The 55745-nt window shown below is 55.9% G+C and carries 61 protein-coding genes, 11 tRNA genes, 4 rRNA genes and 1 pseudogene (2 of these 77 cut by a window edge); 2 read left to right on the plus strand and 75 right to left on the minus strand.

From position 1 onward, the window contains the following. The 27 genes and pseudogenes from glmS to JW799_RS03805 form a co-directional block, all read right to left on the minus strand. Positions 1-46, minus strand: the 5' portion of a protein-coding gene (glmS, locus tag JW799_RS03680; RefSeq protein WP_205428730.1) for a glutamine--fructose-6-phosphate transaminase (isomerizing). Its footprint begins 1787 nt before the window's first position; only the first 46 of its 1833 coding nucleotides appear in the window; its start codon is at positions 44-46; its stop codon lies beyond the left edge, outside the window. Positions 47-1227: 1181 nt separating this feature from the next. Then, complete coding sequence (gene ltrA, locus JW799_RS03685) at positions 1228-2646, minus strand: group II intron reverse transcriptase/maturase (RefSeq protein WP_068693838.1); 1419 nt, start codon at positions 2644-2646, stop codon at positions 1228-1230. A 609-nt stretch (positions 2647-3255) separates the two neighbouring features. Next, positions 3256-4596 (minus strand): phosphoglucosamine mutase, encoded by a 1341-nt coding sequence (gene glmM / locus JW799_RS03690; protein WP_080831944.1) that lies wholly within the window; start codon positions 4594-4596, stop codon positions 3256-3258. Positions 4597-4622: 26 nt separating this feature from the next. Beyond that, a complete protein-coding gene (locus JW799_RS03695) occupies positions 4623-6101 on the minus strand; it encodes a CdaR family protein (protein ID WP_205428732.1) in 1479 nt (492 codons plus the stop codon). Next, positions 6094-6930, minus strand: coding sequence for a diadenylate cyclase CdaA (gene cdaA, locus JW799_RS03700; protein WP_205428733.1), 837 nt, complete (start codon positions 6928-6930; stop codon positions 6094-6096). The genes JW799_RS03695 and cdaA overlap by 8 nt, the downstream gene beginning before the upstream one ends. Positions 6931-7225: 295 nt before the next feature. Next, positions 7226-7654, minus strand: a complete 429-nt coding sequence (locus tag JW799_RS03705; RefSeq protein WP_240353137.1) for a polymer-forming cytoskeletal protein — start codon at positions 7652-7654, stop codon at positions 7226-7228. A gap of 84 nt (positions 7655-7738) precedes the next feature. Then, positions 7739-7846, minus strand: a pseudogene (locus JW799_RS29190) (anti-sigma factor family protein); the annotation flags it as partial. A gap of 96 nt (positions 7847-7942) precedes the next feature. Then, positions 7943-8500 (minus strand): RNA polymerase sigma factor SigW, encoded by a 558-nt coding sequence (gene sigW, locus JW799_RS03710; RefSeq protein WP_420830673.1) that lies wholly within the window; start codon positions 8498-8500, stop codon positions 7943-7945. 236 nt (positions 8501-8736) lie between these two features. After that, positions 8737-11529, minus strand: a complete 2793-nt coding sequence (gene ppc / locus JW799_RS03715; RefSeq protein ID WP_080831949.1) for a phosphoenolpyruvate carboxylase — start codon at positions 11527-11529, stop codon at positions 8737-8739. A gap of 255 nt (positions 11530-11784) precedes the next feature. After that, positions 11785-14082: a glycosyl hydrolase family 28-related protein gene (locus tag JW799_RS03720; RefSeq protein WP_205428734.1), complete on the minus strand. Its 2298-nt coding sequence runs from the start codon at positions 14080-14082 to the stop codon at positions 11785-11787. Between the two features lie 526 nt (positions 14083-14608). After that, positions 14609-14682, minus strand: a tRNA-Gly gene (locus tag JW799_RS03725). 16 nt (positions 14683-14698) lie between these two features. Further along, positions 14699-14775: transfer RNA gene (locus tag JW799_RS03730), tRNA-Pro, on the minus strand. 18 nt (positions 14776-14793) lie between these two features. Beyond that, positions 14794-14870, minus strand: a tRNA-Arg gene (locus tag JW799_RS03735). A gap of 8 nt (positions 14871-14878) precedes the next feature. Further along, positions 14879-14953, minus strand: a tRNA-Gly gene (locus tag JW799_RS03740). A gap of 8 nt (positions 14954-14961) precedes the next feature. Then, positions 14962-15044: transfer RNA gene (locus JW799_RS03745), tRNA-Leu, on the minus strand. Positions 15045-15094: 50 nt separating this feature from the next. After that, a tRNA-Gln gene (locus JW799_RS03750) sits at positions 15095-15169 on the minus strand. A gap of 9 nt (positions 15170-15178) precedes the next feature. Then, positions 15179-15254 (minus strand) — tRNA-Val (locus tag JW799_RS03755). A 7-nt stretch (positions 15255-15261) separates the two neighbouring features. Beyond that, a tRNA-Glu gene (locus tag JW799_RS03760) sits at positions 15262-15336 on the minus strand. Positions 15337-15343: 7 nt separating this feature from the next. Beyond that, positions 15344-15419 (minus strand) — tRNA-Thr (locus JW799_RS03765). A gap of 10 nt (positions 15420-15429) precedes the next feature. Then, positions 15430-15546, minus strand: a 5S ribosomal RNA gene (rrf, locus tag JW799_RS03770). 108 nt (positions 15547-15654) lie between these two features. Next, positions 15655-18701 (minus strand): 23S ribosomal RNA (locus tag JW799_RS03775). 267 nt (positions 18702-18968) lie between these two features. Continuing rightward, positions 18969-19044: transfer RNA gene (locus tag JW799_RS03780), tRNA-Ala, on the minus strand. Positions 19045-19070: 26 nt separating this feature from the next. Continuing rightward, a tRNA-Ile gene (locus JW799_RS03785) sits at positions 19071-19147 on the minus strand. A 60-nt stretch (positions 19148-19207) separates the two neighbouring features. Next, positions 19208-19324 (minus strand): 5S ribosomal RNA (gene rrf / locus JW799_RS03790). 132 nt (positions 19325-19456) lie between these two features. Beyond that, positions 19457-21007: ribosomal RNA gene (locus JW799_RS03795) — 16S ribosomal RNA — on the minus strand. Together the 16S, 23S and 5S rRNA genes with 11 tRNA genes alongside form the textbook arrangement of a ribosomal RNA operon. 374 nt (positions 21008-21381) lie before the next feature. Continuing rightward, a complete protein-coding gene (locus JW799_RS03800; protein WP_080832032.1) occupies positions 21382-21621 on the minus strand; it encodes a hypothetical protein in 240 nt (79 codons plus the stop codon). A 175-nt stretch (positions 21622-21796) separates the two neighbouring features. Then, complete coding sequence (locus JW799_RS03805) at positions 21797-22417, minus strand: stage II sporulation protein M (protein WP_205428735.1); 621 nt, start codon at positions 22415-22417, stop codon at positions 21797-21799. Between the two features lie 119 nt (positions 22418-22536). Between JW799_RS03805 and pdaB the strand changes: the two genes are divergently transcribed. After that, a complete protein-coding gene (pdaB, locus tag JW799_RS03810; protein WP_205428736.1) occupies positions 22537-23328 on the plus strand; it encodes a polysaccharide deacetylase family sporulation protein PdaB in 792 nt (263 codons plus the stop codon). On the opposite strand, the gene JW799_RS03815 is transcribed toward pdaB, so the two are convergent. Continuing rightward, positions 23325-23939 (minus strand): KinB-signaling pathway activation protein, encoded by a 615-nt coding sequence (locus JW799_RS03815; RefSeq protein WP_176220573.1) that lies wholly within the window; start codon positions 23937-23939, stop codon positions 23325-23327. The genes pdaB and JW799_RS03815 overlap by 4 nt on opposite strands. 167 nt (positions 23940-24106) lie before the next feature. Here JW799_RS03815 and gerD point away from each other — a divergent pair, with 167 nt between their 5' ends. Further along, positions 24107-24817, plus strand: coding sequence for a spore germination lipoprotein GerD (gene gerD / locus JW799_RS03820; protein ID WP_176220574.1), 711 nt, complete (start codon positions 24107-24109; stop codon positions 24815-24817). Between the two features lie 90 nt (positions 24818-24907). On the opposite strand, the gene JW799_RS03825 is transcribed toward gerD, so the two are convergent. From JW799_RS03825 to rpoC, 47 genes are all read right to left on the minus strand, one after another. Beyond that, the gene (locus tag JW799_RS03825; protein ID WP_080831954.1) at positions 24908-26077 is read right to left on the minus strand and encodes a P-loop NTPase; all 1170 of its coding nucleotides are present in this window, start codon (positions 26075-26077) and stop codon (positions 24908-24910) included. A 58-nt stretch (positions 26078-26135) separates the two neighbouring features. After that, complete coding sequence (cwlD, locus tag JW799_RS03830; RefSeq protein WP_205432799.1) at positions 26136-26837, minus strand: N-acetylmuramoyl-L-alanine amidase CwlD; 702 nt, start codon at positions 26835-26837, stop codon at positions 26136-26138. A gap of 182 nt (positions 26838-27019) precedes the next feature. Next, a complete protein-coding gene (gene sat, locus JW799_RS03835; protein WP_080831956.1) occupies positions 27020-28198 on the minus strand; it encodes a sulfate adenylyltransferase in 1179 nt (392 codons plus the stop codon). Between the two features lie 42 nt (positions 28199-28240). Further along, on the minus strand, positions 28241-28933 hold the full coding sequence (locus JW799_RS03840) for a phosphoadenylyl-sulfate reductase (protein ID WP_080831957.1): 693 nt from the start codon (positions 28931-28933) through the stop codon (positions 28241-28243). 175 nt (positions 28934-29108) lie between these two features. Then, positions 29109-29501: a 30S ribosomal protein S9 gene (gene rpsI / locus JW799_RS03845; RefSeq protein ID WP_080831958.1), complete on the minus strand. Its 393-nt coding sequence runs from the start codon at positions 29499-29501 to the stop codon at positions 29109-29111. Between the two features lie 20 nt (positions 29502-29521). Then, complete coding sequence (rplM, locus tag JW799_RS03850; RefSeq protein WP_080831959.1) at positions 29522-29959, minus strand: 50S ribosomal protein L13; 438 nt, start codon at positions 29957-29959, stop codon at positions 29522-29524. 245 nt (positions 29960-30204) lie between these two features. Then, positions 30205-30999, minus strand: coding sequence for a tRNA pseudouridine(38-40) synthase TruA (gene truA, locus JW799_RS03855; protein ID WP_080832034.1), 795 nt, complete (start codon positions 30997-30999; stop codon positions 30205-30207). A 96-nt stretch (positions 31000-31095) separates the two neighbouring features. Next, complete coding sequence (gene rplQ, locus JW799_RS03860; protein WP_080831960.1) at positions 31096-31461, minus strand: 50S ribosomal protein L17; 366 nt, start codon at positions 31459-31461, stop codon at positions 31096-31098. Between the two features lie 24 nt (positions 31462-31485). Continuing rightward, complete coding sequence (locus JW799_RS03865; RefSeq protein WP_080831961.1) at positions 31486-32430, minus strand: DNA-directed RNA polymerase subunit alpha; 945 nt, start codon at positions 32428-32430, stop codon at positions 31486-31488. Positions 32431-32595: 165 nt separating this feature from the next. Continuing rightward, the gene (gene rpsK, locus JW799_RS03870) at positions 32596-32994 is read right to left on the minus strand and encodes a 30S ribosomal protein S11 (protein WP_080831962.1); all 399 of its coding nucleotides are present in this window, start codon (positions 32992-32994) and stop codon (positions 32596-32598) included. A gap of 17 nt (positions 32995-33011) precedes the next feature. Then, on the minus strand, positions 33012-33380 hold the full coding sequence (gene rpsM / locus JW799_RS03875) for a 30S ribosomal protein S13 (RefSeq protein ID WP_080831963.1): 369 nt from the start codon (positions 33378-33380) through the stop codon (positions 33012-33014). Between the two features lie 19 nt (positions 33381-33399). Next, positions 33400-33513 (minus strand): 50S ribosomal protein L36, encoded by a 114-nt coding sequence (gene rpmJ, locus JW799_RS03880; RefSeq protein WP_003333770.1) that lies wholly within the window; start codon positions 33511-33513, stop codon positions 33400-33402. A gap of 63 nt (positions 33514-33576) precedes the next feature. Beyond that, positions 33577-33792, minus strand: coding sequence for a translation initiation factor IF-1 (gene infA / locus JW799_RS03885; RefSeq protein ID WP_080832035.1), 216 nt, complete (start codon positions 33790-33792; stop codon positions 33577-33579). Positions 33793-33794: 2 nt separating this feature from the next. Beyond that, positions 33795-34103: a KOW domain-containing RNA-binding protein gene (locus JW799_RS03890; RefSeq protein WP_080831964.1), complete on the minus strand. Its 309-nt coding sequence runs from the start codon at positions 34101-34103 to the stop codon at positions 33795-33797. A 10-nt stretch (positions 34104-34113) separates the two neighbouring features. Further along, the gene (gene map, locus JW799_RS03895; RefSeq protein ID WP_080831965.1) at positions 34114-34866 is read right to left on the minus strand and encodes a type I methionyl aminopeptidase; all 753 of its coding nucleotides are present in this window, start codon (positions 34864-34866) and stop codon (positions 34114-34116) included. A gap of 6 nt (positions 34867-34872) precedes the next feature. Further along, the gene (locus JW799_RS03900) at positions 34873-35517 is read right to left on the minus strand and encodes an adenylate kinase (RefSeq protein WP_080831966.1); all 645 of its coding nucleotides are present in this window, start codon (positions 35515-35517) and stop codon (positions 34873-34875) included. Positions 35518-35575: 58 nt separating this feature from the next. After that, complete coding sequence (gene secY / locus JW799_RS03905; protein ID WP_080831967.1) at positions 35576-36883, minus strand: preprotein translocase subunit SecY; 1308 nt, start codon at positions 36881-36883, stop codon at positions 35576-35578. Beyond that, positions 36883-37326: a 50S ribosomal protein L15 gene (gene rplO, locus JW799_RS03910; RefSeq protein WP_080831968.1), complete on the minus strand. Its 444-nt coding sequence runs from the start codon at positions 37324-37326 to the stop codon at positions 36883-36885. Before rplO ends, secY begins: the two co-directional genes overlap by 1 nt. Before the next feature lie 42 nt (positions 37327-37368). Next, complete coding sequence (rpmD, locus tag JW799_RS03915; RefSeq protein WP_080831969.1) at positions 37369-37554, minus strand: 50S ribosomal protein L30; 186 nt, start codon at positions 37552-37554, stop codon at positions 37369-37371. Between the two features lie 12 nt (positions 37555-37566). After that, positions 37567-38064: a 30S ribosomal protein S5 gene (gene rpsE / locus JW799_RS03920; RefSeq protein ID WP_080831970.1), complete on the minus strand. Its 498-nt coding sequence runs from the start codon at positions 38062-38064 to the stop codon at positions 37567-37569. Between the two features lie 30 nt (positions 38065-38094). Continuing rightward, positions 38095-38463 carry a 50S ribosomal protein L18 gene (gene rplR, locus JW799_RS03925; RefSeq protein ID WP_080831971.1) on the minus strand — a complete coding sequence of 123 codons (369 nt, stop codon included), beginning with the start codon at positions 38461-38463 and terminating at the stop codon, positions 38095-38097. Between the two features lie 60 nt (positions 38464-38523). Then, positions 38524-39066, minus strand: coding sequence for a 50S ribosomal protein L6 (gene rplF, locus JW799_RS03930; RefSeq protein ID WP_080831972.1), 543 nt, complete (start codon positions 39064-39066; stop codon positions 38524-38526). Between the two features lie 30 nt (positions 39067-39096). Then, positions 39097-39495: a 30S ribosomal protein S8 gene (gene rpsH, locus JW799_RS03935; protein ID WP_080831973.1), complete on the minus strand. Its 399-nt coding sequence runs from the start codon at positions 39493-39495 to the stop codon at positions 39097-39099. A 32-nt stretch (positions 39496-39527) separates the two neighbouring features. After that, on the minus strand, positions 39528-39713 hold the full coding sequence (locus JW799_RS03940; protein WP_036580069.1) for a type Z 30S ribosomal protein S14: 186 nt from the start codon (positions 39711-39713) through the stop codon (positions 39528-39530). Between the two features lie 52 nt (positions 39714-39765). Continuing rightward, positions 39766-40308, minus strand: coding sequence for a 50S ribosomal protein L5 (gene rplE, locus JW799_RS03945; RefSeq protein ID WP_080831974.1), 543 nt, complete (start codon positions 40306-40308; stop codon positions 39766-39768). A 35-nt stretch (positions 40309-40343) separates the two neighbouring features. Further along, on the minus strand, positions 40344-40697 hold the full coding sequence (gene rplX / locus JW799_RS03950) for a 50S ribosomal protein L24 (protein ID WP_080831975.1): 354 nt from the start codon (positions 40695-40697) through the stop codon (positions 40344-40346). A 42-nt stretch (positions 40698-40739) separates the two neighbouring features. Then, positions 40740-41108 (minus strand): 50S ribosomal protein L14, encoded by a 369-nt coding sequence (rplN, locus tag JW799_RS03955; RefSeq protein ID WP_027087361.1) that lies wholly within the window; start codon positions 41106-41108, stop codon positions 40740-40742. Between the two features lie 35 nt (positions 41109-41143). Then, positions 41144-41407: a 30S ribosomal protein S17 gene (rpsQ, locus tag JW799_RS03960; RefSeq protein WP_080831976.1), complete on the minus strand. Its 264-nt coding sequence runs from the start codon at positions 41405-41407 to the stop codon at positions 41144-41146. A 43-nt stretch (positions 41408-41450) separates the two neighbouring features. Continuing rightward, positions 41451-41651 carry a 50S ribosomal protein L29 gene (rpmC, locus tag JW799_RS03965; protein WP_080831977.1) on the minus strand — a complete coding sequence of 67 codons (201 nt, stop codon included), beginning with the start codon at positions 41649-41651 and terminating at the stop codon, positions 41451-41453. Beyond that, the gene (gene rplP / locus JW799_RS03970; RefSeq protein ID WP_080831978.1) at positions 41638-42075 is read right to left on the minus strand and encodes a 50S ribosomal protein L16; all 438 of its coding nucleotides are present in this window, start codon (positions 42073-42075) and stop codon (positions 41638-41640) included. Before rplP ends, rpmC begins: the two co-directional genes overlap by 14 nt. A gap of 2 nt (positions 42076-42077) precedes the next feature. After that, complete coding sequence (rpsC, locus tag JW799_RS03975; protein ID WP_080831979.1) at positions 42078-42746, minus strand: 30S ribosomal protein S3; 669 nt, start codon at positions 42744-42746, stop codon at positions 42078-42080. A gap of 13 nt (positions 42747-42759) precedes the next feature. Continuing rightward, positions 42760-43098 carry a 50S ribosomal protein L22 gene (gene rplV, locus JW799_RS03980; protein ID WP_080831980.1) on the minus strand — a complete coding sequence of 113 codons (339 nt, stop codon included), beginning with the start codon at positions 43096-43098 and terminating at the stop codon, positions 42760-42762. 53 nt (positions 43099-43151) lie between these two features. Next, complete coding sequence (gene rpsS, locus JW799_RS03985) at positions 43152-43433, minus strand: 30S ribosomal protein S19 (RefSeq protein ID WP_080831981.1); 282 nt, start codon at positions 43431-43433, stop codon at positions 43152-43154. A gap of 63 nt (positions 43434-43496) precedes the next feature. Continuing rightward, on the minus strand, positions 43497-44324 hold the full coding sequence (gene rplB, locus JW799_RS03990; RefSeq protein ID WP_080831982.1) for a 50S ribosomal protein L2: 828 nt from the start codon (positions 44322-44324) through the stop codon (positions 43497-43499). A 28-nt stretch (positions 44325-44352) separates the two neighbouring features. Further along, positions 44353-44646 carry a 50S ribosomal protein L23 gene (rplW, locus tag JW799_RS03995; protein ID WP_080831983.1) on the minus strand — a complete coding sequence of 98 codons (294 nt, stop codon included), beginning with the start codon at positions 44644-44646 and terminating at the stop codon, positions 44353-44355. Then, positions 44646-45269, minus strand: coding sequence for a 50S ribosomal protein L4 (rplD, locus tag JW799_RS04000; RefSeq protein WP_080831984.1), 624 nt, complete (start codon positions 45267-45269; stop codon positions 44646-44648). The genes rplW and rplD overlap by 1 nt, the downstream gene beginning before the upstream one ends. Positions 45270-45298: 29 nt before the next feature. Next, positions 45299-45919 (minus strand): 50S ribosomal protein L3, encoded by a 621-nt coding sequence (gene rplC / locus JW799_RS04005; protein WP_080831985.1) that lies wholly within the window; start codon positions 45917-45919, stop codon positions 45299-45301. Between the two features lie 53 nt (positions 45920-45972). Continuing rightward, complete coding sequence (gene rpsJ / locus JW799_RS04010; RefSeq protein WP_019006420.1) at positions 45973-46281, minus strand: 30S ribosomal protein S10; 309 nt, start codon at positions 46279-46281, stop codon at positions 45973-45975. Between the two features lie 280 nt (positions 46282-46561). Continuing rightward, a complete protein-coding gene (locus JW799_RS04020) occupies positions 46562-47863 on the minus strand; it encodes a hypothetical protein (protein ID WP_205428738.1) in 1302 nt (433 codons plus the stop codon). Positions 47864-48001: 138 nt separating this feature from the next. Continuing rightward, on the minus strand, positions 48002-49192 hold the full coding sequence (gene tuf, locus JW799_RS04025; RefSeq protein ID WP_080831987.1) for an elongation factor Tu: 1191 nt from the start codon (positions 49190-49192) through the stop codon (positions 48002-48004). 94 nt (positions 49193-49286) lie between these two features. Beyond that, positions 49287-51362, minus strand: coding sequence for an elongation factor G (fusA, locus tag JW799_RS04030; RefSeq protein WP_080831988.1), 2076 nt, complete (start codon positions 51360-51362; stop codon positions 49287-49289). A 36-nt stretch (positions 51363-51398) separates the two neighbouring features. Continuing rightward, positions 51399-51869, minus strand: coding sequence for a 30S ribosomal protein S7 (gene rpsG, locus JW799_RS04035; protein WP_080831989.1), 471 nt, complete (start codon positions 51867-51869; stop codon positions 51399-51401). A 73-nt stretch (positions 51870-51942) separates the two neighbouring features. After that, positions 51943-52362, minus strand: a complete 420-nt coding sequence (rpsL, locus tag JW799_RS04040; RefSeq protein WP_080831990.1) for a 30S ribosomal protein S12 — start codon at positions 52360-52362, stop codon at positions 51943-51945. Between the two features lie 421 nt (positions 52363-52783). Continuing rightward, the gene (locus tag JW799_RS04045; RefSeq protein ID WP_205428739.1) at positions 52784-53488 is read right to left on the minus strand and encodes a hypothetical protein; all 705 of its coding nucleotides are present in this window, start codon (positions 53486-53488) and stop codon (positions 52784-52786) included. Beyond that, on the minus strand, positions 53485-54390 hold the full coding sequence (locus JW799_RS04050; protein ID WP_205428740.1) for an ABC transporter ATP-binding protein: 906 nt from the start codon (positions 54388-54390) through the stop codon (positions 53485-53487). Before JW799_RS04050 ends, JW799_RS04045 begins: the two co-directional genes overlap by 4 nt. Continuing rightward, positions 54359-54616: a protein kinase family protein gene (locus JW799_RS04055; protein WP_176220575.1), complete on the minus strand. Its 258-nt coding sequence runs from the start codon at positions 54614-54616 to the stop codon at positions 54359-54361. The genes JW799_RS04050 and JW799_RS04055 overlap by 32 nt, the downstream gene beginning before the upstream one ends. A gap of 286 nt (positions 54617-54902) precedes the next feature. Continuing rightward, positions 54903-55745 carry the final stretch of a DNA-directed RNA polymerase subunit beta' gene (gene rpoC / locus JW799_RS04060; protein WP_205432801.1) on the minus strand. It continues 2748 nt past the right edge of the window, so 843 of the gene's 3591 nt are visible here — the last part of the coding sequence; the start codon falls outside the window, past its right edge; its stop codon occupies positions 54903-54905.

Consider the following 55745-nt stretch of genomic DNA (forward strand, 5'->3'; position numbering starts at 1 on the left):
TCGGCTGAGACTGCCGATGACCGATATATCCTACAATTCCGCACATAAGCAAACAGACCTCCGTTTCGGTTATCGGCAAAAAGCCGGAACGAACCGAAACCAAGCCGCAAACATTCGGGAAAAGGAAAGCTGCGCAAAACGAAGGCCGCTTCTTCATGATCCGAAGCCGAAGCCTTCTCTGCCGGGTGACGATTCGTGTACGTAGCTTTCGCCGAATTCGCCCGAATCATCCGTCACCTTAAGCGCAGCCGACCTTGTCGACGTTTTGAAAAAATGTCCGACGCGCTCCCTTGCGGCACCGAACCAAATGAAAAGACGCGACCCGTCAACCGTACGTTTGCGGTCGATCCCGGTCCGCCCTACTTATGCCGTCTTTCTCTCGTTATCGTGCCGGAATATTGGCCGCCCGGTCGCCCTGGGCGATTTGTCTTCCGGCTGTCGGCCCCGATCTGGGCCGGGAGGTCCCCGCCGAATATTTCGAACACCTCCACCTCGTCAACTTGCACCCATGCGAATTCGATTCGCTTCACGTGCGGATAGGAACCTATCTCCGTTCCGTTCCCATCCGATTGCCGTGTCGCCCCTCCGCATCCGACAAGTTCTGGCGCTTTTCGAGCTTTTTCTTCCGACCCTCGCTTCCTGTCTTATAATATAATTTCTATCATATTCGTTTTTCCCTCGCCTTGCAACCGCCATTCGCGATTTCCTGGGAAATGACAAAATCCGCGCAAAAAAAGCGCAGCGTATTGGCGTATAGTTGGGTTTCGACTTTTGGGGACGCAGAATACGCAGGATTAAGCGGGATGGCACTGGGTTCGACCAGGGTTAGGCCAGGGTTGGCGAAGCTTGGCTGGATTTTATCCGATCGAATCCGGCTTTCTCGCGAAACGTTTCGGCTTGGGTGGATTTTATCCAATCAAAACCGGCTTATTCGCGAAACGTTTCGGCTTCCTGGATTTTTTCCAATCTGGCGAGGCCTTTTCAGCGTTTTCGTCCGAATAACAAGCATCTCGTTGAATAAAATCCACTCAAGACAGCGAATTCCCCGTTTTCGGCTCCTTTGATTGGACAAAATCCAACATAGGCTCCCTTCCGCTCGAGCGGTCTCCCTCCGTCTTCTCCCAAGCTTCCGGATACGCCCGAATAAATCGGGTAGGAGGCTACCCATTAATTGGGCAGCCGACCTCCCACACCACCGTACGTACCGTTCGGTATACGGCGGTTCCATTAGGAATGCGCAGTAACTTGTCGATAATAATCAGAAAAGAAAAGGAATCCGAGGTTCTTCAGCCTATTGTTACCGAGGGACTTCGAGAGGATTGGGCTATTGGAGATTCTCCAATAGCCCTTTCTTGTGTTTGCGTATTCCCACGCCTTCTGTTCATGAATTCCGAGCGATATAAGCCTTTCGAGTTTCGTCCTCACTCGTTTCCATTGCTTCCAGAAGACCATTCGGATACGCCTTCTCATCCATTTATCAGTGGTTTGGAGTAGTTGTTTCATGTCAGCAAGCTTGAAATAATTTACCCATCCCATGATGTAACGCCTAAGCTTCAGCGCCCGGTCGGTGTTGCCCATTCCGTTGCTTCTCGACGTTAGCTCTTTCACTTTAGCTTTCATCTTGGATACGGATTTGGGATGGATTCTGACCCGCGTTTCCCCTTTGCTCTGGTAGAATGAGAAGCCAAGAAATTTAACTTTTGTCGCATCGTCCACAATCGTTTTCTCCCGGTTTACCTTGAGAAACAACTTCTTCTCGATGTAAGGGAGAATTTTCGTCAGGGTACGCTCCGCACTCCTCCTGCTCCGGCAGAATATGAGCATATCGTCTGCGTATCGCACGAATCGATGTCCTCTTGCTTCCAGTTCCTTGTCCAATTCATTCAGCATGATATTGCTGAGAATCGGACTTAGGTTCCCTCCCTGCGGTACGCCGATTTCCGTGTCCTCAAACTTATGCTTCACGACGACTCCCGCCCGGAGATACTTATGGATGAGCGAGATCACTCGTCCGTCTTTGATCGTTCTTGAAAGCACCTCGATGAGCTTGCTTTGGTTGACGGTGTCAAAGTATTTCTCCAAGTCCATATCCACCACGTAACGATATCCCTCTTGCACGTATTGTTGGCTTCGTTTCATCGCGTGGTGTGCGCTCCGTTTGGGTCGGAATCCGTAGCTGTTGTCTGAAAACTGCCTCTCATAAATTGGCGTAAGCACTTGGGCGATTGCCTGCTGGATGACTCGGTCAACCACTGTTGGAATGCCAAGGTTTCTCTTCTTTCCGTTCTCTTTGGGAATCTCTACCCTTCGAACGGGATTCGGGCGGTACTTGCCGCCCAAGATCAGTTGCTTGATGGTCTCGCCGTTGTCTCTGAGATATTGTAGAAGTTCATCTACTCCCATCCCGTCGATTCCGTGCGATCCCTTGTTCGCTTTGACTCTCTTGAATGCTTCGTTCAAGTTGTCCCTGCTAACGATTTTCTCAAGCAACCGGTCCTTCGACTCGGTTGCGTTGGTGTCGTCGGTTTCGGTTATCCTCGCAGGACTGTGCACTCCCGCATATCCTTCGTGTTCCGCACTATTCTTTTGCAAAGAGTCTTCCGTTAGAAGTTGGCTGCCCTTGGCTCCTGTTTCGGTAACTTTCATTGACTTCACCTCCTAAGGTTCAGCCCTTCCCTCGAACCGTCGACTGTTCGCGGTACTATGGCGTCTGCTGACTTCTCATGATAAATCTTGTTTCAACCGTGATTCGAAGTGCATCTCCTCACGTCCATGAGACCTCCCACGGTAAGACGATTCACTTTCCTTCCATATACCCACATCATTTACATTGGTACGTCCGTGTAGTTAATTGGACTTCGTCTTGTTTAGCAGACTCATCCCGTATCCTATGCCTGATGATGTTCGTGTTCCTTGGGCCGGAAGTTTGCCTCCAGCTTCCTTTGGATTCCACCTCGCGGTGGACACCCTTGCTCTTGGCTAGTGGTTGGTAACTACAAACCCCCACAGTGGACTTTCACCACCTAGTTAATCGCCATGCGTGGCACACTAAAAATAGCGGCCGCCAGGGACCGCTACTTCACAAATTACGCTTCGATTGCCCAATGAACACCCGCAGTTGACCGCTATTCGGCGTTCAATGCTTCACTGGGCTCTGGTACCGAACATGATCAATGACGGCCGCTACCGGCCTATCCCGATATCCCCGCCCTGCACGAGCCCGAGACCGGAATGACTCCCCCGGTCCGAGTCCGATTACGCAAGCTCCTTGCGAATGACGTCGGCGATGCTTTCGACATGGCGCTCGATTTCCGAACGATCCGGACCTTCGGCCATGACGCGGATGAGCGCCTCCGTTCCGGAAGGCCGCACCAGCACCCGGCCGTTGTCGCCCAGAGCCCGCTCCGCGTCGGACACCGCTTCTTCGATCGCCCGATTGCCCGCGTACCGGCTCTTGTCAGCTACGCGAACGTTGACGAGCACTTGCGGGTACTTGCGCATCATTTGCTTCAGTTCGCCCAGCTTTTTGCCGGACGCGACGACTGTATCGACAAGCTGCAGGGCGGTCAGGATGCCATCCCCCGTCGTATTGTAATCCAGGAAAATGACGTGCCCCGACTGCTCCCCGCCGAGGTTGTAGCCGCCGCGCACCATTTCTTCCATGACGTAACGGTCTCCGACCGCCGTTTTGGCCGTGTTCAGGCCCAGCGTTTCCGTCGCTTTAAAAAAGCCGATGTTCGCCATGACCGTCGTGACGATCGTATCGTGCTTCAGGCGCCCGTCCCGCTTCATCGCGTCTCCGCAAATGCAAAGAACGAAGTCGCCGTCGACCTCCTCGCCGTTCTCGTCAATGGCGATCAGCCGGTCGGCATCCCCGTCGAACGCGAGGCCGAGATCCGCCCCGTGCTCCTTCACCTTCGAAGCCAGCAGCTCCGGATGGGTGGAGCCGACTCCGTCGTTAATGTTCAGGCCGTTCGGCTCGGCGCCGTAGGCGATCACCTCCGCGCCCAGATCGCGGAATACGGCGGGCGCCAGTTCGTAAGCGGCTCCGTGCGCGCAATCGAGCACGATCTTCAGCCCCGCGAACGATTGGCGAACCGTCGTCTTCAAATACTCCAAATAGCGAAACTTTGCTTCCGGATCGTTCGTCACCGTGCCGATTCCGCCGCCGACCGGACGGGGAAGCGTATCTTCCTCCGCATCCATCAGCTTCTCGATTTCCGCTTCGGTCTCGTCCAACAGCTTGAAGCCGTCCCCGCCGAAAAATTTGATCCCGTTATCCTGCACCGGATTGTGCGAAGCCGAAATCATGACGCCGGCATCGGCTCCCAACATCCGGGTCAAATAGGCTACCGCCGGCGTCGACACGACGCCGATCCGGATGACGTCCGCTCCGATCGACAGCAAGCCGGCCTCGAGCGCGCTTTCCAGCATCGGTCCGGAAACGCGGGTGTCGCGTCCGATCACGACCTTCGGGCGTTCCGAACGCCCCGCCAGGACGACGCCGCCGCAGCGGCCGAGCTTATAGGCCAGTTCCGAAGTCAATTCAACGTTTGCAACACCGCGTACTCCGTCTGTACCGAAATATTTCCCCATATCTCTCTAATCCTTCCCCTTCTTCGCTACTGGCCGACCGCCGGCTCCGCATCGGGCTCGGCCGGCGTCTCGGCATTGCTGGTTGTTGTGTCGGTTCCTTCGTCCATGCCGCTTCCCGCGCCGCCGTCCGCAGGTACGCTCCCGGAGCCGGCGCCGGATTCGCCCCCGGTTTCGCCTCCGGTTTCTCCGCCCGTCTCTCCGTTCGATCCGGCGTTCGTCCCGCCGCTTCCGCCTTCGCCCTCGACTTCCGGCGGAAGCGGCGTCGCGGACGCCGCCTGCGGATCCGTGATCTCCACGGTAACCGCGACGTTGCCGCCGGCCTGGTCGATGAAGCGCGGCGAATTGACGACGAGCGGGAGAATATGGACGCCGGGCCCGCGTCCGCTCAAATCGACTACGACATCGACGTCGCCGGGCTGCAGGCTGTCCAGCATCGCCGGGGCGCCTTTGAGCGTAATATCGACCAAGCCGGTCGACGGGTCGGTGATTTTGGCGTCCAGCCCTTCGGCCAATCCCTCGATCGAAACCGGAAGACCTTGCAGCGACCGCGTTTGCGACAGCACGACTTCCACGCTTACCGTCACTTCCGCAGGCGAAATCGTCGTAACGTTCTCGGGCGTCGTCAGCTCGATCGTAACGTCCCCGGATTTCGTCAGTTCGTTAAGCCGGACGTCCGCCTCGATGAACTCGATTTTGTCCAGCTCCGCCTGAGGTCCGTAAATCGTCGCCTGCTCGACCTGCGGCTTGAAGCTGGAGATGCTGAGTCCCGACGGCAAAGATCCGACAAGCTTGAATTGAAGCGGAACCGTCTTGAACGGATTGGTGATCGGCACTTCCACCTCCAGAACGGCGGGATCGATGACCGCTCCTTCGATTTCGTTGCCTTCGCTGTCGTAAACGAGCAGCTTGATGCTTTTATTTTTGATCGTTTTGCTTTGCCCGTCTACGGAAATCGAGGCTCCGACCCTTTCCGCTCTCGCCATCTGGCTTTCGGGCAGGGTCACGTGAACCCGATTGGTCGGGCTTAGGATCGGCGTCCCCGCTTTGTACCCTTGAGCAGGGGTGCCGGTCACGCTGAGCTCCGCCTCGAATTCCTTCGTTTGCAACTCTTCTACATTAACCGTTACGGAATAGGGAGTCAACGAAACGACATCGATTCCGCGCGGTAAATTTGCCCACAAATTCAACGTATGCTCTCCGGCCGTTACCGTGCTCAAATCGACCTGGACTTTATAGTCGTCGGCCCCGAGCTTGAGCAGATCCGCCCTCGTGCCCCGGACGACCAGTTTGACCGTTTCCGGCTCCATGCTTTGCAGCACGAGATTTCGCTCGTCCAAGCCGTAATATTGGACTTTCACTTCGTTGATCGTCTTCGTCTGCAACTGGCTTGTCGTCGAAGTCGGCGTGCTGGACTCCGGATCGAAATGCACGACGGCCCACATCAGAATGCCGAGCGCAAGCGCAACCAGCTTCATGACGGTCGGATGGCTTAACCATTTATCCATGGCCGTCACCTTCCTTCCGTCTCCAGAACGCCAATTTGCGCCTTTTCTCGGAACCCCCGGCCCGCGGGCGAAGCTCGTCGAAAAGCTTGGAGATCAAGGACTCTTCCTTGATATCGCGCACCACTTGGCCGTTGATCGCAAGGGAAACCTGTCCCGTCTCCTCGGAAACGATAACCGATATGGCGTCGCCGACTTCGCTGATGCCGATCCCCGCCCGGTGGCGCGTTCCCAGCTCTTTGCTGATAAACGGGTTTTCCGATAACGGCAAATAACACCCCGCGGCCATAATTTGCGTGTTCCGCAAAATGACGGCCCCGTCGTGCAGCGGCGTATTCGGAACAAACACGTTGATCAACAGCTCCGAGCTGATGATCGATTCCATCTTGATGCCGGATTCGATATATTCGTTCAGTCCCGTCGCGCGTTCGAAGACGATCAAGGCTCCGATTTTGCGCCGGGACATGTGATTGACGGCTTTGATCACTTCGTTGATCTGATGGCTGACATCCTGGTCGGCTGCCGACGTGCGGGTAAAAAGCTGGCCTCGCCCAAGCTGTTCGAGCGCCCTCCGCAGCTCCGGCTGGAAGATAATCATGATCGTCACGACGCCGAGCGTAAACAACTGGTTCATGAGCCACTTGAGCGTGTACAAGTTAAGCCATGTGCTGACCGCCCAGGTGGCGATGAGCAAAACGATGCCCTTCAGCAATTGAACCGCGCGCGTGCCGCGGACCAGTTGAATCATTTTATAGAACAAGTAACTGACGATCAGGATATCGGCGATGTCCTTAAGAGCGCCATACCATGTCAGCGTGCGAAAGTAATCCAAGACGCACCCCCCAATCGGCGCCTCGATCGGTTTCCCGATTCTTGTCAGAATACGCTTAGTTTATATCTATATACAGTTCTCTACTCCTGCCACGAAATCCTTTAATCCAACAAAAAAACCTCCCCAAGTCCCAGGGGAGAACCTGTCCGGACGTCCGTTGGCCGATCCCCGGGGCCTAAAATCGCGTTAACCTGCATAAACGCCCGCAAAACGCCGGACATCCATGCAGGTTGAGACCTCGGTATACATTAACGCGATTTTCGCAGGACAGCCTTTACCGGTTATCCATATGCCGTTACGATCCGTAAGCCAGCGTATCGAACCACGAGGTAAGCTTGTACCAAGCCCAATCCATCGCCCGGTCGATCTCTTTGACCTTGCCCGCGATGTGGGCGGTCGAAGCCAGGGTGACATTCCCGTCGATGACGGTCAAGTTGCCGGTAACCTCGCCAAGCACTTGCAATTCTCCGTTCTCGATGACGAGATCTCCGGACACGGTCTGGCCTTCGGGCACGATGACCGTATTCCCCTCGACGATGACATGCTCCAGATCGTCTCCCCGCAGCGCCAGCTGCTGGCCTTGATTCCATAAAGCCGAAAGGCTGGATACCATTATCAGTAAAAACATGGCCGCCGCGGATAGCGCCGGGTGCCGGCGAACCCATGTCGTCCATGCGATCGAGCTTCGCTTCTTGGGGAGAGACTTCATGATTCGATATGCCAAATCTCTTGAAACGGCTTCCTCGGGCATTGACCGGAGAAGCGCATCGGTATGCTGCATGGATTGAAAACGCTGTGCGCATGCGGAGCAACCGGACAAGTGAAGTTTTAGCTGGTGCCTTTGCTCGGCGGGAAGGTCCCCGTCCAAGTACTCGTGCATATATGCGACGGCATCGCTGCACTTCATATGAGCCATCCCTTTCTACATCCGGAGATCGATCTCCGTGAAGTTGCTTCTCCCTTATTTGTACGTCGGCTTTGCCGGCCGGTTTCATTTTTGTCAAAAATAACTTTACAATTTGGGCTCCAGCTTTTTCCGCAAATATTCGCGGCCCCGATGGACCCGCGTTTTGACCGTCGTCACGGGCATATCGAGCACGTCGGAAATCTCCTGCAGCGACAAATCCTGCAAATAGCGCAGCACCATCACCGATTTGTATTTGACGGGAAGCGTGTCCATCGTTTCATGAATGATCCGCTGCGTTTCCGACAGCAGCAGTTCGCTCTCCGGCGTCCGGTCGTCGCTCGGGAGCATCGCGTACCCGTCCAACCCCTCGTGGTCGGACGATTCTGCGTCGAGGGAGTAGACCGGACGGCGCTTGCGGAGCCGGTCGATGCATAAATTGGTCGCGATCCGGTAAATCCACGTCGAAAACTTCTGGTTCTCGTCGTATCGATCCAGATGCTTGTATACCCGCAAAAACGTCTCCTGAACGACGTCCTCCGCCTCCTGGCGGTTGTTCATCATCCGTTTCGCGAGGTGGAACAATTTATCTTTGTACAAATCTACAATTTCCGCGAACGCCCGTTGATCCCCTTTGCGGGCAAGCCGGGCAAGTCGCGTTTCGATTGGCTTCACCGTCAGTCCTCCGATTCGTTCCGATCTGGACGGCCTCCAGGCAGCAAGCAGCCGAATTCAAGCAAAATCGTAATGGATACGATGGAAAAAATCAACATCCGTTTCGGGAGCCGGTCCGCGAAAAGTCCGCCTTCGGACAACTCCTAGATGCGGCAAAGCAGGTCCGGGATTCCCCGGGCCTGCTTCGCCAGCCTATGCAAAGTTCGGCGTAAGAGTCGCCTGACGCATCAGCCCGTATTGCGCATGCCGGCCGCGATGCCGTTAATGGTCAGCAGCACTTCGCGCAGCAGCTCGCCGTCGTCCTGGCCGGAGGAACGCAAGTCGCGAAGCTCCGTCAGCAGCTGCACTTGGAGGTAGCTGAGGGGATCGACGTAAGGATTGCGAAGCCGGATCGATTCCTGAATGACCGGAACGTTGTCCAGAATGTCCTCCTGGCCGGTAATGGCCAAAATCATCCGCTTCGTACGGTTATATTCGTCTTCGATCAACGCGAAAATGCGCGAGCCGATGTTTTCGTCCTTGATCATTCCCGCGTATTTGCGGGCGATAAGCAGGTCGGCTTTGGCCATCGCCATCTGGAGATTGTCCACGAGCGAGCCGAAGAACGAATATTCCCGGTACATCGCGCGCAGCTTCTCCAGCTTGCTTTCGTCGCCGCCGATATAATGTTCGAAAGCCGTGCCGGCCGCATACCAGGCAGGCAGCAAATAGCGGCTTTGCGTCCAGGCGAACACCCAGGGGATCGCTCGCAAGTCTTCGAAGCGCTCGCTGTTTTTGCGTTTGGATGGGCGGGAACCGATGTTCAGTTCCCCGATTTCCGGCAGCGGCGTCGATTCCTTGAAAAACGTCATGAAGTCCGGATCGCGGAAAATCAAATCCTGGTACTTGGTCTGGGCCGTTTCGGAAATGCCGATCAAAATTTGTTCCCATTCCTTCTCGGCCTCGTGCTGCCCAAGCGGGTGCCTTGCCAGGAACGCGGCCTTCACGAGAGCGCTCGTCGCCTGCTCCAGGCTCCGGTACGCGATGCCCTGCATCGAGTAGCGGGAGCTGAGCACTTCGCCCTGCTCGGTGATCTTGATGCCGCCGCCGATCGTATGCGGCGGCTGCGCGAGAATGGAGCGGTTCAGCGGCATGCCGCCGCGTCCGAGCGCTCCGCCCCGGCCGTGGAAAAACTTCAGCTTGACGTCGTATTCCTTGGCCATCGCGGTCAATTCGTTCAGCGCGACCCGCAGCTCCCAGTTGGCCGTTACCATGCCGCCGTCCTTGTTGCTGTCGGAGTAGCCGAGCATGATCTCATGCAGGTTGCCCATCGCTTCGACCGTCTTGCGGTATACGGGCAACTCGAACAGCGTCTTCATGATGGCCGGAGCCGCGTGAAGGTCGTCGATCGTTTCAAACAGCGGCACCGATTGCAGCGTGCTGGCGACCGTTCCGTTCGTCGACCAGCGGAACAGGCCCGCTTCCTTGGCGAATACCATCACTTCCAGCATGTCGCTGGCGCCTTGCGTCATGCTGATCAGGTAGCTGCCGATGCAGTTCGCGCCGAATTCCTCTTGCGCCCGGTAAATCGTGCGGAACACGTCGAGGCACTCCTTCGTGCCGTCCGAGAGGCTCGCATTCTCGTGCAGGAGCGGACGGGAATCCGACAGCAGGCCGTGCAGCAGCGAAATTTTGTCCTCTTCGGACAGCTCGGCGTAATTTGGCGTTACGCCCGCTTTGGCGAGCACTTCCGTCATGGCGTTCTCGTGCTCTTTGCTGTGCTGGCGAACGTCCAGTTTCGCGAGGTGGAAGCCGAACAGCTCGACCTGGCGGATCAGCTTCTTCAAATGCGTGTCGGCGACAAAATGGGCAAAATGATGGCGCAAGCTGCGGTCGATCAGCTGCAGTTCGGCGATAAATTCGGAAACCGCATGATAACGCTGCGGCGTGCCCTTCAGCTTGTCTTCGCGCATGTTTTGCAGCTTTTGAATCATATAGGTAAGCTTGACGCGGTAAGGTTCCTTGTCGTTCGTCCACGGCTCGACCGAACGGAGCTCGACTTGCGAGCGGTCCTGGTCGATCGATTGCAGAAGTTCATCGGTCACCTGAACGATCGTCGTGCTGAAGCTCATCTTCCGCATGAGCGACCGCAGCAGCGCCTCGTATTTGTGAATGACGAGTCCCCGCTGAATATTGAGCGTGCGCCAGGTGACCGATGCGGTTACGGACGGATTGCCGTCGCGGTCGCCGCCGATCCACGAGCCGAAGCGCAAATAGGTCGGCACGTGCCAAGCCCGCTCCGGATAATATTTGTCCAGGCAGCGCTCCAATTCCTCATAGACGTCCGGCAGAGCGTCGAACAGCGTTTCGTTGAAAAAGTACATGCCGTTCCGCACTTCGTCGATAACGGTCGGCTTCCGGTCGCGCAGCTCGTCCGTCTGCCACAGCGTCAGCACCTCGTTGAGCAGCTTGTCCCGGAGCTTCTCCCGCTCGCGCAGCGTCAGCGTCGGGTTGTCAAGCTCCATCATCTCTTCGGCGATTCGCTTGTGAATATCCAGGACGGCGCGCCGCATCGCTTCCGTCGGGTGGGCGGTCATAACCAGCTCAAGGGAAATGTTCTCGAGCAGATCCTGGACTTCCTCCACCGGCAGGTTGCGGTTTTTCAGCTCTTGCACGGCGCTTTCGATCGATCCCCGCTGAACTTCCTCGCCGGCGGAACGCTCGTAATCGCGTTTGCGGCGGATGCGGTGATTTTGCTCGGCAATGTTGACGAGTTGAAAATAAATGGCGAAAGCCCGGATGACCTGGTGACGCACCTCCGGACTCAAGCCATTGACGGTATTGGTGAATTCCTCGTATAATTCCGGAACGAAATCGGCGCGCAGCGCCTTGCTCGTTTCGCGAATTTTTTCGACATGGTCAAGCAGTTCCCGGCCTCCCTGATGCACCAGCACTTCGCCAAGAATGTTCCCGAGAAAACGAACATCCCGACGCAGCAGATGGTTGGAGGAAGGACGGTTGGACATAGCTAGTTCAGACATTCTTTTCACCTCAGACCTAACGTTTCAGCTAAAAACTCTTCTATTTATCATACTACAAAGCCCCCGAAAATCTCCCTTTTCTTTTCCTTTCCCTTTATTTTACGACAAACCAAGCGAGCCCTCCCAAGCGATCGCCGCATATGCGGGGGCTTGAAAGGGCTCGCCGTTTGCCATTCGTCCGGTCGAATCGATGCCGGGGAAGCGCAGTTTCTTCTTCGCTCTTGCGCGATTCCGGTTGGGGACTCCCCGGCCGATCTATCGCGGAATGACCATATGCATGGGCGCCGCCGTGTGCGTCACCCTCACTCTGTCCCCGGGCGAAAGCCTGACCGATCCGGAAGTGATGCCAAGACTGTAAAAATTCGCGGCGTCTCGCGATATTTCCAGATCGGTCACGTTTCCGCCGGTAAACACCACATCGATGGGGTAAGCGTTGTTGTTTGTGTAAGTACCGCCGCTCGGTCCGAAAATAACGGGAGGGACGATCGCTTTGTGATGTCCGGTCTGCGCCATTTGGCGGAAATCCGACGCGCTCGATTCGCCGACGGCTTCGAATACCCGGCCGTTGGCCCGGTCGATGTGCTTTTGCCCCGCGTAAGACGGAGGGGACGTCGGAATGGCCGTACCGAACGAGACATGCGGCAGAAGAAAGCCGTCATCCGATTTCGTAGGTTTTCCGTTCATGATTTGAAATTTGGCGTACTTGCTGTCTCCGCCATTATCGATATATAAATGATAGGGTCCGAGCGCAACCAGGTTTTGGTTCCACGATCCTCCTGAGCCCTCCAAACAGAAAGCGTTGTCAGCGTCCTGCGCCCCCCAAAGATTCCCCCAAACGGAATGCTTGCTGCCGGCCGCATAACCCGCGAAATCTTCGTGCGCATTCCCGAACGCGCGGCAAAATGCGATGCGGAAAGCATCGGAATCCGAGGCGCCGGGAATTTTGATTCCTTCGTATTGCGTCGGCGCCGCCTGGTCGTCATAGGCCCAGCAATGAGTCAAATCCCCTACCCGGAGCGGGATCGTCCCATCTCCGCTAAGGATATTAATCCCCCGCCTCGAAGGCGCTCCCGGATTTTGCCCGTTGTTAAAAGCTTCGCAATTCGTCAGCCTAAAATGCTTTACGGTTTGATTGAGTTTGATTCCGTCGTCTCCGCAAAGCGAAGCTCTGCAGTTCGTCATCACGACGTTTTGAGCGCCGATCGAAATACCGACGCCGCGTTCGGAAATCCATGTCGTTCCCGCGACCTCAACGTTTTCCAGTTCAATATTGAGGACTTTGGCGGATACATTGATTCCCTCCGTATTGATGGTTCGTCCGCTGCCCCCGGTGATCAGTACGTTTTTAACGGATATCCGGTCGATGGAAGGAAAAATTTCGTCGCAATAGATATGCATGCCCCGAACGGTCGTCAATCCCTCCGGCTCGGGATTCAAGGCATAATTCCGAATGTGGACATTATCGACCTTGATGCGATTGTGTCCGTTAATGACAAGCCCGCCATTATTGGCATTGTTTATAATAACGTTGCTTACGATCAAGTCTTCGATATCGTATCGGATTCCGATGCTATACAAACGGCCCACAGCGTCGTTATCGGAAATAATGTTGTTCAGAACGACTTTTTTCATCGGCCGCGTGTTCGCGACGTTTTGCGCGGCTTGGCCGGCCTCGATCGCCAGCCCGTAAGTCCGGTTTCCTTTGGTCACGACATTGCTGCAAACGACCGTCCCCCCATGGTACGCATTGGCGTTATCCATCTGCCGCGCTTGTATGGCAACGCCCAAATCGTCATTATTGAAAGCCTGAACGTTGGTGACCGTGATCATGTCGTTTACGTCGCCGTCAATTCCGGCCATTGTGCCCGCTATCGTGATTCCGTTGTTCGTCGGAGCCGATCCCGGGGTTTTGTTGATGATTTTCGTGTTTGAAAAAAGGGAATTCGAGATCGTAATGTGCCTGCCCGAAACAAAGGCGCCGTCGTTAGGCGCGTAGTCGCTCCAAATATCCTCGAAATAAACCCCGTCAACATATTGAATCCAAATGTTGCTGCCCCGATAGCTATTAAGGATGCCGGGCACTTTGGGGTTTTGACCGGCTTTCGCGTTGTTTCCGTCAATGTAAATGCCTTGAAAGCTGATGCCGAACCCGGGATTATCCTGGGTGAACGGCCGGCCTCCCGCCCAATCCGCTGAACCGGAACGAGTCTTATCCCGAACGCCCGTATAAACGCCCGCGCAAAACAAATCGTCGTACATGCCGTCGGCACGCTTTATAACCGCTACCCTGGAACGGCCGCCATACCCCAATACGGTCGTTCGGCTTCTCATCCATAATGTTTTGGAAGCGAGATAAACCCCGGCAGGAAAAAAAACGGTTCCACCCGTATCGGGCACATCGAGCAGCGCCTGCAAAATCGCGTCGGAATCGTCCGTAACCCCGTCTCCCACCGCTCCATATGCTTTTACATTAAGAACGACGCCGCTCCAGTTTTCCTCGTTGATTCGGGCATTGGATAGTTGCGCAGGCGTTTTTTCCGGCATCTCTTCCATAGCCTCACCACCTTCAACATCATTCAGGCATACCGTTAATCGCGGAACTTTCCCCGCCTTATCGGGTTTGAACGGCAGAGGCTCCAATCATTATATTCGCGGGGGCGAGGAATTAATCTGAAATCAAACGAAACGTCATCAGAGGCGGTCCCCCCTTGAAAGATGGCTGCGCTGCAAACGGCGTCAACGCGACTGCCACCGCTAACGACTGCCGCTAGCATGCCCAATGGCAGGTTTGGGTCACTATGACTCATCTGGATCGGCGGCGTGCTTGCGGAGGAGGTGAGATGATTCATTTTTACTCAAATGCGTGCGGCTGTACGCATTCGGAGGGTTGAGATGAGTCACCACGACTCAATTGGATCGGCGGCATGCGTGCGAGGAACGAGCCGATTTCCGGAGTGGATAGAATAAAGTTCCGCGCTTCCCTAGCGGCGCGGCTTTGCCCAGTTGTTTGCCCGGGCGCTTTCGCACAGCGAATAAATCAAAAAAGCCTTGCATCGCAAGGCTTTCGGTCATTTTTGAATGGAGCGGGTGATGGGAATCGAACCCACGCTATTAGCTTGGAAGGCTAAAGTTCTACCATTGAACTACACCCGCATGCTATCCAGTTAAGTGGTCGGGACGACACGATTCGAACATGCGACCCCCTGGTCCCAAACCAGGTGCTCTACCAAGCTGAGCTACGTCCCGATACGTGCGAAATTTGAATGGCGCGCCCTGAGAGATTCGAACTCCCGGCCTTTAGATTCGTAGTCTAACGCTCTATCCAGCTGAGCTAAGGGCGCATTTAAGATGGAGCGGAAAACGGGATTCGAACCCGCGACCTTCTCGTTGGCAACGAGATGCTCTACCACTGAGCTATTTCCGCACGCCGGATGGTGCGCGTGGAGGGACTTGAACCCCCACGGTTGCCCGCCAGATCCTAAGTCTGGTGCGTCTGCCAATTCCGCCACACGCGCATGGGCAATTCTCTTTTCGCTAAGCCAATCGAGCAATAAACTCGAAAGATTGGCTGGGGATCTAGGATTCGAACCTAGGAATGACGGAGTCAAAGTCCGTTGCCTTACCGCTTGGCTAATCCCCAGCGATAAGATGGTGGAGGCTGAGGGGATCGAACCCCCGACCCTCTGCTTGTAAGGCAGATGCTCTCCCAGCTGAGCTAAGCCTCCAAAATCTTGGTGACCCGTAGGGGATTCGAACCCCTGTTACCTCCGTGAAAGGGAGGTGTCTTAACCCCTTGACCAACGGGCCGTAAAGCTGGAGCTCTCAACCGGGATCGAACCGGTGACCTCATCCTTACCATGGATGCACTCTACCTACTGAGCTATGAGAGCTAGTTCTCCAACCTGGCAACGTCCTACTCTCCCAGGACCCTGCGGTCCAAGTACCATCGGCGCTGGAGGGCTTAACGGTCGTGTTCGAGATGGGTACGCGTGGAACCCCTCCGCCATTGCCACCAGATCGAAGTTCTTCAAGGCTTGCGCCTTGATAACCGGATACGAAACGATTGCGCATGGTTGTTTGCTGGCTTTGCTTCCCGTCTGCTCCGTGCCCGAAGGCGCTTCGCTTTAGGATAAGCCCTCGACCGATTAGTACTCGTCAGCTCCACACGTTGCCGCGCTTCCACCCCGAGCCTATCAACCTGGTGTTCTTCCAGGGGTCTTACGAATTGGGAAATCTCATCTTGAGGCGGGCTTCGCGCTTAGATGCTTTCAGCGCTTATCCCTCCCGCACTTGGCTACCCAGCCATGCTCCTGGCGGAACAACTGGTACACCAGCGGTGCGTCCATCCCGGTCCTCTCGTACTAAGGACAGCCCCTCTCAAATTTCCTACGCCCGCGACAGATAGGGACCGAACTGTCTCACGACGTTCTGAACCCAGCTCGCGTACCGCTTTAATGGGCGAACAGCCCAACCCTTGGGACCTACTTCAGCCCCAGGATGCGATGAGCCGACATCGAGGTGCCAAACCTCCCCGTCGATGTGGACTCTTGGGGGAGATAAGCCTGTTATCCCCAGGGTAGCTTTTATCCGTTGAGCGATGGCCCTTCCATTCGGTACCACCGGATCACTAAGCCCGACTTTCGTCCCTGCTCGACTTGTAGGTCTCGCAGTCAAGCTCCCTTATGCCTTTGCACTCTTCGAATGATTTCCAACCATTCTGAGGGAACCTTGGGGCGCCTCCGTTACATTTTGGGAGGCGACCGCCCCAGTCAAACTGTCCGCCTGACACGGTCCCTTCACCGGATTCACGGTGACAGGTTAGAACTCCGATACGATCAGGGTGGTATCCCAACGGCGCCTCCATCGATGCTTGCGCACCGACTTCTCAGGCTCCCACCTATCCTGTACAGACCGTACCAAAGTCCAATATCAAGCTACAGTAAAGCTCCATGGGGTCTTTCCGTCACGTCGCGGGTAACCTGCATCTTCACAGGTACTAAAATTTCACCGGATCTCTCGTTGAGACAGCGCCCAAGTCGTTACGCCATTCGTGCGGGTCAGAATTTACCTGACAAGGAATTTCGCTACCTTAGGACCGTTATAGTTACGGCCGCCGTTTACTGGGGCTTCGGTTCACAGCTTCGGATTGCTCCTAACCGCTCCCCTTAACCTTCCAGCACCGGGCAGGCGTCAGCCCGTATACTTCGCCTTGCGGCTTCGCACAGACCTGTGTTTTTGCTAAACAGTCGCTTGGGCCTCTTCACTGCGGCCCCCTCGGGCTATTCACCCTACCGAGGCACCCCTTCTCCCGAAGTTACGGGGTCATTTTGCCGAGTTCCTTAACGAGAGTTCTTCCGCGCGCCTTAGAATACTCATCTTGCCTACCTGTGTCGGTTTGCGGTACGGGCACCTTCGCCTGGCTAGAGGCTTTTCTCGGCAGCGTGAGCACGGAACCTTCGGTACTGTGATTTTCCCTCCCCATCACAGCTCAGCCTTTTCGATGCGCGGATTTGCCTGCGCATCAGCCTCGCTGCTTGGACGAGCATATCCATCAGCTCGCGTTCTTGCCCTCCTGCGTCCCCCCATCGCTCGTAACGGCTTACGGTGGTACAGGAATTTCAACCTGTTGTCCTTCGACTACGCCTTTCGGCCTCGCCTTAGGTCCCGACTTACCCTGAGCGGACGAACCTTCCTCAGGAACCCTTAGGCTTTCGGCGGACAGGATTCTCACCTGTCTTTTCGTTACTCATACCGGCATTCTCACTTGAATGCAGTCCACCGGTCCTTCCGGTCCGACTTCAACCCGCATTCAACGCTCCCCTACCCAGTTCGTCGTCTTCACTTCACCCTGGTGTGTTTAGCTGGGGCATTTGGGTCAGAATCTTTGAACAACCTTTACGGTTGATTCTGACCAAATGTCCCGGTTCTACCAGAACAAAGTGAAGACGACGACCTGCCATAGCTTCGGTGGTGTGTTTAGCCCCGTTACATTTTCGGCGCAGAGTCACTCGACCAGTGAGCTATTACGCACTCTTTAAATGGTGGCTGCTTCTAAGCCAACATCCTGGTTGTCTTCGCAACTCCACATCCTTTCCCACTTAACACACACTTGGGGACCTTAGCTGATGATCTGGGCTCTTTCCCTCTTGACGACGGATCTTAGCACTCGCCGTCTGACTCCCGAGTATACATCTGTGGCATTCGGAGTTTGACTGAACTTGGTAACCCTTGGCGGGCCCCGCACCCAATCAGTGCTCTACCTCCACGATGCTCAACCTCGAGGCTAGCCCTAAAGCTATTTCGGGGAGAACCAGCTATCTCCGAGTTCGATTGGAATTTCTCCCCTACCCCCACGTCATCCCAGAACTTTTCAACGTTCATGAGTTCGGGCCTCCAGTAAGTGTTACCTCACCTTCACCCTGCACAGGGGTAGATCACACGGTTTCGGGTCTACGCCTACGTACTCAATCGCCCTATTCAGACTCGCTTTCGCTTCGGCTCCGCTTCTCCAGCTTAACCTCGCACGTAAACGTAACTCGCCGGTTCATTCTACAAAAGGCACGCCATCACCCTTAAGAATCGGGCTCTGACTTCTTGTAAGCGTACGGTTTCAGGTTCTTTTTCACTCCGCTCCCGCGGTGCTTTTCACCTTTCCCTCACGGTACTGCTTCGCTATCGGTCGCCAGGGAGTATTTAGCCTTGGCAGATGGTCCTGCCGGATTCCCACGGGGTTTCTCGTGTCCCGCGGTACTCGGGATCCGTCTTGGAGAGAGCAGACTTTCGGCTACAGGGCTTTTACCTTCTTTGCCGGGCCTTTCCAGACCTCTTCGCCTAACCTGCTCTTTTGTAACTCCGTATAAGACGTCCCACAACCCCAGGGAGCAAGCTCCCTGGTTTGGGCTAATCCGCGTTCGCTCGCCGCTACTGACGGAATCACTGTTTTGTTTTCTTCTCCTCAGGGTACTTAGATGTTTCAGTTCCCCTGGTATGCTCCCTCATGAGCTATGAATTCACTCATGGGTGACTGTGCATTACCACAGCCGGGTTTCCCCATTCGGACACCCCCGGATCAAAGCCTGCTTACGGCTCCCCGAGGAAATTTCGCTGTTCGCCGCGTCCTTCGTCAGCTCCTGGCGCCTAGGCATCCTCCGTACGCCCTTATTAGCTTAACCTCTCGGTTAGCTTGCCATTTTCACTTCAAGTACCTTCGTACTCTCCGCTCCACAACACATAAGGTCATTAGATAATCTTCTTTTGCGCTACAACTAACCGCTACCCAGCAGCGTTCGCTGCGTGTCGGTTCGTTGCTTTCGTTTCGTATCCAGTTGTCAAGGTGCAAGTTTTTTGCGTGGAGACGCTTCTCGAGCCGCTTCAGCAAAGAAACTTCCGCAGCCTACCGCGTTCGCAACGCGAACGTGGCCATCGTCTCAAGGTAAAGATGGTGGAGACAAGGAGGATCGAACTCCTGACCCCCTGCGTGCAAGGCAGGTGCTCTCCCAGCTGAGCTATGTCCCCACGGGATAAGGTATACAATTGTTGTATGGTGGGCCTTAGTGGACTCGAACCACCGACCTCACCCTTATCAGGGGTGCGCTCTAACCAGCTGAGCTAAAGGCCCGCAGCAGCTATCAGCCTTTACCAGCTGATGGAGCGGCTTCATGAACGGATTCATGAGCCTGCCTGGCAACGTCCTACTCTCCCAGGACCCTGCGGTCCAAGTACCATCGGCGCTGGAGGGCTTAACGGTCGTGTTCGAGATGGGTACGCGTGGAACCCCTCCGCCATTGCCACCAGACAGGTGTTGCATTTGAAGTTGTAAGCTCTCGTAAAAGCCCTCCGCTTTTCAGCTTCCGGCTTCGCGAGCGTCTTGCTCCTTCAAAACTGAACTCGAGCGTAATCGGACGTTATCCCCCGAAGGGTTCCTTAGAAAGGAGGTGATCCAGCCGCACCTTCCGATACGGCTACCTTGTTACGACTTCACCCCAATCATCTACCCCACCTTCGACGGCTGGCTCCTTGCGGTTACCCCACCGGCTTCGGGTGTTGTAAACTCTCGTGGTGTGACGGGCGGTGTGTACAAGACCCGGGAACGTATTCACCGCGGCATGCTGATCCGCGATTACTAGCAATTCCGACTTCATGCAGGCGAGTTGCAGCCTGCAATCCGAACTGAGACCGGCTTTTTAGGATTGGCTCCAGGTCGCCCTTTCGCTTCCCGTTGTACCGGCCATTGTAGTACGTGTGTAGCCCAGGTCATAAGGGGCATGATGATTTGACGTCATCCCCGCCTTCCTCCGGTTTGTCACCGGCAGTCACCTTAGAGTGCCCACCCAAAGTGCTGGCAACTAAGATCAAGGGTTGCGCTCGTTGCGGGACTTAACCCAACATCTCACGACACGAGCTGACGACAACCATGCACCACCTGTCTCCTCTGTCCCGAAGGAAAGGCCTATCTCTAGACCGGTCAGAGGGATGTCAAGACCTGGTAAGGTTCTTCGCGTTGCTTCGAATTAAACCACATACTCCACTGCTTGTGCGGGTCCCCGTCAATTCCTTTGAGTTTCAGTCTTGCGACCGTACTCCCCAGGCGGAGTGCTTAATGTGTTAACTTCGGCACCGAGGGGTGGACCCCCCCAACACCTAGCACTCATCGTTTACGGCGTGGACTACCAGGGTATCTAATCCTGTTTGCTCCCCACGCTTTCGCGCCTCAGCGTCAGTTACAGTCCAGAGAGCCGCCTTCGCCACTGGTGTTCCTCCACATCTCTACGCATTTCACCGCTACACGTGGAATTCCGCTCTCCTCTTCTGCACTCAAGCCCCCAGTTTCCAGTGCGTCACGGGGTTGAGCCCCGCACTTAAACACCAGACTTAAAGAACCGCCTGCGCGCGCTTTACGCCCAATAATTCCGGACAACGCTTGCCCCCTACGTATTACCGCGGCTGCTGGCACGTAGTTAGCCGGGGCTTTCTTCTCAGGTACCGTCATCGGGCTAGCAGTTAACTAGCCCTTATTCTTCCCTGGCAACAGAGCTTTACGACCCGAAGGCCTTCCTCACTCACGCGGCGTTGCTCCATCAGGCTTTCGCCCATTGTGGAAGATTCCCTACTGCTGCCTCCCGTAGGAGTCTGGGCCGTGTCTCAGTCCCAGTGTGGCCGTTCACCCTCTCAGGTCGGCTACGCATCGTCGCCTTGGTGAGCCGTTACCCCACCAACTAGCTAATGCGCCGCAGGCCCATCCCTTAGCGACAGATTGCTCCGTCTTTCCCAGCTCGCTCATGCGACCAAGCTGCGTATCCGGTCTTAGCATTCGTTTCCGAATGTTATCCCAGGCTAAAGGGCAGGTTGCCTACGTGTTACTCACCCGTCCGCCGCTAACCTTCTTAAGTAGCAAGCTACCTAAAAAGATCCGCTCGACTTGCATGTATTAGGCACGCCGCCAGCGTTCGTCCTGAGCCAGGATCAAACTCTCCATAAAGGGACTTTTGACGGCAGGGTTTCCAAAGGAAATCCTGAGAGTCAAATGTCCAACTACTTTATTGAAGAGCCCTTAGGCTCAAAAAGTTATTGCTGGTTTGTCTCGCACAGGCTCAAAGCCTGCATTCGACTTGTTTCCAATTACGCTCGATGTTCAGTTTTCAAGGAGCAATCGCGTTAGCCCGAAGGCCTTCGCTTTCGCGTCGCTGTCGTAACGGCGACTTGATTAATATATCACATTTACATACTCGATTGCAAGAGGTTTTTTTGATTTTTTTCAAATTCGCCGCTGCCGATCGATTTTGTAAATGCGCGCCTCTTGCGAGGGGCGAAAGTTACTTTAACATATCCGCGACTGCCCAGTCAACCCCCTTCTTAAACTTTTTTACTTTCTTTCGGCTTCATCTTCAGTCCCAACGCATAATGAGACAGCTCGCGCGGGGGCGCGATTCGGGCGTACATCCGGAAAACCGTTTTATAGCGTTTGGAGATCGCTTCTTTTACGGGACCGTCCAATCTGCGATCGTTCAGATCAAGCAGCATCTCGTCCAATTCTTTGCGCAGCATATAATCGAGTTCCTTGCACTCTTTATCCGTGAACAGCATACCGAGCATGCGGGATCGAACCTCCTTGATCAAATGCCGTCCGAGCCCGACAAGCGCGCATCCCGGCATAAGTGTTACTGTTATGCTCCATTTTTACCACCTTTATGACGAGGTCCAAACTTTTTTCCCCGACGGTTCCCGCGCAAGACGCAGATGTTCGGATCGCAATAAAAAAAGCCCGCCGTCAAGCGAGCTCCGAATTCGTCGTCAGCCAGTAGGTAAAGGTGCTTTCGATGACCGCCGCCAAAAGAAGCAGCAGCACGATTGCGATCAGCGTCGGGACGGATCCTTTCAATGCGAAGACGAACCCGCTCCACGGCTTATCCTTGCCGATCAGCGATCCCCAAAAACTTTTTATAGCCGAAAATCCAAGGTATATCCCCATTCCGCAAGCCAGAAACAAAGCCAGAAATTCGACGATGCCGTGAGGCAGGATCGATTTGGCGATAATCGGCCAGATGTTGAAGCCCTGGTCCGCAATCCCGCCGAACAAATACCCGAGCAGCATGCCGTTCAGCACGAGCGTAAAGACCGGCATCATGCATAGGACGATCCCGAAATACATCGCGAGGACGACGCTTCTTACATTATTGAAAAAAATCGTGGTGAAAAAGCTCCATTGCGGGTTGTCCGAGCTGCTCGCTTCGTTCGCCATTTCCGAGATTGCCTTCATCTGCTCGTCCAAAAACGGCAGCGAAGTTTGCGAGCCGCCTACGACGACGCTGGCGAAAAACAAAATGGCGGCGAATATGAAGTAGCGGCGCAAGTTTTTCCACGTCTGCAAAAGTGCGGTGCGGCTAAACAAATCCCGATCCCCCCGTGAATATAATAAATGTCCAAGCATACATTGATAGTAACCAAGCCGTGCTGCCGCAACGAGCGACGAGCGGATTCCCCAATCGGAAAGGAGCCGAACGAAAGCCCATGAATCATTTTTTCGTTTTTAACGGACGGCGCATCACCAAATTCTTTTTTTTGCTGATCGCCGCTCTGCTGTCAGGAGCCATCGTCTGGATCGAAAGGGACAACATCAGCGTATTCGCTCCGCCGACGCCCGCCGCCATCTACAACGTTCCGACCGAACGGAAGGCCGTGGCGCTCACCTTCGATATCAGCTGGGGAGACAAGCGGGCGGAACCGATTCTCGATATTTTGAAAGAAAAAGGCGTCACGCACTCGACCTTCTTCCTGTCGGCTCCCTGGAGCAAAACGCATCCGGAACTGGTCAAGCGAATCGTCGACGACGGCTTCGAAATCGGCAGCCACGGGCACAAGCACGACAATTACAGCGAATATACCGACGAAGAGATTCGCCGGCAAATCACGGTCGCGCACGGCATTTTAACGGAGATGACCGGAAAGGCGCCGAATCTGATCCGCCTTCCGAACGGCGATTTCGACAAACGCGTGCTGCAAATCGCCGAAGAACAGGGCTACAAAGTGATCCAATGGGACACGGATTCTCGCGACTGGAAAAATCCTGGCGTCGACGCCATCGTCCGACGCGTCGTTGACGGCGCCCACCCCGGCGACATTATTCTGATGCATGCGAGCGACTCGAGCAAACAGACGCATGAAGCTTTGCCGGCCATCATCGATCAGCTCCGGGCAAAGGGCTACGAATTCGTTACCGTCTCCGAGCTGCTCAGCCAAACCGAAGCGGAGGGCAAGACGGTCGAGGACCGTTCGGCCTGGTCCGAGCTTGTCTCCCCTTAACCGGCTTGCGTCGTCGTATTCGCCGCCTGCGCCGGCGCTCCCAAAATCCGGTGAAGCTTGAGAATTTGGTACGTGTTGCAAACAAACAGCGGAATCATGTAAAAAACAAGCGATGCGATGTTGCCCGAGCGGAAGCTGGGCAGCGCCTCCACCGCGGTTACCGCGATCATGAAAAACATCGTCGGTATCCACGCCCCGGCGGTCGTCTCTTGCGCTTTGCGCCAAGCGACGGCCGCCGCCGCGCCCGTAAGCAGAATCGGAAGCAGCCAGAACGTCGCGGCCGGAAACTCGCTGTCATACGTCCAGAACGCGATTTCGGCCAGCACGAACAACGTAATGAAAGCTTGCGCGGCCACCCACAAATAAGGGCGCTTGAACACGCTTCGCGAAATGTAGTTCAGCATCAAATAAGCGAAAAAGCCCATATGCGAAAACGCCCCGAACGACAAGCCCGCAATCGCCATCATAAACAGGTTGTACAGCCAGCCCTTCGTGCCGACATCGCGGAATTCCAGATCCATCAGTTGCAGCGCCCCTCCGACGACGACCGCGGCCGCAGAGCCGATCAGAATGCTCATGCCGAAGAGCGACATCCATTTACGCAAATTCAAAATCAATTCCTCCCAAGTCGTTGCTTCATCGCGAATTCCATAAAAGCGCATACCTCCTTCCATTTTACCACGTTCAAGTCAAAAAGCCATGAATGCCCGTTATATTCGGCCGATTCCCGTCGCATACTACAACCATTATCCCAGCGAAGGGAGAACGTCTTATGCGAATGCGGCCAAAACGCCTGTCCCGATTGGCGATTGTGCCCGTCATGGCGATCCTTCTCGCCTCCTGCGGCCAAGAGTCGAGCGGCGGCGGCGGCCAACAAATGTCCTACAAGGACGTCAAGTCCATGGTCATCGATATTCTCGGATCCGCCGAAGCCCAAGAGGCGATTACGAACGCCTCGACGGCCAAATACGGAGCGAGCAGCCTTCATATGCAATCCATGACGCCTCAGGATCAGGAGCAAGTACGAATCGCGGTCAAGGACGTCCTTACTTCTCCCGAGTACGACCTGGTATTGCGGAAGCTGATGACCGATCCGAAATTCGCCGGGGAATTCGCCAAGGCGGTAAGCAAGGAAAACAAGCAGCTGCAAAAGGATTTGATGAAAGACCCCAGTTATCAAAAAGAAATGATCAACGTCCTTCAAAGCTCGGAAATGCAAAAAGTTTTCGTGCAGTCGATGAAGATGCCGGAATACCGTCAGCAGATGATGAGCGCCGTGCAGGAAGCCGTCCAAAATCCCGTCTTTAAGCTGGAAATCATGAAGATGCTGCAGAGCGTCGTGAAGGAAGAGCTGAATCCGAACAAAAACCAGTCCGCCGGAGGCGCAAGCGAGGGCGGCGGTGAAGGCGGAGGAGAAGGCGGTGGCGAAGGCGGTGGCGAAGGCGGTGGCGAAGGCGGCGGCGAAGGCGGCGGACAGGAAAGCCAATGATCCGAGTATAAAAAAACCGCTGACGGGAAGCCTGTCAGCGGTTCTTTTATGTTCGAGCGGTCGGATCGATCGTTTGCCGCCATTCCGGCTTCAACGATCCGCCCGCGCCGTTTTCTCGATAATCTTGTCCGCCAAAGCCAAATATTCCCGGCCTTCGGGCGTATTGTCCTTATAGACGGAAGGAGAAAAATCCGGCTCCGAGGGATGGTTGTCCGGGGCTCCCAGCGGAAACTGCGCGAGCAGTTCGGTGCCGAGCGTTTCCGCCAGCTTGCCGCCGCCCCCGCGGCCGAACACGTATTCGCGGGTGCCGTCGGTTTTGCTTTCGTACCAGGACATGTTTTCGACGACGCCCAAAATTTCGTGCTTCGTTTTGATCGCCATCGCGCCCGCCCGCGCCGCCACGAACGCCGCGGTGGCATGCGGCGTCGTCACGATGATTTCCTTGCTGTGCGGAATCATCTGGTGGACGTCGAGCGCCACGTCTCCGGTGCCCGGAGGCAAATCGAGCAGCACGTAATCGAGCTCGCCCCATTCGATATCGGCAAAAAAGTTGCGCAGCATCCGGCCGAGCATCGGCCCGCGCCAAACGATCGGGCTGTTGTCCTCCACGAAAAAGCCCATGGAAATCACTTTAACGCCGAAACGCTCGATCGGACGGATTTTGTCCCCGACCGCCTCCGGCCGCTCTTCGATCCCCATCATATCGGGCACGCTGAAGCCGTAGATGTCGCAGTCCATGATGCCGACGCGCTTGCCGCGCCGCGCCATCGCGACCGCGAGGTTGACGGTGACGGTCGATTTGCCGACGCCGCCTTTGCCGCTGGCGACGGCGATGAATTGAACGCCGTTCTCGGGCCGCAGCAGCGGATGCTGCTCCATGCCGGCTCCATGCCCCTTCACCGGCGTTCCTTGGGCCCCGGCGGGCGCGGAAGCCGGCTGACCGCTCTTTCCGTCCGCCGTCTGTGCCGCGCTTGCCCCGGCCGCATTCAGCTTGGCCAGGGCTTCCGCCTTTTCATGGTCGGTCATTTCGCGGAATCGCGCGTGCAGCGAGCCTTTCGCCGCTTTATGCAAAGAGCCGGCCAGCTCCGCCTCCACTTGCTTCGCTTGCGCGATGCTGTCCGGATGAAGCACGACGGTCAGCGACACGTTGTCTCCTTTGACCATGACGTCCCGGACAAGCCCAAGCTGGACCAAGGGACGCCGCAGCGTCGGCTCGACGACCGCCTGCGCCAGCTCCAGCACCGTTTCTCTCGTTATCATCCGTTCCTTGCCTCCGCTTCGTCCTTTTCTCATCTGCTATTATAGCACAGCTGTCCGGTCAGCGCTGTCCGGTCTCGCCGCTGCTGTACCGCAGGATGCCGCGGTAGAGCGAGGCCGCCACCTTTTTCTGGTATTCGACGTCCGCAAGCAGCTTCGATTCGCCCGGGTTGGACAAAAATCCGACCTCGACGAGCGCGGAGGGCATTTCCAGCTCCTTGAGCAAATACACCGTTTCGTTCTTTAAAGCGGTTCGGTTCGTATTGGCGAGCGTTTCGCGAATTTCCTTCTGCAGCACGGCAGCCAGCCGTTCGCTTTCCGGCCGCGACGGATGGAAAAACGTTTGGGCTCCCGACCAGGCCGGCGACGGAATGCTGTTCAAATGAATGCTGACCGCCAAGTCCGCCTTTTTCTCCCGAATCGTGCTGACCCGTCGCAGCAGATCCTCCGTTTTGCGCCGCGAGTAGCCTTTCACATCGGTTCCCGCCAAATCGTAATCGCCTTCCCGGGTCAGGACGACGAGCGCCCCCGCCTGCTGCAAATAGTCGCGCAAATAGAGAACGATCGCCAGATTGATATCCTTCTCGATCGTCCCGTCCTCGCTGACCGCCCCGCCGTCGGCTCCGCCGTGTCCGGCGTCGAGCGCGATCACTTTGCCGGAAAGCGGCAGCGACCAGAACGACCACGTGCGCGCGGCCGGCAGCTCGCTCGACAGAACGACGAAGGTAAGCGCCAGCAGACCGACGATTGCGGTCATGCGCATCAGCCCTTGCCGGGTGACCCATACGAAAATCTCGTAGCGCCTTTTCGATTGTCCGAAGCGTTTGAACGATTGTTTTTTAAACACGAATATCCACCCCGTCCCGATGTACGCTACATCATATGGGACAAGGCGGATATTTATTCGTTCTCGCTATAAGTTCGTTCAACCGATTCGCGCGTCGCTTAAATCGTATACTGCTTGCTGGCTTCGGCCATGCCTTCGATCAAAATCTGCGCGACTTCCGGACGGGAAAATTCGGGCGGCGGGCAAATGCCGTCGCGCAGCAGGGCGCGCACCTTCGTGCCGGACAGCGTCAAATGGTCTTCCTTGCCGTGAGGGCACGTCTTGCTGGAGGCCATGTTGCCGCACTTTTTGCAAAAAAAGCTGTGCTCGAAAAACAGCGGCGTAATGCCGAGTTCTTCGGCGCCGAACGTGCGCAGCAAATCCTGCGCCTCGTAGGTCCCGTAGTAGTCGCCTACGCCCGCATGGTCCCGGCCGACGATGAAGTGCGTGCAGCCGTAGTTTTTGCGGACGATCGCATGAAACACCGCTTCCCGCGGTCCCGCATACCGCATGGCGGCCGGGAAGACGCCGAGAAATACCCGGTCCTTCGGATAATAATTTTCCAGCAGCGCCAGATAGCTCTTCATCCGAACGTTGGCCGGAACGTCGTCCGATTTCGTCTCGCCGACGAGCGGATTCAGAAACAGCGCGTCGACGATTTCCATCGCCGCTTTCTGGATGTATTCGTGGGCGCGGTGAACCGGGTTGCGGGTTTGGAAGCCGACGACCGTTCTCCAGCCCTTTTCGGCGAACAGGCGCCGCGTTTCCGCCGGATCGAAATAATATTCGTTGAACTTTTCCGGCTGCGGACGGTTCAGCACTTGAATCGAGCCGCCGACGTAAGTATCCGGGCGGTCGAACAGCTTGGCGACGCCCGGGTGCTCCAGGTCGTCGGTTTTGAACACTTGAACGGCTTCGCGCCGCTTATCCGCCTGGTAAATGCTTTCGATCTCGATGACGCCGTAGATGACGCCGTCGTTCTCGCCGACCAGCGACGCCTTCTGTCCGACGGACAAAGCGGCCGCCTGATCCTTCGTCACGGCGAGCGTAATCGGAATGCTCCATACCGTGCCGTTCGCAAGACGCATGCGGCTGACGACCGAGTCGTAGTCGTTCTCGTTCATAAAACCGGTCAGCGGGCTGAAGGCCCCGACGCCGATCAAATCCATATCGGAAATCGTCCAGTTGTTTACCGGAATCGCCGTCAGACCGGCCGCTTCGGACAGAAGCGCTTCGCGCTCCGCCCCCTCGAGCAGCCGGTTCACGAGCGTTCCGCCATGCGGTAAAATTGCGCTCATGCTTTTTCTCTTCCTCTCCAGTCGTAAACCCTTCGAAGGGTATTATTTGTGCAGGCCGCACTCCGTCTTGTCCGTGCCGGACCAGCGTCCCGCGCGCGGATCTTCGCCGGGCATGACCGGACGCGTGCAATGCTCGCAGCCGATGCTCGGATAATTTTGATCGTGGAGCGGATTATAAATAATGTCGTTCTCGCGAATGTAATGCCATACATCGTCCGACGTCCAGTCTGCCAGCGGGTTGAACTTGACGAGGCCGAATTTGGTGTCGTATTCCACCTTCTTCGCGTTGGCGCGGGTCGGAGCCTGATCGCGGCGAATGCCGGTAATCCAGGCGTCGTATTGGCCCAAAATGCGGGTCAGGGGCTCGACTTTGCGGATGTTGCAGCAGGCGTTCGGATCGCGCTTCCACAGCTCGTCGCCATGCTCGGCCGCCTGCTCTTCGGGCGTGATCTTGGGCTTGACCTGCACGAACTTCAGCCCGTATTTCTCCACCATGCGGTCGCGCGTTTCATAGGTTTCTTTGAAGTGAAAGTCCGTATCGAGATAAAAAATGTCGGTTTTCGGGCTGATTTTTTGCAGCATATCGACCAGAACGACGTCTTCGGCGCCAAAGCTGCACGCGAACGTGATATTCGGAAACGCTTCGACGGCCCAGCGGATGACCGTTTCGGGCGACGCGTGCTCGAACTCCTCCGCCTTTTCGCGAATGAGATTTTCCTTTTCCAATAAGTTCATCCGTTTAACCCCCTGCTGACAAGTAGGTACATTTATAAGGCATTAAAATTATACGTTATCGCATCGGATTATTCAATGTTAAAATTGCCGGAAATCGTCGGAAGCTTTCTTCGCGTCTATAGGCAAAAAAACAGCCCCCCCGCCATTGTATGGCGAGAAGGCTGCGAGGTGCATCTTAACGTTTGGAGAATTGAGGCGCGCGGCGAGCCGCTTTGAGGCCGTATTTCTTCCGTTCTTTCATCCGCGGGTCGCGCGTCAGGAAACCGGCTTTCTTCAAGGAAGAACGAAGTTCCGGATCCGCTTTGAGCAGCGCGCGGGAAATGCCGTGACGGATCGCGCCGGCTTGGCCGGAGATGCCGCCCCCGTGCGCCAGCACGAGAATGTCGTATTTGCCGAGCGTCTCGGTCAGAGCAAGAGGCTGCTTGACGATCAGCTTCAGCGTTTCGAGACCGAAGTATTCGTTGATATCGCGTTTGTTGATGATGATGCGGCCTTCACCCGGCACGAGACGAACGCGCGCAACCGAATGTTTACGACGGCCTGTTCCAATATATTGCGCTTGAGCCATTGGTAGGTCCTCCCTTTCGATTAACCGCGAAGTTCGTAAACTTCAGGTTGTTGAGCTTGGTGCGGGTGTTCCGCGCCTGCGTATACTTTCAGCTTCGTTTGCAGTTGGTGGCCGAGCTTGTTTTTCGGCAGCATGCCGAAAACGGCGAGCTCGATCATGCGGTCCGGACGCTTCGCGTTCATCTCGGCTGCGGTCGTCGTTTTCAGTCCGCCCGGATAGTGCGAGTGCGTGTAGTATTTCTTTTGTTGCCACTTCTTGCCGGTCAGGACGACCTTCTCCGCGTTGATGATGACGACGAAATCGCCGGTGTCGACGTGCGGAGTGAATTCCGGTTTATGTTTGCCGCGGATGAGAGCTGCGGCTTCGCTGGCAAGACGGCCGAGCGTTTTGCCTTCGGCGTCGATGACGTACCATTTGCGTTCGACTTCGTTCGGCTTCGCCATGAAAGTGGTGCGCATGTAACATCCTCCTTGATCGAAATGGCCTGTTCCGTTTTGTATGTCAAAAAGACATATTGTTCGTTTATTCAGTCGGGTAATTCTCGTATGCGGACGTTCGGCGCCTCTCGCTTCGGGCTGAGAGGAGGAACGACTCTTGCATGTCTTGCGGGCGCGCATTCTCCATCGGGGCCGTGGGTAGCCTGAAGAACACACAACTCACATCATACAGGAAAAAGCCCGATTTTGCAAGCTAAAATTGCATATTATCGAGTCGGATTCCAGTTGACGCCCCACTCTTCTCCATATTCGACCTCCCAAAGCCGAAGACCGTATGGAGGAGCCGTCGGACCGGCTTTGGACCGGTCTTTGGCGGCGATGATGCGGGCGACGTCCTCCGGCCGGCGCTTGCCTTCTCCGACCTGCAGAAGCGTTCCCGCGATAATCCGAACCATGTTGTACAAAAATCCGTTCCCGGTCAAAAACAGATGCGCCCGGCCCCGGCCTTCGCCCTTCTCGCCTTCGCCCTCCACCGCAAGCCGCGCTTCGTATATCGTCCTTACGTAGTGCGGCTTGATCTGCCCCGGATTGGCGAACGAGCGGAAATCGTGCTCTCCCAGAACATGCCGCAGCGCTTCGCGCATCGCGTCGAACCGCAGCGGGGCATAATGGTGGAAGGCGAAATGCCGCGAGAAGACGTCGGGAAACGGTTCGCATATCACCGAATAGCGGTACGTCTTGCGGATGGCGTCATGCCTGGCGTGAAAAGAAAGCGGCACCTCGATCGCGTCGCGCACGACGATATCGTTCGGCAAGCGGGCATTGAGGGCCAGCGCCCAGCGCTCGACCGGAATGCGGGATTCGGTGGCGAAGTTGACGACCTGCCCGCGGGCATGAACGCCCGCGTCGGTACGGCCCGAGCCGTGAATCCGCAGCCGCTCGCCGGTCAAATGACCGATCGCCTCCTCGAGCTTGTCCTGGATCGTATTGCCGCCGGGCTGGCTTTGATAGCCGTTGTACGCCGTACCGTCGTAACTCACGAGCAAACAAATGTTTCTCAACGTTAAATGCCCCTTCGTTTCCAGCTTCGGGTGGGAAGCATACAAAAAAAAGGATGATCCGAACGCGGGTTCGGTCCATCCTTTCTTGTTCCGCACTTACGCGCGATCTACGAGCTCCAGGTAAACCATCGGAGCCGCATCGCCGCGACGGGGGCCCAACTTCAGAATGCGAGTGTAGCCGCCCGGACGTTCCGCGTAACGGGTTGCCAGTTCGGAGAACAATTTTTGAATGGCGTCTTGGTCGCCGTCCAGCGTCTCCCTGCGTACGAATGCCGCCACTTGGCGACGGGCATGCAGATCGCCGCGCTTCGCCAGCGTGATCAGCTTCTCCGCGATCGAACGCACTTCCTTCGCTTTCGCTTCCGTCGTTTGGATGCGTTCATAAAGGAACAAGTCGGTCACCAGGTCGCGGAAGAGAGCCTTCCGTGCGCTGGAATCGCGACTCAGTTTTTGATAAGCCATCGGTTTTTCCCTCCCTGCCTGTCTTTATTCTTCAATGCGAAGGCCGAGGCCCAGCTCTTCGAGCTTCTCTTGCACTTCCTCCAAAGATTTGCGGCCCAGGTTGCGGACCTTCATCATGTCTTCTTCGGACTTCGTGATCAGCTCTTGAACCGTGTTGATGCCGGCCCGTTTGAGACAGTTGTAGGAGCGAACCGAAAGATCGAGCTCTTCGATCGTCATCTCGAGCACTTTCTCTTTCTTGTCTTCTTCCTTCTCCTTCATCGTCTCGGTGTCCTTGGCTTCGTCGGTCAGGCCGACGAACAACGACAAGTGATCCGTCAAGATCTTCGCGCCCAGGCTGACCGCTTCTTCCGGCCGGATGCTTCCGTCCGTCCAAACTTCAAGCGTAAGCTTGTCGTAGTTGGTCACCTGGCCGACGCGGGTATTCTCGACTTTGTAATTGACGCGGGTAATCGGCGTGTAGATCGAATCGACAGGAATGACCCCGATCGGCTGATCTTCTTTCTTATTGCGATCCGCCGGGACATAACCGCGCCCTTGCTTGGCGAAAATGCGCATATGAAGCCGCGCGCCCGAAGCCAGAGTCGCGATATGCAGATCCGGATTCAGGATTTCCACGTCGCTGTCCGCCCTGATGTCGCCGGCCGTCACAACGCCTTCGCCTTCCGCATCGATCTCGAGCACTTTCTCCTCGTCCGAATGAATTTTCAGCGACAGACGCTTCAGATTGAGGATAATTTCCGTTACATCCTCAATGACGCCCGGAACGGTGGAGAACTCGTGAAGAACCCCGTCAATCTGAACCGATATAACGGCTGCGCCCGGCAAGGACGACAGCAGAATGCGGCGGAGGGAGTTCCCCAACGTCATGCCGTATCCGCGTTCCAGCGGTTCCACGACAAAACGGCCGTACCTTCTGTCTTCCTGTATCTCCACCGACTCAATTTTCGGCTTTTCGATCACAATCACAACCATAACCCTCCTTCAAAACGTCGCGCTGCGCCGCTGACGTTGCCGATTGTTTTGCCCCATCAAGCTTGCGATGAATTGCGAAGGGCAAACCATGTAGTATGCCTAACCATTACAACCATTATTCACAAGTTGTTTTTGTTTGATACCACATAGGAGCGCGCATTATACGCGACGGCGTTTCGGAGGACGACATCCGTTATGAGGGATCGGCGTGACGTCTTTGATCATGCTGACTTCGAGTCCGGCAGCTTGCAGCGAACGAATCGCCGCTTCGCGGCCGGCGCCGGGACCCTTGACCATGACTTCAACAATACGCATGCCGTGCTCCATCGCGGCGCGAGCGGCGGTTTCCGCAGCCATTTGAGCGGCGAACGGCGTGCTTTTGCGCGAGCCTTTGAAGCCCATGTTGCCGGAGCTTGCCCAGGATACGGCGTTGCCGTGCGGGTCGGTGATCGTCACGATCGTGTTGTTGAAAGTCGAGCGGATGTGCGCGACGCCTGAATCGATATTTTTCCGGTCGCGACGTTTCGTGCGGACGACTTTCTTGCCCTTTTGTGCCATGTTGGTTATCCCCCTTATTATTTTTTCTTATTCGCAACCGTACGGCGCGGACCTTTGCGCGTGCGGGCATTCGTTTTGGTGCGTTGGCCGCGGACAGGCAGGCCGCGACGATGACGGACTCCGCGGTAGCAGCCGATTTCGATCAGGCGCTTGATGTTCAGCGCGATTTCGCGGCGCAGGTCGCCTTCGACCTTTTGCGTTTTGTCGATCGTCTCGCGCAAACGGGATACCTCGTCCTCGGTCAGATCCCGAACGCGGGTATCCGGGTTGATGCCGGATGTCGCAAGAATCTTCTGGGACGTCGTTTTGCCGATCCCGAAGATGTACGTCAGGGCAATTTCCACGCGTTTGTCGCGGGGAAGGTCAACACCAGCAATACGTGCCATGCGTAAGAAGCACCTCCTCTTAGCCTTGTTTTTGTTTGTGTTTCGGATTTTCGCAAATGACCATCACGTTGCCTTTGCGACGGATGACCTTGCATTTTTCGCAAATGGGCTTGACCGAAGGTCTCACCTTCATGATAGATAACCTCCTTAATGTACGATCCGAATCGATCGTCACGCGGATGGCAGACCGGACGAACTATTTGCGGTACGTGATGCGGCCGCGCGTAAGATCGTACGGCGACAGCTGTATCACCACTTTATCACCCGTAAGGATACGGATAAAGTGCATCCGCAATTTGCCGGAAACGGTCGCCAGAATCTGGTGTCCGTTCTCGAGCTCCACTTTGAACATCGCGTTCGGGAGCGGTTCGATGACCGTTCCTTCAACCTCAATGACGTCCTCTTTGGCCACCGTCATTCCCCTTTCTCTTCAGCATGCGCTTCAAGCTGTCGCTTAGCGCTTACGATCGCAAAACGTAGCTTCCCGTTCGTGACGCGTCCGGTTTCGCGGAGGCTGCTTGCGACTTCGTCGCTTGCGATCCCGATCGGTTCGAGATGCAGCACATTTTTACGTTTGGGACGATCGAACCGCCGCAGGTCGCCATCCGCCACGAGCGCGATTCGCTCGCTCTCGAGCCCGATGATGACCAGAAGCTGTCCCTCGTCCTTCCCGCGACGGCTTCTCACGATGTCTCCGGGAGAAAACCTTGCTTGTTCCGTCATCGCGATTCACCTAAGCTTCCGTTCGGGTCAAAATCTCGTACCCGTCGTCGGTTACGGCAATCGTATGCTCGAAATGCGCGCACAAGGATCCGTCGACCGTCACGACCGTCCAGTTGTCGGCCAGCGTCTTCACGTAACGCTCGCCAACGTTGACCATCGGCTCGATCGCCAGCGTCATGCCGGGCTTAAGCCGCGGTCCCCGATCGGGAACGCCGTAGTTCGGGATTTGCGGCTCCTCGTGCAGCTTCGTTCCGACGCCGTGTCCGACATATTCGCGAACGACCGAAAAACCGGCAGCCTCTATCGCCTTCTGGATCCCGTGAGAGATCGTGAACAGCCGAACATCCGGACGAACGAGCGCAAGACCGGCATACAAAGACGCTTCCGTCACATCAAGCAGCCGCTGCGCCTCTTCGCTGATCTTGCCGACGCCGTACGTCCAGGCGGAGTCGCCGTGGTACCCCTTGTACTGGGCGCCGATATCGATGCTGATGATATCGCCCTCATTCAGCTTCCGCGGTCCGGGGAATCCGTGTACGAGCTCCTCGTTGACGGAAGCGCAAATGCTGGCTGGAAAACCGTTATAGCCTTTAAAAGAAGGTACGGCACCCTGGCTGCGGATGAAATCTTCGGCAATCCGGTCCAACTCTCCGGTCGTTATTCCCGGCACGATCGCCTGTTTCATCAGGCGATGCGTTTCGGCCACAATCCGTCCGGCTTCGCGCATCAAGCTTAATTCGGCTTCGGACTTGCAAACGATCATCGCTCGTTACCCTCTCAGAAGAGAAGCGATTTCGGCCGTCACGGCGTCGATCTCCTTCTCTCCGTCCAGTTCCCGGAGCAAGCCTTTGTCGCCGTAATAATCAAGCAGCGGGGCCGTTTTGCTCGTGTACTCGTCGAGACGGGTACCGACCTTCTCTTCCGTATCGTCGGAGCGCTGGTACAGCTCTCCGCCGTCTTTATCGCATACACCGGGCACCTTCGGCGGATTGAAAATGGTATGGTAAGTGGCGCCGCATTGCTTGCAGATCCTCCGTCCCGTCAGGCGGGCAAGCAGAAAGCTGCGGTCCACCTTCAGGTTGATGACATGGTCGATCTTGCGGCCCATTTCGGCAAGCATCGCGTCCAGCGCTTCCGCTTGGGCGATCGTGCGCGGGAACCCGTCGAGCAGGAAGCCGCTTTTGCAATCGTCCAGGGAAAGCCGGTCGCGCACGATCCCGTTGGTCACCTCGTCGGGAACGAGCAAGCCTTTGTCCACGTATTCCTTCGCCTTCTGGCCAAGCGGAGTGCCCTCCTTCATGGCCAAACGAAACGCATCGCCGGTCGAGATGTGAGGAATGCCGAATTCGGCAACGATCCTTTCGGCCTGCGTGCCTTTGCCGGCGCCTGGAGGCCCCATAAACAGAATGTTCATCGTTGTTCCTCCCAAGGCGTAAACCGCATCGCCCGCTGGGGCAATACCGTTTCGATGCTTATGACTTTTTCGTGATAAACCCTTTGTAGTGGCGCTTGATCAATTGGCTCTCGACCTGCTTCATCGTTTCCAGCGCGACGCCGACGACGATGAGCAGCGAAGTGCCGCCCAATTGAACGCTTCTCGGCAATCCGAAAATCAATCCGAAGAACACCGGGATGACCGAGATGACCGCGAGGAAAATCGCCCCCGCGAGCGTGATGCGGGTGATGACGCGCATCAGGTAGCCCGAGGTCGGCTTGCCCGGACGGATGCCCGGAATGTAGCCGCCGTTCTTCTTCATGTTGTCGGCCAGCTGCTGAGGATTGAATTGCACGAACGTATAGAAGAACGTGAATCCGATAATCAGCAGAACGTACAGCACCATGCCGAGCGGTCTATCGTAGTAAAGATGGTTGATGATCCAGTTCGCCCAGCCATGGCCCGCCCAGAATTGGGCGATCGTAATCGGGAACATCAGCAGCGAGGAGGCGAAAATGACCGGAATGACGCCCGCGCCGTTCACCTTGAGCGGAATGTGCGTCGATTGGCCGCCGTACATTTTCTGTCCGACGACGCGTTTCGCGTATTGCACCGGTATTTTGCGCACGCCTTGCTGGATAAAGATGACCCCGACGATCATCGCGACGATCAGTACGACAATCAGCACGACCTGGACGATATTCATGAACAGCTGACCGGAGGCATTCACGAACTTATCCGCATAAATGTCGCGGACATAGCCCGGAATGGCTGAAACGATCGCCGCGAACATCAGGATTGAAATCCCGTTGCCGATGCCTTTTTCGTTGATTTGCTCACCGAGCCACATAAGGAAAGAGGTACCTGCCGTCAATACGATCGCAATCATGATATAGGTCGACCACGAAGGATCGAGCACCATATCGTAATTGTAGATCCGGTTGAATCCGATCGCGGTTGCGAACGATTGAATCACTGCCAGAATGACCGTCCCGTAACGCGTAACCTGCGCCAGCTTGCGCTTGCCATTTTCGCCTTCCTTGGCCCATTCCGCGAATTTCGGAATGACGTCCATCGAGAGCAACTGTACGATGATCGATGCCGTAATGTAAGGCAAAATCCCCAGCGCGAAGATGGAGAATTGGAACAAGGCGCCGCCGGAGAACGTGTTGAGCAGGCCGAACAGCTCGTTGCCCTGTTCGTTGGCCATGGTGAGGACGTCTTTGTCAATGTTCGGTACCGGAATGAAGGAACCCAAGCGATAGACAAGCAGGATGAAAAGGGTAAACAGGATCCTCTTGCGAAGGTCCTCTACTTTCCAAATGTTGGAGACGGTCGCGAACATTAGATCACCTCGGTTTTACCGCCGGCGGCCTGGATTTTTTCTACAGCGGATTTCGAAAACTTGTGGGCCTTGACCGTCAAGCCTACGCTCAGTTCGCCACCCGCCAGAATTTTGATGCCGTCCTTCGGGTTTTTGATGATCCCTTTTTCGAGAAGCAGCTCCGGCGTTACTTCCGTGCCCGCCTCAAACCCGCTAAGCTGTTCCAAGTTTACGATCGCGAACTCCAGAGCGAAACGGTCGTTGTTGAAACCGCGCTTTGGAAGGCGACGGTACAACGGGTTTTGGCCGCCCTCGAAGCCCGGGCGAACGCCGCCGCCCGAACGAGCGTTTTGGCCTTTGTGGCCGCGCGTGGACGTTTTGCCCATGCCGCTGCCGATGCCGCGACCGACGCGCTTGCGGCTGAACTTGGAACCTTCGGCAGGAGAAAGTTCGTGCAATTTCATCGTTGTCGCACCTCCTTGATTATTTTGCGATTGCGTGCCGTATTAGCCGTTGATCTCTTGAACCTTGATCAGGTGGCTGACATGGTTGATCATGCCGCGGATCGCGGCGTTGTCTTCTTTGACGACCGATTGATTCAGCTTGCGCAGTCCAAGCGATTGAACCGTCTGGCGTTGATCTCCCGGACGGCCGATCAGGCTGCGAACGAGGGTGATTTGCAATTTCGCCATGGTGTCCCCTCCTTAACCTAACAGCTCTTCCACGGTTTTGCCGCGGAGCTTCGCCACGTCTTCGGCGCGTTTCAGTCGGGAAAGTCCCTCCAACGTCGCATTAACCATGTTGATGGAGTTGGAAGAGCCCAGCGATTTCGTCAAAATATCGCCGACTCCGGCGAGTTCCAGTACGGCGCGGACAGGACCGCCCGCAATAACGCCCGTACCTTCGGATGCCGGTTTCAGCAGCACTTTGCCGGCGCCGAATTGACCCATGACGGAATGTGGAATCGTCTTGCCAACCAGCGGGACGAAAACGAGATTTTTCTTTGCGTCCTCGACGCCTTTGCGGATCGCGTCCGGAACTTCGGACGCTTTGCCGATGCCGGCGCCGACCCAACCGTTGCCGTCGCCGACAACGACGAGCGCGCTGAAGCTGAAGCGGCGGCCGCCTTTGACGACTTTGGAAACGCGGTTGATCTGGACCATTTTTTCAGTAAGTTCCAACGTATTCGGATCTACACGCAAGTCGTTTACCCTCCTTGTTTCCGTAGTGAATTAAAACTTGAGTCCGGCTTCGCGGGCTGCGTCCGCCAGAGCTTGAATGCGTCCGTGGTAAAGATAGCCGCCGCGGTCGAACACGACGTTTTCGTGACCTTTATCTTTCGCGCGCTTCGCGATCAGTTCGCCCACTTTAGCAGCGGATTCGACGCTGCCGCCGTTGCCGATTTGCGGAGCCAATTCCTTGTCAAGCGTCGACGCGGATGCGATCGTAACGCCCTTGACGTCGTCGATCAGTTGAGCGTAGATGTGCTTGGAGGAACGGAACACGGACAGACGCGGACGTTCGGTCGTTCCGCTGATCTTTTTGCGAACGCGCAGATGACGTTTCAAACGGGCTTTGTTTTTATCGCCTTTGGTGATCATTTACGGAGTTCATCTCCTTTCTTCCTGACCGTTAAGCCGCGGCCCTATGCCGCCGCTTCATTATTTCTTTTTGCCGGCTTTGCCTTCCTTGCGGATGATGCGCTCGTTTTCGTACTTGATCCCTTTGCCTTTGTAAGGCTCGGGCGGACGAACGGCGCGCACTTTCGCGGCGATGGCGCCCACGGCTTCTTTGTCGATGCCTTTGACGACGATTTTGTTCTGAGCCGGCACTTCGAATTCGATGCCGCCTTCCGGAACGAATTCGACCGGATGGGAGTAACCTACGTTCAGAACGAGTTTCTCGCCGGATTTGCTGGCGCGGTAGCCGACGCCGACAAGCTCGAGATTTTTGGAGTAACCTTCGGTTACGCCGCTGACCATGTTCGCGACGATCGAACGGGTCGTACCGTGCAGCGAGCGGTGCAGCTTATGATCGGAAGGACGTTCGACGGAAATGACGTTTCCTTCGATCGAAACTTTGATGTCTTTATGCAAAGCGCGGGACAAAGTGCCTTTCGGCCCTTTGACCGTAATTTGATTTTCCTCCAGGCTCACGTTCACGCCGTTAGGCACCTGGATCGGTTTGCGTCCGATACGGGACATGGGTACACCTCCAATCGTTTGCGGGTTGAATTACCAGACGTAGCAGAGCACTTCGCCGCCGGACTTGAACTGACGGGCTTCCTTGTCGGTGACGATGCCTTTGGACGTCGAAATGATCGCGATCCCGAGGCCGCCCAGTACGCGCGGAATTTCGTTCGATTTCGTGTAAACGCGCAGGCCGGGTTTGCTGATGCGTTTCAGACCCGTGATGACGCGCTCGTTGTTTTGACCGTATTTCAGGAAAATACGGATCAGGCCTTGCTTGTTGTCTTCGATATATTCGGCGTCGCGGATGAACCCTTCGCGCTTGAGAATTTCGGCAATCTGCTTTTTCACCGTGGAAGCAGGAAGCTCGACCGTCTCGTGACGAACCAGGTTCGCGTTGCGAATGCGCGTCAACATATCTGCAATAGGGTCAGACATAACCATGGGGGGTAAACCTCCTTCCGTAACTAGGCTGATTACCAGCTCGCTTTTTTAACGCCAGGAATCTGGCCTTTATACGCCAATTCGCGGAAACAAATCCGGCAAATTTTAAACTTTTGCAACACGGAATGCGGACGTCCGCAACGCTCACACCGCGTGTAAGCACGGACTTTAAACTTCGGTGCACGTTGTTGCTTGATTTTCATCGACGTTTTTGCCACTTGCTTTCACACCTCCCGATTGGGCCTTGGCTCGCTGGCCAGGTGGGCGACGTCACTTCGAGAACGGCATGCCCAATTGGGACAGCAGTTCGCGCGCTTCTTCGTCCGTATTAGCAGTCGTTACGATCACGATATCCATCCCGCGAATCTTGTCGATCTTGTCGTACTCGATTTCCGGGAAGATCAGTTGTTCTTTGATGCCGAGCGTGTAGTTCCCACGTCCGTCGAACGATTTCGTCGATACGCCGCGGAAGTCGCGAACGCGCGGAAGCGAAATGTTGAACAGCTTGTCGAGGAAGAAATACATCCGGTCGCCGCGCAGCGTGACCTTGGCGCCGATCGGCGCGTTTTCACGAAGGCGGAAACCTGCGATGGACTTCTTCGCGCGGGTGACGACCGGTTTCTGGCCGGAGATTTTTTGCAAATCTTCGACGGCCGAGTCCAGCACTTTGGAGTTTTGGACCGCATCGCCTACGCCCATGTTGATGACGACTTTTTCGATTTTCGGCACTTGCATGACCGATTTGTAGCTATACTTCTGCATCAGCGCAGGAGTGATCTCGTTGAGGAAACGTTCTTTCAATCTTGCTGCCATCTGTCAAAGCGACCTCCTTTCCGTCTGGATTGAAATTAGTCGATTTCTTGGCCGGAACGCTTGGCGATCCGAACTTTCTTTCCGTTCTCAAGCACTTTGTGACCGATACGGGTCGGCTTGCCGCTCTTCGGATCGACGTGCATGACGTTGGACACGTGAATCGGAGCTTCTTGCTCGATGATGCCGCCTTGCGGATTGTTCGTGGAAGGACGGGTATGTTTCTTGACCATGTTCACGCCTTCGACCAGCACGCGGTTTTCGCGCGGGTAAGCGGCGATGACGCGGCCTTTCTTGCCCTTGTCCTTGCCGGTGATGACGATGACGTTATCGTCTTTCTTCACGTGCAATTTATTGTTGTGCGATTCCAGCACTTTTTTCAAACGGGGCATGAGTACACCTCCTAGCCTGTTTTACTTGGGACGCTTCGGAGGTTACAGGACTTCCGGCGCCAAGGAAATGATTTTCATAAAGTCGCGTTCGCGCAGCTCGCGAGCGACAGGTCCGAAGATCCGCGTACCGCGCGGGCTCTTGTCTTCCTTAACGATAACGGCCGCATTTTCGTCGAATGCGATATAGGAGCCGTCCTTACGCCGCACCGAACGTTTCGTACGAACGATTACGCATTTGACGACGTCGCCTTTCTTGACAACGCCCCCTGGTGTTGCTTGTTTGACGGAAGCAACGATCAGGTCCCCGATGTGACCGACACGGCGTCCCGTACCGCCCAGCACGCGAATGCACATCAGTTCCTTCGCGCCGGAGTTGTCGGCTACGGCCAGTCTCGTAAACGGTTGAATCATCGCAGGTTCCTCCTTTCAGTCGTTAAATGTCGGTATTAGAGAATAACGGCTTTCTCGGTAACTTCGACCAGGCGCCATCTTTTGTCCTTGGACAGAGGGCGGGTCTCCATGATTTTCACGGTATCGCCGATTTTCGCTTCGTTGTTCTCGTCGTGAGCTTTGAATTTCTTCGTGTATTTAATGCGTTTGTGGTACAGGCTGTGTTTCTTGTAGGTTTCTACGGAAACGACGATCGTTTTGTCCATCTTGTCGCTGACGACTTTGCCGATCTGTACCTTGCGGGCATTGCGTTCGCTCATGGGTATCCTCCTTCCCGAGTACGTTGTTCGGGTTTATGGCCGGTCAAGAACCGATGCCGAGTTCACGTTCGTGCAAAATGGTTTTGGCCCGGGCGATTTGTCTGCGCAGCTCGCGAATGCGGTGCGGATTGTCCAATTGACCGGTAGCCAGTTGGAAACGGAGGTTAAACAATTCTTCCTTGAAACCGGCGACTTTCTGTTCGATTTCAACCGAAGTCAGGTTACGGAATTCACTGGCCTTCATTTGCTTCACCACCCAGTTCTTCGCGTTTCACGAACTTCGTCTTGATCGGCAGCTTGTGCGCCGCAAGACGCATCGCTTCGCGAGCGATCTCTTCGGAGACGCCGGCGAGTTCAAACAGGACTTTGCCCGGCTTGACCACGGCTACCCATTTCTCGACGTTACCTTTACCGCTACCCATCCGGACTTCAAGCGGCTTTTGGGTAATCGGCTTGGAAGGGAAAATTTTGATCCAGACTTTACCGCCCCGCTTGATGTAACGGGTCATGGCGATACGGGCGGCTTCGATCTGACGGTTCGTTACCCAGGCAGGCTCTTGAGCTTGCAGGCCGAATTCGCCGAAGCTTACCGTCGTGCCGCCTTTCGCTTGGCCTTTCATTTTGCCGCGGTGCTGTTTGCGGTGTTTGACGCGTTTAGGGACCAACATGATCAGTTGCCTCCTTCCTCAACGGCGGCTTTCTTCTTCTTCGCCGGAAGGACTTCGCCGCGATAGATCCAAACTTTCACGCCGATGCGTCCGTAGGTCGTATGAGCTTCAGCCGTTCCATAGTCGATATCGGCGCGCAGCGTGTGCAGAGGAACCGTACCTTCGCTGTACCCTTCGGTACGAGCGATTTCCGCTCCGCCCAGACGTCCGCTGACCGATGTTTTGATGCCTTTTGCGCCGGAACGCAGCGTGCGTTGAATCGATTGCTTCATCGCGCGGCGGAACGAAATGCGGCGTTCCAGCTGTTGAGCGATGCTTTCCGCAACCAAGACAGCGTCGAGTTCCGGATTTTTGATTTCGGAGATGTTGATATGAACTTTTTTGCCGTTCGTCAGCTTCGTCAGCGCGCCGCGAAGCACTTCGACTTCGGCTCCGCCCTTGCCGATAACCATGCCCGGCTTGGCGGTGTGAATCGTTACGTTGACGCGGTTCGCCGCGCGCTCGATTTCGATGTGCGAAACGGCTGCGTCTTTCAGCTTATTTTTAAGGAATTCTCGGATTTTGACGTCTTCCATCAGAAGATCGCCGAAATCTTTGTCGGCATACCATTTCGATTCCCAATCGCGGATAATGCCGATGCGAAGACCGACGGGATTTACCTTTTGACCCACACGTTGTCCCTCCTTATTTTTCGGATACGACCAGCGTAATGTGGCTGGTCCGCTTGAAGATGCTGAATGCACGACCCTGGGAGCGCGGTTGGAACCGTTTCAGGGTAGGACCCTCGTTGACGTAAGCTTCGGTGATGACCAGCTTGTTTACGTCCAGTTGGTAGTTGTGCTCAGCATTCGCCACAGCAGAGTTCAGCAGCTTCTCCAGTACCGGAGATGCCGAACGCGGCGTATGGCGCAGAATCGCGACCGCTTCGCCCACTTGCTTGCCGCGGATCAGGTCCACGACCAGTCTGACTTTGCGGGCCGGAATGCGAATGTATCTCGCTACGGCTTTCGCTTCTTGTGCCATCGTTGTACCTCCCTCCGTACGTTACGTTCGCCGGTCGCCCGGCGCACGCTTCGTTATCTTCTGCCCGTTTTCTTGTCGTCGTCCGTGTGTCCCTTGTACGTGCGCGTCGGAGCGAACTCCCCGAGCTTGTGACCGACCATGTCTTCCGTCACATATACCGGAACGTGTTTGCGGCCGTCGTATACGGCAAAAGTATGACCGACGAATTGCGGAAAAATCGTCGAGCGACGGGACCACGTTTTGATGACGACCTTCTTGTTGGACTCGTTAAGCACTTCGACTTTCTTGAACAGATAGTCGTCGACGAAAGGTCCTTTTTTCAAGCTGCGACCCATGGTAAAATCCTCCTTTCAACCCGAAATGAGGGCTGGCCGTTATCGCCGCCAGGCGAATGAAGCTTACTTGCGGCGGCGAACAATATATTGGCTTGAAGCTTTTTTCTTCTTGCGGGTTTTGTAGCCGAGCGTCGGTTTGCCCCAAGGGGACATCGGCGACTTGCGACCGATCGGAGCGCGGCCTTCGCCGCCGCCGTGCGGGTGATCGACCGGGTTCATGACGACGCCGCGGACAACGGGACGTTTGCCCATGTTGCGCGAGCGTCCGGCTTTGCCGACGTTGATCAGCTCATGGTCTTGGTTGCCCACGGTGCCGATCGTCGCGCGGCATTGCTTCAGAACGCGGCGGATTTCGCCGGAAGCAAGACGAATCGTAACGTATTTTTCTTCTTTGCCGAGCAGCTGAGCTTCGGTGCCGGCGGCGCGAACGAGCTGTCCGCCTTTGCCGGGCTTCAATTCGATGTTGTGGATAACCGTACCGACCGGGATGTTTTCAAGCGGCAATGCGTTGCCGACCTTGATGTCCGCATCCGCGCCGGATTGGATTTCGTCGCCGACTTTCAAGCCTTTGGGAGCGACGATGTAGCGTTTCTCTCCGTCCAGGTAGTTGATCAGGGCGATGTAAGAAGTACGGTTCGGATCGTATTCGATCGAAGCGACGCGTCCGGGCACGCCGTCCTTGTTCCGCTTGAAGTCGATGATCCGGTATTTCCGCTTGTGGCCGCCGCCTTGGTGACGGACCGTGATTTTACCCTGGTGGTTGCGGCCGCCGCGTTTCGGCAAAGGCGCGAGAAGCGATTTCTCCGGCTGCGACGTCGTAATTTCTTCAAACGTGGACATCGTCATTTCGCGACGGCTAGGCGATGTCGGTTTAAACTTTTTGACTGGCACTGGTTTTCCCTCCTTACCCTATAAACTTTTATACAGACGCTTCGAAAAATTCGAGCGGCTTGCTGTCCGCGGACAGTTGCACGATCGCTTTCTTCCATTCCGAGGAGTACCCGGAGTGGCGACCGTAACGGCGAGGCTTCGGCGGCACGCGCATCGTGTTGACGCTGGCGACCTTCACCTTGAAAATTTGTTCGACGGCTTGCTTGATTTCCGTTTTGTTAGCCTTGATGTCAACTTCGAACACGTATTTGAGCTGATCGATGAACTCGCTCGTGCGTTCCGTGATGACCGGCCGTTTAATAATATCGCGAGGGTTTTTCATTACGCGAATACCTCCTCGACTTTGGCGACCGCATCTTTGGTGATGATGAGCTTGTCATGCACCATGACGTCAAGCACGTTGATTCCGGAGGCGGAGACGAACTTCACTCCCGGGATGTTGCGTGCGGACAGGGCCACGTTGTTCTCGTAGTCGGCGGTAACGACAAGCGCCTTGCGCTCGACTTTGAGGTTGTTCAAAATTTTCGCGAATTCTTTCGTTTTCGGAGCGGCCATGCTCAGCGCGTCGAGAACGATAATTTCGCCCCCGATCACTTTGCTGGACAAAGCCGATTTGATCGCCAGACGGCGAACTTTGCGCGGCAGTTTGAAGCCGTAGCTGCGCGGAGTCGGTCCGAAAACGGTGCCGCCGCCTTTCCATTGCGGAGAGCGGATGCTGCCTTGACGGGCGCGGCCCGTGCCTTTTTGTTTCCATGGTTTGCGGCCGCCGCCGCGAACTTCGGAACGGCCTTTCGTTTTGTGCGTGCCTTGGCGAACGGATGCGAGCTGATTCACGACTGCGCTGTGCAGCACGTGAGTATTCGGATTAACTCCGAACACGCTCTCGGGCAAGTCGAATTCGCCGACTTGGCCGCCGTCCACGTTATATACAGTCACTTTCGGCATGAGTGGTCCTCCTTTCTAGGGGTGTTTAATTATTTCTTCACCGACGAGCGGACTTTGACGTAGCTGTTGCGAGCGCCCGGAATGGAGCCTTTGATCAGAATTACGTTGCGCTCGACGTCGACCTTGACGATTTCAAGGTTTTGGATCGTGATCGTTTCGTTGCCGAGACGACCGTGCATTTTCTTGCCTTTCGGCACGCGGTTGGCGTCGCGGATCGTGGCGAGCGAACCGTTGCCGCGGTGGTACTTGGAGCCGTGGGTCATCTTGCCGCGTTGGAAGCCCCAACGCTTGATGGCGCCGGCCGTGCCTTTGCCTTTGGAAATACCCGTTACGTCAACAAATTCACCTTCAGCAAACAGGTCAACTTTGACTTCCGCACCGACTTCCAGGTCGGAAGAACCGCTGATTTCACGGATGTAGCGCTTGGGCGCCGTGTTGGCCTTTTTAGCGTGACCTGTCTCCGGTTTGTTCGCCAGTTTCGCGCGTTTGTCGGAGAAGCCCAGCTGGATCGCTTCGTAACCGTCGTTGTCTACCGTTTTCTTCTGGAGCACGACGTTCGGAGTCGCTTCGATAACCGTAACCGGCACAACGTTGCCGTTAGCGGAGAACACTTGCGTCATCCCGATTTTACGTCCCAAGATTCCTTTCATGTTGACACCTCTTTTCCTTCATGCGATGGATTTCTTTGTTCTTGTATGGCCTATTAGAGCTTGATTTCGATGTCCACGCCGGACGGCAAGTCGAGACGCATCAATGCGTCGACCGTTTGCGGTGTCGGATTGACGATGTCAATCAAGCGCTTGTGCGTACGCATTTCGAATTGTTCCCGCGAATCCTTGTACTTGTGTACCGCGCGCAAAATCGTGATGACCTGTTTTTCGGTCGGCAGCGGGATCGGTCCCGATACGCCGGCGCCGGTACGTTTAGCCGTGTCTACGATTTTTTCCGCGGATTGATCGAGAATGCGGTGATCGTAGGCTTTCAAACGGATACGGATTTTTTGCTTCGCCATAGAAATTCCCTCCTTCATTCGCCCAATTTTGGAATCGGACATACTCCGCGAGAATAACCCGGCAGCGTCCCGTCCACCCCTCTATGGCAAAGGGGCCGGGTGTGTCGGCAACCTCTCGCATCATCGCACAGTCACAGACCAACATTCACTATTATAGCGATCTGCCCATGCGATTGCAACAAAATTTTTTCATTTTCATAAACTGGCGTTCCGTCGGCAAACTGCCGCTCGCGAACGGCTTGCGAATCCACCGTATTTCTTCCTATATAATAGAAGGAACTCAATTCGGCAGCTTGCTCGGCTGACGGCTGCCGCCAAGAAAGATCCTGCGCGTCGTGGGCTGCCGTTTCTTTAGGATCGCTTCCGCTTCCTTTATCAAATCTTCGAAGAACTCGGCTTGGAGCTCTTTCCTGATGATCTGTAGCATTCGAGTCAGCGTATCATTGCTCGCTTTTTCGAGAACGCGCCCCAAAACGTCGGGGTTGACGGCCAAATCGCTAATCAGCTCCGCCGTATTTTCGACATCGTCGATGTTGATTTGATCCTCTAAAAAGGGCTTGATTAGTTCGTTAAAATCCTGATCGGAGATGATTTCCGGGTTTTGCGCCATATCCGAGTAATCGTTTTTCGGATCGTTCTCGTCCTCGCTTCTTTCCTCGTCGCGCGTTTCCGCCGAAAATCCGCCGAAGCTGATTCGCCGCCGCCGGTATGCCGAATCGGCGAGCTTGCCGAAACGATGAGGCGCGATCAAGCCTTCTTCGTCCCCGGAAAGCACGGAGCTGGCGATCGCTTCGTTCGACCGCTCTATATTCCAGTCGGGCGCGAGCATCTCGACCTCTTCGTCGATCGGCCGGATATGCTCGGGCGGTATGAGAGATTTCGTTTTCCGGGCTTCCGGGATATGCATCGGGTCGACCAGAAGCTTCGATCGTTGACCCTTGTCCAGAAAAACGCGCGCGATTTTCGGGTTTTTTCCCTTTTCGCTCAACCTTTCGCCATACTCGTCGGCCGTTTTCCGGTCCGTTGCGACATGAACGAAGTTTTTGCTCGTTTCGACGAAAAACTCGTCCTCCGCTTCGGAAGCTCCGCCGACTCCTCCATGAGACGGATCGAGCCCTTTGCTCAAAATGCCGCTATAATTATCGAGATCTGACGCATGAAAATATCGGGATTGATGATAAAGCTCCGACAGCCGTTCCGTTTGAAACGATTCGATTTCCGCCAGCAGCTGTTCCATATTTTCGATGTCGTAGTTCGTTTCGCTTTCCCACATCTTTTTCATCGTTTTTTGCTGATCTTCTTCCAGGCGCAAATAGAGCTTCGCGATATCGGGCGACTTTTCGCTGAGCTCCTTGTACGAGCCGCTGTTGTTGATCATTCGCTGAATCGGCATCTCGCCGGTTTCGGACTTCCTCCCTCCGCCGAATCCCATCATGCGGGAGACCGCCTGATTGCCGAGGTGCCGCTGAAGCGACTGAATATCGCCGAACGAATGAGCATCGGCCGCGCGGGCGCCGTTGGCGTGCGCCTTGTTCGGGGCAGCTTGCCCCGGCTTCTTTCCGTCAAAATTCGCAAATTTCAATGGAATGACCTCCAAGGAATAAACATGAACGGCCATACAAGTATACCATATGCTTCCATCTGCGCGAAACTTCGCACCGTCGCCCGAACGCAAAAAAACGCACCCGATAAGCTCGGGTGCGTCTCCTTGAATGGCAAATTACTTTTGAATCGTAGCGACGGCGCCTGCGCCAACCGTACGGCCGCCTTCGCGGATGGAGAAGCGAGTGCCTTCTTCAACGGCGATCGGAGCGATCAGTTGAACGGATACCGTGATGTTGTCGCCAGGCATAACCATTTCCGTGCCTTCCGGCAGGTTGATGATGCCCGTAACGTCCGTCGTCCGGAAGTAGAATTGCGGACGGTAGCCCGTGAAGAAAGGCTTATGACGGCCGCCTTCTTCTTTGGTCAGGACGTAGATTTGAGCGGTGAATTCCGTGTGCGGCTTAACCGAACCCGGCTTGGCCAGAACTTGTCCGCGCTCGATGTCTTTGCGGTCAACGCCGCGCAGCAGGGCGCCGATGTTGTCGCCGGCTTGAGCGGAGTCGAGCAGCTTGCGGAACATTTCAACGCCGGTAACGACGGATTTGCGGCTGTCTTCGACAAGACCGATGATTTCGATTTCGTCGCCGACTTTGACCGTACCGCGCTCAACGCGACCCGTAGCAACCGTACCGCGGCCCGTGATCGTGAACACGTCTTCGACCGGCATCAGGAACGGCTTGGAAACGTCGCGTACCGGTTCCGGAATGTAGGTATCGATTTGCTCGAACAGTTCGACGATCTTGTCTGCCCAAGGACCGTCCGGGTTTTGCAGGGCTTCGCGAGCCGCGCCGCGAATGATCGGCGTGTCGTCGCCCGGGAACTCGTATTCGTTCAGCAGGTCGCGTACTTCCATTTCGACCAGCTCAAGCAGTTCTTCGTCTTCAACCATGTCGCATTTGTTCAGGAATACGACGATGTAAGGAACGCCGACTTGCTTGGAGAGCAGGATGTGCTCGCGCGTTTGCGGCATCGGGCCGTCAGCGGCGGATACGACGAGGATCGCGCCGTCCATTTGCGCTGCGCCGGTGATCATGTTTTTAACGTAGTCGGCGTGTCCGGGGCAGTCAACGTGAGCATAGTGACGGTTAGGCGTTTCGTATTCAACGTGAGCGGTGGAAATCGTGATCCCGCGCTCGCGTTCTTCCGGAGCTTTGTCGATTTGGTCGAATGCGACGGCAGCGCCGCCGTATTTTTTGGAAAGAACCGTCGTGATCGCAGCCGTCAGCGTCGTTTTGCCGTGGTCGACGTGACCGATCGTGCCGATATTAACGTGCGGTTTAGTACGTTCAAACTTAGCCTTTGCCATTGAAATGTTCTCCTCCTTATAAGTAAAGGAATTTTATGGGTTGACGGGGGAAGCCGGCATGCGCCGGCCTCGGCCCGTCCAAATCCAGAACGGATCAAGCGCCTTTGTTCTTCGAGATGATTTCGTCCGCGATCGATTTCGGCACTTCTTCGTAGTGCGACAGTTCCATCGAGAACACGCCGCGGCCTTGGGTGCCGGAACGAAGTACGGTCGAATAGCCGAACATTTCCGCGAGCGGTACTTTCGCTCTGACGATCAAAGCGCCATGGCGGGTATCGCTGCCTTCAATGCGTCCGCGGCGGGAGCTGAGCATGCCCATGACATCGCCCATATACTCTTCCGGAACGGTAACTTCGACTTTCATGATCGGCTCGAGCAGAACCGGAGCGCATTTGTCTTTCGCGTTTTTAAGCGCCATGGAGCCGGCGATCTTAAACGCCATTTCGTTGGAGTCGACGTCATGGTACGATCCGTCGAAGATCGTAGCCTTGATATCGACGAGCGGGAAGCCGGCAAGCACGCCGTTTTTCATCGCTTCTTCGATACCGGCTTGTACCGGCGCGATGTATTCGCGCGGTACGACGCCGCCGACAACCTTGTTCTCGAATACGAAGCCTGCTCCGGCTTCGAGCGGTTCGAACTCGATCCAACAGTGGCCGTATTGGCCGCGGCCGCCGGATTGGCGAACGAACTTGCCTTCGACCTTCGCGGCTTGGCGGAACGTCTCGCGGTAAGCGACTTGCGGCTTGCCGACATTCGTTTCGACTTTAAACTCGCGAAGCATCCGGTCGACGAGAATTTCAAGGTGAAGCTCGCCCATGCCGGCGATGATCGTTTGTCCCGTTTCTTCGTCGGTATGCGCGCGGAAGGTCGGGTCTTCTTCGGCCAGCTTCTGCAGAGCGATCCCCATCTTGTCTTGGTCGGCCTTCGTTTTCGGCTCGACGGCAAGCTGGATAACCGGTTCCGGGAAGTTCATGGATTCGAGAATAACCGGGTTCTTCTCGTCGCACAGCGTATCGCCCGTCGTCGTGTCTTTCAAACCGACGGCAGCGGCGATGTCGCCGGAGTAAACGACGCTGATCTCCTGACGGCTGTTCGCGTGCATTTGCAGAATCCGTCCGATCCGTTCGCGCTTGTTCTTCGTCGCGTTGATGACGTACGAACCGGAGTTCAGAACGCCGGAATAGACGCGGAAGAACGTCAGCTTGCCGACGAACGGGTCGGTCATGATTTTGAACGCAAGCGCGGCGAACGGTTGATCGTCGGCCGATTTGCGCGTCGTTTCCGTGCCGTCCTCGAGCGTACCCTTGATGTCCGGTACGTCGGTCGGAGCCGGCAGGTAGTCGACGACTGCGTCCAGCATCGGCTGAACGCCTTTATTGCGGTAAGACGAGCCGCAGACGACGGGGAAGATTTTCACTTCGACGACGCCTTTGCGGAGAGCCGCTTTGATCTCGGGGACCGTCAGCTCTTCGCCTTCGAGGTACTTCATCATCAGTTCCTCGTCCAGCTCGGCCACTTTTTCTACCAATTCAAGACGCAGCTCTTCCACCTTGTCCGCAAGCTCGGCCGGGATTTCGGATTTGAGCGGCTCTTTGCCAAGATCGTCTTGATAAACGTAAGCAACCCGTTCGATCAGGTCGATCATGCCTTTGAAGTCGTTCTCGGCGCCGATCGGCAGTTGAATGGCGACGGCATTGGCTTGCAGACGCTCGCGCATGTCTTTGACGACATTGAGGAAGTCTGCGCCGATGATGTCCATCTTGTTGACGTAAGCGATACGCGGAACGCCGTAACGGTCGGCTTGACGCCATACCGTCTCGGATTGCGGTTCCACCCCTTCTTTGGCGCTGAATACGCCAACGGCTCCGTCCAATACGCGCAAGCTGCGCTCGACTTCCACGGTAAAGTCAACGTGTCCCGGGGTGTCGATAATATTGATGCGGTGACCCTTCCATTGAGCGGTCGTGGCGGCCGAAGTAATCGTGATGCCGCGCTCCTGCTCTTGCTCCATCCAGTCCATCGTGGCGGCGCCTTCGTGCACTTCGCCGATTTTGTGGACGCGTCCGGTGTAGAACAGGATCCGTTCGGTGGTCGTCGTCTTCCCCGCGTCAATATGCGCCATGATGCCGATATTGCGCGTATTCTGTAAGGAGAACTCCCTTGCCATGCATTTGTCTCCTTTCGGTTCTTCAGCTCCGCGGGATTACCAGCGGTAGTGTGCGAACGCTTTGTTGGCTTCTGCCATTTTGTGCGTGTCTTCGCGTTTCTTTACGGCTGCTCCCGTGTTGTTGGCAGCATCCATGATTTCGGCCGCGAGACGTTCTTCCATGGTCTTCTCTCCGCGATTGCGGGAGTAGTTGACGAGCCAGCGCAGTCCGAGGGACGTGCGGCGCTCCGGCTTGACTTCAACCGGAACTTGGTAGTTGGCGCCGCCTACGCGGCGAGCCTTGACTTCGAGAACGGGCATGATGTTCTTGATGGCCGCTTCGAATACTTCCATCGGATCTTTGCCGGAACGCTCCTGAATCAGATTGAAGGCATTGTACAGGAGTTGTTGGGCAACGCCTTTCTTGCCGTCGATCATGATCCGGTTGACGAGCCGGGTAACCAGTTTGCTGTTGTATACCGGATCCGGGAGAACGTCCCGTTTCGGTACCGGTCCTTTCCGTGGCATCGAAAAATTCCTCCTTCCCCATTGTTGGTAGCGCATAGCCGCGCCTATACATCCGTTCTAGGACGGCTGCCTATTATTTCTTCGCTTTAGCACGCTTCGTTCCGTATTTGGAACGGGCCTGCTTGCGGTTGTTGACGCCTGCGGTATCGAGCGCGCCGCGAACGATGTGATAACGGACACCCGGAAGGTCCTTGACCCGGCCGCCGCGAATGAGCACGACGCTGTGCTCTTGCAGGTTGTGGCCGATTCCCGGAATGTACGCGGTCACTTCTACGCGGTTCGTCAAGCGAACACGGGCGTATTTGCGAAGCGCCGAGTTCGGCTTCTTCGGGGTCATCGTACCTACGCGAGTGCAGACACCGCGTTTTTGCGGGGAGCTCAGATCGGTTTCTTCGCGTTTCAGCGCGTTGAAGCCCTTCTGCAGTGCAGGAGATTTCGATTTTACCACCTTAGGCTCACGGCCTTTGCGTACGAGCTGGTTGATTGTTGGCATGTTGCCACCCCCTTCCCATGATTTTGAGGCAGATACGGTTTACGGCCGAGCATCCGTTTGCGAAGCCCACAGATCCAGGCGGTTCATTTTGAGAAGTGCGAAAGGGTCTGACCGTTTCCCTCTTGCGATAAGAACGGTTAGAACCCTAAAGAACTTATATCTCCACGACCGCGGCCATTGCCGTGCCGACATCGATTGCGCGCTAATCAGCCGGGCATCGTCCGATCGCACATTCTCTTAGAACAACGTGCGAATCCGGATAGCCGGGTGAAAAAGAGCACCCTGCGCCGCCTTCCTCTATCTGCGATAAAATACAGATGAATACATTAAGGTCAGGCACACACTATGATATAGTAGCACCTGGGCTTTGGGATGTCAAGAATTCGGCCGGTTGAAAACAGGCGAAGCGGCCGATTTTTTTTCAGAACAATTTCCGCTTCATCAGCCTGCAGGCGATTTCCATCAGCGCGAGCGAATACAGCGCCGCAAACGCGATCGTAAACGCAACCCCGCCTGCGGAGCGCTCGTCGAATCGGATCAAAACGTCCATGACGCGAAATGCCGGCGGCAAGCTCCACGCGACAAATTTGATCAGCTCGGGCAGCCGTTCGCTAACGCCGAATCCGGCAATCGCCAGAGCCAGAACAAGCAGCAGGCCGATAAGCGAGGTTTGTTTTCTTCCGATCAGTTTGGACGAAAACAGACTCGCGCACCCGATGCCAAGCCAGGCGATCGCGATGTGCGCCGTCAATGCCGCGGTCAGCTCGGACAAATCGGGCGGTCTGTCGAACTTGTCCAAAATCGCGGGATAAGCGACGGCTCCGACAGCGAGCGCGGCTCCGATCAGCATGATAAGCAGCAGCTTCGCGCGGTAATACCGGACGGCGTTGCCCGCGCGCAGAACGGTCACCATCTGCTGGGTTTCGTTTTCCGCGTCGATATATCCGTATGCCATCCAGGCCATCGCCAAAAACAGCCAGACGGCCGTAAACGAGTAACTGTTCATGACCGGGTTCGGAGCGACGCTGTAGACGACGATCAGCACGATCGCGAACGCCAGAAAAGAAGGCAAATACCGAATCGAACGAAGGTAGTCGCGGAAAAAATAACGAAGGAGAGCCTTCATCGTCCGTCCCTCCTCTGCCCGTCTTGCGGCTCTTCCCCGTATGTCCGGGCCACCGACACGACCGAAGCTCCTCCGGACAACAGCCGGAGCAGCCAGCCGTCGCAGCGGGCGGATTCAATCCGGCAGGCCAGCTTTCCGCCCGACAGCGAGTAGCTGACCATTCCCGGCAACTCCGGACGGTTCAGCAGGGCCATGACGGTTTCCGCCGCCGACTCCGGAACCCGGCACTCCACCGCGCAAAGCGGAGCCGATTCCACCGCTGCCTGCCGGTCATCCAGCAATCGTCCCTCCTTGAGCGACAATATGCGGGTGGCAAGTCGCGGCAGCCAATCGTTTTCGTGTCCTGTGATCACGATCGCGGTTCCATCCTCGCGCAGCCGGGCAAGCTTGCCGTACAGGTCCGCCTGGGTCTCGACGTCCAATCCGGAAAAAGGCTCGTCCAACAGCAACAAGTCGGGCTCCCCCAACGCCGCCTGGATCACGTTGATTTTTTGCAGCATCCCTTTGGAAAAATGCCGAATCTGCAGCTCGGCGTACGAATCGAGGCCGAAGTCTTGCAGCAGCCTTTCGATTCTTTGCCCGGCCGACTTCTTCTCCATGCCCGATATGGCAGCCATATGGCTTAAATACTCGATTGCCGTAAAGCGAAGCTTCGGAAACCGATCCGGCGCAAAACCGAATCTCGCGGCCTTCCCTCCCGAGGTGCCGACGGCACGGCTTCCGCCCGTCAGCCGGCTGAGGCCCGCCAGTATTTTCAGCAGCGTGCTTTTCCCCGAGCCGTTCGTTCCGACGACGGCGACGGTCTCTCCGGACCGAATGTCCAGCGTCAACGGGTAAAGCACGGTCCGGCCTTCGTAGCTTTTGCAAGCGTCATTCAGTTTGATGATGGGGGATGGGCTCATATTTTTCGTCTCCGCGATTTCGTTTCGGCAAATATCGAACACCCTTTTTACGAAACGGGCGACGGAAAGTTGCAAATGCGGCAGGCAAAAACGGAATCAAGCCTGCTAAAATTTGCTGTGGCGCGAAGAATGCAGGGTTGAGCAGGGTTGAGCAGGACGAATCGGGAGGATGCTGAGTTCGGCGAAGCTTGGTTGGATTTTGTCCAACCAAAACCGGTGTTTCCACGAAACACGTCATCTTCGTTGGATTTTGTCCAATCTGGCGAGGCCTTTTCCGCCTTTTCACCCAAATTCCATGTTTCTCGTTGGATTAAATCCACTCTAGCCCACGGTTTCCCCGTTTTCCGCTCTTTAGATTGGACAAAATCCAACCTAGCTCCTTTCGCTTGCGCGGCCCCACTCCTCCTCCCCTAATTTTTCCTAAAACGCTTTCGCAAGGCGAAGAACCTAAACTTTCCGGCATGCAAAAAACAGCGCCGCGAGGGCGCTGCTTTTGTAACCGGCAAGCCGGTTTATTCGATCGTGACGGCTTCGAGGCCTTCGGCCTCTTCCGCGGACTCGTCGAGCGGATCGACGATGCGGATGTTGCGGTAACGCGACATGCCCGTGCCCGCCGGAATGAGCTTGCCGATAATGACGTTCTCTTTCAGGCCGAGCAGGCGGTCGACTTTGCCCTTGATGGCGGCGTCGGTCAACACGCGCGTCGTTTCCTGGAAGGACGCCGCCGACAGGAAGGAGTCGGTTTCGAGCGAAGCCTTCGTAATCCCGAGAAGCACCGGACGCGCGACGGCAGGCTCGAGACCCGCCATGATCGCTTCGCGGTTGGCCGCTTCGTATTCGTGCACGTCGACGAACGCGCCGGGCAGAAGCGTCGTGTCGCCCGGATCGACGATCCGGATTTTGCGAAGCATCTGCTTGATCATGACTTCGACGTGCTTGTCGTTGATTTCAACGCCCTGGTTCCGGTATACCCGCTGCACTTCCTGCAGAATGTAGTTCTGCACGCCTCGGACGCCCTTGATGCGCAGCATTTCCTTCGGATCGATGGAACCGTCGGTCAGCTCGTCGCCGGCCTCGATTTGCAATCCTTCGTAAACGCGGATGCGCGAACCGTACGAAACGGAGTAAACTTTCGTTTCGGCATCGCCTTGAACTTCGATTTCGCGGCGGTCTTTCGCCTCGCGAATTTCCTTGATGACGCCGTCGATTTCGGAAATGACCGCCTGGCCTTTCGGATTCCGGGCTTCGAACAGCTCCTGGATCCGCGGAAGACCTTGCGTGATGTCATCGCCCGCAACGCCCCCGGTGTGGAACGTGCGCATCGTCAGCTGCGTACCCGGTTCGCCGATCGATTG

Origin of the sequence: Cohnella algarum, assembly GCF_016937515.1 — a bacterium.
In the GTDB taxonomy this organism is placed as follows: domain Bacteria; phylum Bacillota; class Bacilli; order Paenibacillales; family Paenibacillaceae; genus Cohnella; species Cohnella algarum.

Excerpts from the sequence above, each read along its gene's own strand:
- rplO (WP_080831968.1), bottom strand. The coding sequence starts at position 37,326 with ATGAAATTGCACGAACTTTCTCCTGCCGAAGGTTCCAAGTTCAGCCGC.
- fusA (WP_080831988.1), bottom strand. The coding sequence starts at position 51,362 with ATGGCAAGGGAGTTCTCCTTACAGAATACGCGCAATATCGGCATCATG.
- rpsQ (WP_080831976.1), bottom strand. The coding sequence starts at position 41,407 with ATGAGCGAACGCAATGCCCGCAAGGTACAGATCGGCAAAGTCGTCAGC.
- pdaB (WP_205428736.1), top strand. The coding sequence starts at position 22,537 with ATGAATCATTTTTTCGTTTTTAACGGACGGCGCATCACCAAATTCTTT.
- sat (WP_080831956.1), bottom strand. The coding sequence starts at position 28,198 with ATGAGCGCAATTTTACCGCATGGCGGAACGCTCGTGAACCGGCTGCTC.
- JW799_RS03840 (WP_080831957.1), bottom strand. The coding sequence starts at position 28,933 with ATGAACTTATTGGAAAAGGAAAATCTCATTCGCGAAAAGGCGGAGGAG.
- map (WP_080831965.1), bottom strand. The coding sequence starts at position 34,866 with ATGATCGTTTGCAAGTCCGAAGCCGAATTAAGCTTGATGCGCGAAGCC.
- ppc (WP_080831949.1), bottom strand. The coding sequence starts at position 11,529 with ATGTCTGAACTAGCTATGTCCAACCGTCCTTCCTCCAACCATCTGCTG.
- rplF (WP_080831972.1), bottom strand. The coding sequence starts at position 39,066 with ATGTCCCGTATCGGACGCAAACCGATCCAGGTGCCTAACGGCGTGAAC.
- JW799_RS03900 (WP_080831966.1), bottom strand. The coding sequence starts at position 35,517 with ATGAACATTCTGTTTATGGGGCCTCCAGGCGCCGGCAAAGGCACGCAG.
- JW799_RS03800 (WP_080832032.1), bottom strand. The coding sequence starts at position 21,621 with ATGCTCGGTATGCTGTTCACGGATAAAGAGTGCAAGGAACTCGATTAT.
- gerD (WP_176220574.1), top strand. The coding sequence starts at position 24,107 with ATGCGGCCAAAACGCCTGTCCCGATTGGCGATTGTGCCCGTCATGGCG.
- rplV (WP_080831980.1), bottom strand. The coding sequence starts at position 43,098 with ATGGCACAAGAAGCGAAAGCCGTAGCGAGATACATTCGCATTCCGGCC.
- JW799_RS03695 (WP_205428732.1), bottom strand. The coding sequence starts at position 6,101 with ATGGATAAATGGTTAAGCCATCCGACCGTCATGAAGCTGGTTGCGCTT.
- rplC (WP_080831985.1), bottom strand. The coding sequence starts at position 45,919 with ATGAAAGGAATCTTGGGACGTAAAATCGGGATGACGCAAGTGTTCTCC.
- rpsS (WP_080831981.1), bottom strand. The coding sequence starts at position 43,433 with ATGGGTCGCAGCTTGAAAAAAGGACCTTTCGTCGACGACTATCTGTTC.
- JW799_RS04050 (WP_205428740.1), bottom strand. The coding sequence starts at position 54,390 with ATGAGCCCATCCCCCATCATCAAACTGAATGACGCTTGCAAAAGCTAC.
- rpsK (WP_080831962.1), bottom strand. The coding sequence starts at position 32,994 with ATGGCACAAAAGGGCAAGAAAGTCGTCCGCACGAAACGTCGCGACCGG.
- rpsL (WP_080831990.1), bottom strand. The coding sequence starts at position 52,362 with ATGCCAACAATCAACCAGCTCGTACGCAAAGGCCGTGAGCCTAAGGTG.
- tuf (WP_080831987.1), bottom strand. The coding sequence starts at position 49,192 with ATGGCAAAGGCTAAGTTTGAACGTACTAAACCGCACGTTAATATCGGC.
- rplE (WP_080831974.1), bottom strand. The coding sequence starts at position 40,308 with ATGGCAGCAAGATTGAAAGAACGTTTCCTCAACGAGATCACTCCTGCG.
- rpmJ (WP_003333770.1), bottom strand. The coding sequence starts at position 33,513 with ATGAAGGTGAGACCTTCGGTCAAGCCCATTTGCGAAAAATGCAAGGTC.
- rpsJ (WP_019006420.1), bottom strand. The coding sequence starts at position 46,281 with ATGGCGAAGCAAAAAATCCGTATCCGTTTGAAAGCCTACGATCACCGC.
- rpmC (WP_080831977.1), bottom strand. The coding sequence starts at position 41,651 with ATGAAGGCCAGTGAATTCCGTAACCTGACTTCGGTTGAAATCGAACAG.
- rplM (WP_080831959.1), bottom strand. The coding sequence starts at position 29,959 with ATGCGCACCACTTTCATGGCGAAGCCGAACGAAGTCGAACGCAAATGG.
- cwlD (WP_205432799.1), bottom strand. The coding sequence starts at position 26,837 with ATGCGCATGACCGCAATCGTCGGTCTGCTGGCGCTTACCTTCGTCGTT.
- rplX (WP_080831975.1), bottom strand. The coding sequence starts at position 40,697 with ATGCCCCGTTTGAAAAAAGTGCTGGAATCGCACAACAATAAATTGCAC.
- glmM (WP_080831944.1), bottom strand. The coding sequence starts at position 4,596 with ATGGGGAAATATTTCGGTACAGACGGAGTACGCGGTGTTGCAAACGTT.
- rpsH (WP_080831973.1), bottom strand. The coding sequence starts at position 39,495 with ATGGTTATGTCTGACCCTATTGCAGATATGTTGACGCGCATTCGCAAC.
- JW799_RS03890 (WP_080831964.1), bottom strand. The coding sequence starts at position 34,103 with ATGACGGAACAAGCAAGGTTTTCTCCCGGAGACATCGTGAGAAGCCGT.
- ltrA (WP_068693838.1), bottom strand. The coding sequence starts at position 2,646 with ATGAAAGTTACCGAAACAGGAGCCAAGGGCAGCCAACTTCTAACGGAA.
- rplR (WP_080831971.1), bottom strand. The coding sequence starts at position 38,463 with ATGATCACCAAAGGCGATAAAAACAAAGCCCGTTTGAAACGTCATCTG.
- secY (WP_080831967.1), bottom strand. The coding sequence starts at position 36,883 with ATGTTCGCGACCGTCTCCAACATTTGGAAAGTAGAGGACCTTCGCAAG.
- JW799_RS03720 (WP_205428734.1), bottom strand. The coding sequence starts at position 14,082 with ATGGAAGAGATGCCGGAAAAAACGCCTGCGCAACTATCCAATGCCCGA.
- JW799_RS04045 (WP_205428739.1), bottom strand. The coding sequence starts at position 53,488 with ATGAAGGCTCTCCTTCGTTATTTTTTCCGCGACTACCTTCGTTCGATT.
- rpsG (WP_080831989.1), bottom strand. The coding sequence starts at position 51,869 with ATGCCACGGAAAGGACCGGTACCGAAACGGGACGTTCTCCCGGATCCG.
- rplQ (WP_080831960.1), bottom strand. The coding sequence starts at position 31,461 with ATGGCTTATCAAAAACTGAGTCGCGATTCCAGCGCACGGAAGGCTCTC.
- JW799_RS03825 (WP_080831954.1), bottom strand. The coding sequence starts at position 26,077 with ATGATAACGAGAGAAACGGTGCTGGAGCTGGCGCAGGCGGTCGTCGAG.
- rplN (WP_027087361.1), bottom strand. The coding sequence starts at position 41,108 with ATGATTCAACCGTTTACGAGACTGGCCGTAGCCGACAACTCCGGCGCG.
- rpsI (WP_080831958.1), bottom strand. The coding sequence starts at position 29,501 with ATGGCTCAAGCGCAATATATTGGAACAGGCCGTCGTAAACATTCGGTT.
- rplW (WP_080831983.1), bottom strand. The coding sequence starts at position 44,646 with ATGAAAAACCCTCGCGATATTATTAAACGGCCGGTCATCACGGAACGC.
- rpmD (WP_080831969.1), bottom strand. The coding sequence starts at position 37,554 with ATGGCGAAATTGCAAATCACCCTCGTTCGCAGCCTGATCGGCCGTCCG.
- rplP (WP_080831978.1), bottom strand. The coding sequence starts at position 42,075 with ATGTTGGTCCCTAAACGCGTCAAACACCGCAAACAGCACCGCGGCAAA.
- rplD (WP_080831984.1), bottom strand. The coding sequence starts at position 45,269 with ATGCCGAAAGTGACTGTATATAACGTGGACGGCGGCCAAGTCGGCGAA.
- rpsM (WP_080831963.1), bottom strand. The coding sequence starts at position 33,380 with ATGGCACGTATTGCTGGTGTTGACCTTCCCCGCGACAAACGCGTGGAA.